Below are 57671 nucleotides of genomic sequence, written 5' to 3'. Positions count from 1 at the left end.
TTCAGAGGCAACCATTTCTATCCACTCTTTTCCTGTATGCGGCCCGGCAGTGGGCAAATGCCAAACCTGTCCGTATGCATTTTGGGTGTTGCCGAGAAGCGCCGTTGCTTTGGCTGCATCGGGTGTGTAGGTATAATTGTGCTTGGTGTTTAAGCTACAAAACCAGATGGCTTTTTTTCCTGCTTTGAGATTTTTGAACACTGTTTCGTTTAAAGCGCCATTATTGATAGCCGGGCCGTAAAAATCGGCTGAACGTGCAATCAAAGCTTCGATATTTCCGGCAGCTACTTCGTCAAAAATCATCTGAGCGATTTGGGCTCGTACTTTTCCTTTTTTGCTCGATGGCCGGATTTCTGTTTCTTCGGTCATCGGATTTAGTGCTTCCGGGTTGTACATGTAAATATTGTCGAAAAAGACCAGTCTCATTTTATGTTTTTTGCAGGCAGAGATTACATTTTGCATCATCAGCGGCCACAATTTCTCCCATAGTTTTGCTTTATAAGGTAAGCCTACTACCAGGTAAGCGACATCTGCTCCCTGAACCGCCTTTTCAACTTCGTCGGTATTTGTGAGATCGCAGGGAAAAAGCTCGTCGTCATCATTTATTTTTTGAGGATTTCGGCTTACCAGGCGTACTTTTTTATCGTATTTTTTTAATTCATGTGCAAGGTCAACTCCTATTGCACCTCCTGATCCTAAAATTACTTGCATTGCTTAATGATTAAAATTATAGTTTTTATCTTTTTGATTCTGTTTTTAAAGCCAGTCTTTTCGTTTGAAATAGTACAACATAGCCCCCGCAATAACTGCCATCACACCAAGCATTATAAAATAGCTGTATTGAAAATGCAATTCGGGCAAAAAGTCGAAATTGGTTCCGTATACTCCCGCAATAAAAGTGAGGGGAATAAATATCGATGCAAAAATAGTGAGCACTTTCATCACATCATTTGTTCGATTTCCCACATTTGCGTGGTAAATATTAAGGTAGTCGTTGGTCATGTTGTAGTAAATATCGACGGCTTCCATTGCCTGCGTCGACAAATCGAGTAAATCTTTAAAAAAAGAGTATGTTTTTTTCTGGATAAATTTTGATTCGGTTTTATTTAGAACGAGCATCATTTCCTTTAAAGGGAAAACGCTTTTGCGAATAAAACTGACATTCATTTTGAGCCGGTAAATTTTCTGAACAATTTCTTTTCTGGTTTCCGTAAATACTTCTTCTTCCATATTTTCAATAACGGCTCCCAAATTTTCAATACTTTGAAGATATCCGTCTACCAGGGTATCTATTAAAGCATATGCCAGATAATCCGGGCCGGTTTTTCTGATTCTTCCTTTATTACTTCTGATACGCTCGCGCACCGGTTCAAAATAACGTGCTACCCGTTCCTGAAACGTTATTACATAATTGTTCCCCACTACCATTGAAATATGATCTCCTGCGACCCGGGTATTTTCCTGGTCATATTCAAGGACTTTTAGAAAAACGGTGAGGTTGTTTTCATTTTCAATAATTTTAGGACGCTGGTCGGTATTTAATATGTCTTCCAGTTCAAGCGGCGGGATGGTAAATTTCTCACCAATTTTTTCAATGAGTTGTGTGTCTTGTAAACCATATATGTTTATCCACAAAACCGATTCATCGGGAAGATCATCTTGTATTTCATCCAGGTTATCAATCTGTTTTTCAATAAGTGTTTCTTTGTTGTATGCTATTAAATGGATCTCTGATTTTTCCATTTTCCTGTTTCCAATAAAAATCAGTGAACCGGGTGAAGCACCATGCGAACTTTTGCGACTTTTTAAAAATCGTGCCATTATTCAATCTCCTTTTGATATTTGGAATGAACAAACAGGGTTGTTCCAATTGTATCGTATCCTTCAAATAGTTTTTCCTTTTCGTGTTTAACCAACTCCTCGCGGACGCCAATTAACGTTAACCCGGCTTTTTCAGAATATTGATTTATGATTGCTTTTCTTGAAACATTTGGCTCCTGTGGAATGATTTTTATGTTCTTTGCTGTAATTGGCAGGCGTCCGGAATTTACCAGCTCTTTCATCTTTTGGCGGGTTTCTTCCATTCTTTCGGGCAAACAAATTTCAAAAATCTGGATGTACCCTTTTTTCCAGTCCGGGTGACCTAAAATGATAAAACTCAAAAGAATCATCAGGTTTGCATTTTCAGAATCCAGCGAATTTATCCAGACATGAATCCCATTTTTAAACGGAATGGATTTTCCGCTACTCGCTAAAATACAGATATCAAAATCGCCTGAATTTACCAGTGAGAAATTGTCGATTATATCCTCCAGATTATCGGGATTATCTTTGTCGTACTCAAAAATAATCATGTTATTTTCCATACCGGCAATACCTGGGATTTGTATGGCCTGAGCAATTGCCGACGTGTATGATGGCGAAATAAGCGTGTCGATGTATACATGGTTTCCTACGTCACTAAACATCGAAAGCAGTCGTTCAGATTCATTTTTTGCAGTTTGAACAGTGGATTTTGAATAGTAACCTTCGATACGATGCAAATAGGTTCCAAAACCATATTTGAAGGCAATCCAGTTGAGCAACAGAAATGCTTTGTCGCGTTTAAAAGAGTCTTTCGAAATGCAGATGGCACTGGGACGCCACTCTTTATGTGTTTTTTTACTGTTTTTATTTTGAATCAGAATTTGAAGGTTTCGGTTTAACTGGAAAAGGGCATTGGCAAAAATGGAGGCAAATCCTTTTCGGTATTTGTGGTAGTGATTGATATAAATATAAATTAAAGAAATAACAGCAAATGAGAGCAACGCGTAAGGCGTATTGATTTTAAACATCACCCAAACCGCAACCAGAAACCCGGTAAGTGAGATATACCATTTCGATCGAAATGAAGGCCTGTAGGAAGGCGACGAGCCAAAATGGTTCAGAAAAGAAATCAGACAGAGCGAACCATAAGTAACCATAAAAAACATGGAAATAATAGAGGCAACCGCGTTAACATCGCCAAGTGCAACAAAAACAAATGCAATTACAGCCGTTACAACAGATGCATTTTTAGGCTCGTTATCTTTTACATTTGCTGCAGCCAGCCAGCGGTTCACTTTTTTAGATGGGAAAGCATGATCGAGCGCCAAAGCCTGCAATGTTCGCGGAGCTACCATAACCGAACCTAATGCCGACGAGATTGTTGAGGCAGCAAGACCAAGAGGAATAACAATTGCCCCCCCAACAGCAATTTTACTCATTATTAACTGGTGCTCAATCAAGTCTTCAACGGGCGCCGACTTGGCCAGTTTGTAAACAATAAAAAAGTAAATAATCATTCCTGAAATGGTTGCCAGTGTTGTTCCAAGCGGAATAGCGCGGGAAGGTTTTTTTAGATCGCCTGAAAGCCCGACTCCGGCTGTCATTCCTGTAAATGCAGGAAAAATAATGGCAAAGACAATAAAAAAGTCTTGCGGGTTTCTTAATTCCGCATGCGAAAGGCTGTATGTTGTCGAATCAGCATGTCCTGTAGTTCCGAGAAAAAATAAAACCAGGGAAACCAGCAAAATGGCGACAACAAAATACAAAGCTTTTACACCCAGGTTAGCTCCTTTTTTGATGATTAAAATGGCCAGCAAAGCCATAACAGGCAGGCTGATTACCTGCCTGGGTAACGCAAAGTTGTATTTTTCCTGCAAAAAGTTAAACAGAAATTCAAAGGATTCGGTAAAGGCAATAACGTAAAACGCGACACTTATGGCCTGAGACATAAACAGGGCGATTCCGATTGTTGCACCAATATTTAATCCAAAGGAACGTGAAATAATAAAGTATTCCCCTCCACCTTCAACGCGTTTGTTTGTAGCAATTTCCGAAATGGCTAAAGCTGTTGGAATGGTGACAAGATGACCTAAGAATATAATTAATATCACTCCCCAGAAACCCAGCGTTCCCACCGCGTAGCCAAAGCGCAAAAACAGAATTGCACCTAAAATGGTAGAAATAGCCGTAAAAAATACCGGAGCTGTTCCAAACTTTTTGGAATTATTATTCATTCTGAATTTTAATCAAATATTATGTAAGAAAGTTAAAAAAATGAAAACAGATTTGCTAATAAATAAGGTCAATTTCACCATATTTATTCGTGAATTAATCTATAAAGAGAGGTTCAGAATCCTTATAGTAACTGGCATTGAGCCGAATAATAAAATTTACAAAAATAAAAGATTGAAAAAAACCAGCTTGCCTGGCTTTAATATTTTGCATATTCTGCCAAACCCATTTTGACCAATTCATCGTTTAATGTAATTTCGTTGTCGGCCAGTCTGATTGTTCCGATGTAACGGCCATATTTACCCACATCCTTGTCTGTTTCAATAATTACTTCAAAGTCGTTTGCGGCAATTCTTTGTTCCACAAAAATTTTAGACTCCATTCCCCTGGAGTATTCGTCTGAATCTTTTTTAACATTGTAAGTTTCAGGAGTATTGATATTGGCCAGTCGAATACGTTGATTTGTGGTGATTTTAAATCCCAAATCAATAACAACATCGAGCGTGTCTCCGTCAACAATCCTTTTTACCGTAGCTTTATACTGATACATGGCACATTAATTTAAATATAAAAGTTAAGGTATTTTTTTGTTTTTTGCTAACAAGTGGAGTTGATTTTTGTTATTTAAACTCCTGTATTTCAGTAAAAAAAATATTTATATTTGATACATTGTTCGAGTTAATATGAAAGAAGAGATTAAGGTTATCAAAATTTCAGAGAACGAGTATTTGGTTGGAAATAACACCACCACCCTAATAAATCCAAACATTATTCTTGTAGAGGCAATCGGAGATCAAACAGATGAACTTGCTTTAGCCCAAAAGGAGGTATGCGATACACTGGTGGCACAGGTAGAAGGGAAAATAAATTATCTTATTGATTTAAACCAATGTGGTAAAAACTCAAAAAAAGCCAGGGCAACGTGGATTAAGATAAATAATCAGAAAAAAACATTGTTTGTGGCTTTGTATGGTCTGCATCCGGTTGCAAAAGTTCTGGCAACTTTTATTATGGGGGCATCAGGAAAAAAGAATTTCAAGTTCTTTAGCCGTCGGGAGGAGGCCCTTGTATGGTTAATTCAAATGAATGGCACGATAAATGACGATTGATCGTTTTATAGAAAATCAATTATGTTGGAAAAAGAACCAGATATAAAACGAATTGAGGAATTGATTGATGCTTTAATGAAAGTAGCTCGTGGCGACTACTCGATTCAGGTTCCGCTTTCAGGGGAGAATGATCACCTGGACGCTTTGGCGATGGGGTTTAATTTGATGGTTGATGACATTGGATCCTCGAAAAAGATTGAGAAAGAGAATGAGAAAATTAAACGTTTAAACAAACAACTCGAAGAGGCAAAAAAGGCCGCAGAGGAGAGTAACCGTTTAAAATCGATTTTTATTTCCAATTTATCACACGAGATACGAACTCCGATGAACGGCATTATTGGATTTGCCAATCTTTTAAATGAAGATGATATTTCCACCGAAACAAGGAAAAATTATACTCAAATAATTGTAAACAGCAGTAATCAGTTATTGCGTATTATCGATGACATCCTTGAGATTTCTAGGCTGGAAACCAAGCAGGTGAAACTGGATGAACAGGTGGTGAATATAAACGACTTTATGTTTGAGCTGTTTAATATTTTTAACCTCAAATCAAAAGAAAGTAAGATTCCCATTTATTTAAAAAGAGCTTTGCCCGACGAATACAGCAATGCTTATACCGACCGATTGAAACTGAGTAAAATTTTGTGTAATTTGTTGGAAAATGCATTGAAATTTACAAATTCAGGACACATTGAATTTGGCTATGTTTGTAACGATGTTGAAATTGAGTTTTATGTAAAGGATACCGGAATCGGAATTAATAAAGAAAAACAAAAGAGTATATTCGGAAGATTTTCACAGGTCGATAGTGCACTTTCAAAAAAATCGGGCGGCTTAGGACTAGGATTGGCCATTGCCAGTGAAAATGCAGCTTTACTCGGTGGGAAAATAAGAGTTATTTCAGAGGAAGGGAGCGGTTCAACATTTTATCTGTCAGTTCCTTTTAAACAAGTAGATAAGCAAATTGTTGATAATAAGACCGGAACTGCAGAACTCAACAACAAATTTAAAATTATCATTGCCGAGGACGAAGAAGTAAATCTTCTTTATTTGGAAACATTATTGAAAAAGATAAACAGAAACATTCACATTATTCAGGCTTCAAATGGTGAGGAGGCGATAGATTTATGTAAAAGGAACTATCCCGTAGATTTGGTTTTAATGGACGTGAAATTGCCTGTATTAAATGGATTGGAAGCAACCAGAAAAATAAAACAAATCTATCCGGATTTGCCTGTCATTGCTCAGTCTGCTTATACTTCAGCTCATGAAATTGAAAATGCCAAACAAGCTGGCGCGAACGGTTATATTACAAAACCTATCGTAAAAGAGAAGCTGTTTGAGGTGCTGGAAAAGTATATTTATGTCAAAAATAATGATTAAGTTTGTTTACTTTTTTGAAGAAAAAAACCAGAAGCAACTTAATGGATCAAAGTCAGGATACATCCAATTTTGAATTCAAATGTAATGTTAAGGACTCACTTTGTTTGGCGCGATGTGTTGGCGTTACCGACTATTACAATCTAACAGAAGCCTTCCAAAGTTTAATAAATTCCCCGGAAATTAAATCCCATTTCAAATTGATTATAGATCTTATCGAAATGGATTACCATCCGAGTTATGACGAGTTAATGGGAATTGTTGATACATTAAAACTCCTGAAAGAAACATTTAATGAAAAAGTTGCTCTTGTAACCAGACAAAATCTGAATATTATTGCAAAATTAATCACTATTTATTGTGAATTAGCTGGAATGAAAATGAAGGCTTTTATAAATATCGATGATGCAAAAAAATGGGTAACTTCGTCAGACTGATGAAGTAGAATAAACACTTTTTTTAACCTAAAAAATCAAATTCCAATGAAAGTATTTTCCCTTTTGTTTATTATTTTAATCAGTTTGTTTTGTTCACCTCAAATATTTAGTCAAGAAAATAGTTTTGAAGGCTGGGAGTGTAAAGAATTTTCATTTCAGGGACACGATGCAAAAATTGTTTTTCCGAAGAAAAGCAACGACGGAAAATATTGGGTTTGGCGAGCCCGGTTTTGGGGGCACGAACCCCAGTTGGATAAAGCCCTTCTCGAAGTTGGTTTTCATGTGGTTTATGTTGACGTAGCAGGTTTTTTCGGAAACAACGAGGCAGTAGCCTTGTGGAACGATTTTTATAAATTCCTTCGAAAAGAATATGATTTAAATCGTAAAGTGGTTTTAGAAGGAATGAGCCGTGGTGGCCTGATTGTTTATAATTGGGCTTCGCAGAACACAAAGAAGGTTGCGTGTATTTATGCAGATGCTCCGGTGTGTGATATTAAAAGCTGGCCAGGCGGATTATATCGTGGAATTGGCAGTGAGTCAGATTGGGAAGCCTGTTTAAGGGTGTATAATTTAGATGAAAAATCGGTTTTTGATTTTGAGGGGATTCCGATTAACAATGCGGTAAAAATAGCAAAAGCAAATATTCCGGCTATTCATGTTTGCGGACTAGCTGATAAGGTCGTTCCCTATGCAGAAAATACAGAAAAGCTGGCAAAGAATTTTAAAGATGCTGGTGGTAAAATCGAGCTGATTTTAAAAGAAGGAGTAGGGCACCATCCGCACAGTTTGGAAGATCCCCGGCCATTGGTCGATTTTGTTTTGAAAAACACCATCAACAAGAAATAGATTTCTGTTACTGGTATATCAATAAAGTTTATCTTTTTATTTGAACATGAGTTTAATTTGTTTGTTGTTTGAATACATTGTATAAACTTTAAAACAGATAAACGATGAGTTATTATTTTAGTAAAATTATTTCAGGTAAAAGTTTTGATGAAGCAGCTGAATTTGTTACCGAAGAATTAAAGAAAGAAGGTTTTGGAGTACTAACAGAAATAAATGTTGGTGAAACATTAAAAAAGAAGCTGGATGTTGACTTCAAAAAGTATAAGATTTTAGGAGCCTGCAGTCCAAAACACGCTTATGAGGCTTTGTCGGCTGAAGATAAGATCGGTGTTTTTTTGCCTTGTAATGTTGTGGTAGAAGAACATGAGAATGGAGATGTTGAAGTTTCAGCTGTTGATCCTATTGCTTCAATGAGTTCAGTAGAAAATGAATCCTTAGGTGGAATTGCCGTTGAAATTCAACAAAAGCTCAAAAAAGTAATCGAAAATCTTAGATGATTACCAGATGTAAATAATAACTTTCAATTACTAGCCATTTTCTGTTTTTTTGTTGCTTTAAAATCTAATGACCCGGATTGTCGTTTTTGGGAGAGGTTTTTTTATTGAATTTTTATATAGTTTTGGTACATTTAGTCCAGATTGAAAAGGAAACTGAACTATTTACACGCAGAAAAAAACCTTAACTTAAAATATGCCACAATCCTTCAAAAAGAAATCGGGGCGTTTGCAGCAGGTTGCTTTAATTCTTGCGCCGCTGATGAGTTTGCTTATCATTTTGTTTGTTGAGCTTGATCCTGAAAATAAAAAAGTAACTTACACTTTCGCAATAGCATTGTTAATGGCTGTTTGGTGGATTACCGAAGCCATTCCTCTGGCAGCAACAGCTTTAATACCTGTCGCACTTTTTCCGCTTTTTGGAGTTGTAGACGGGAAGACAGTATCGTCAATGTATTTTAACCATCTTATTTTTCTTTTTATCGGCGGGTTTTTGATGGCTTTTGCTATGGAACGCTGGAATCTGCACAGAAGAATCGCATTGAGAATATTGATTCTCTTTGGTATAAGTCCCGGGCGGATTTTGCTGGGTTTTATGCTTGCAACATCGTTCCTTTCCATGTGGATGTCAAATACTGCAACCGCAATGATGATGGTCCCTATTGCGTTGTCAATAATTTTGAAGCTGGAAGAAAGTCTGGGAAAAGAAAAGATAAAGAGATATAACATTGGTTTACTTTTAGGTATTGCCTATTCTGCTTCGATTGGCGGAATTACTACGTTGGTTGGAACACCTCCAAATTTGTCATTTGCAAGAATTGTAAGTATTATTTTTCCTGAAATGACAGAGATTTCGTTTGCTGACTGGTTTCTTTTTGCTGTTCCGGTAACTATACTGATTTTTTTTGCTGCCTGGTTTTTACTCTATCTGATGTACAAACCCAAAGAACGTTGGGATAATTTGCAGATGGATGATTTTAGAAAGGAATATACGGCTCTGGGGAAAGCAAAGCCCGAAGAGAAAATTGTATTGGCACTTTTTGGAACTCTAGCTTTTTTGTGGATTTTTAGGGCTGGTTTTTCTATTCAGTCAGTAGAAATACCGGGTTGGTCAAAGTTGTTTAAAAATCCATCTTATATCAACGACGGAACAGTGGCCATTTTTATTGCATTGCTGCTTTTTATTATTCCTTCAAAATCAAAAAAAGAAGAGCGCATTATGAATTGGGAGACAGCAAAAAGAATTCCTTGGGGAATTGTTTTGCTGTTTGGCGGAGGTTTTGCTTTGGCTCAGGGATTTGTTGACTCCGGGCTGTCGGTATGGTTTGGAGAACAATTGGCTGGTTTGGCGGATGTTCAGCCTATTGTACTAACTTTTGTCAATGTTACAATGATGTCGTTTTTAACGGAACTCACTTCAAATGTGGCAACCACCGAAATGATTTTACCCATTCTGGCCGGCCTGGCAATGACAATAGAAGTAAATCCTTTATTGTTGATGATTCCTGCAACACTGGCGGCATCGTTGGCATTTATGCTTCCGGTTGCAACACCGCCTAACGCCATTATTTTTGGAACCGACCGTATTCGCGTGAAAGATATGGTAAGAACGGGTATTTTGTTAAATCTGGCTGGTATTATAATTGCAACGTTGGTGATGTATTTTTGGGGAACCCTTGTCTTTGGGATTGATGTTTCGGTTTTCCCCGATTGGGCAGTAGGGAGTGTAAATTAGTTGTCGGTTCAGAATATATTTGTTTTGTTTGCAGCGGAAATAAAAGGTTCAATTTTGTTATGCAGATTTATTCATACGACGGAACTTTTGAAGGATTACTTACAGCTGTTTTTGAATGTTACAGCCGGAAAGATTTTCCTGAAGATATAGTGTCTCAAAAAAATGAGCAGAAAAATTTGTTTGCTGAACGTTTTGAAGTTTTGTCTGATGCAGCGAAAGCTGACCGTGTATGGAGTGGCGCGCAGAAGAAGCTTTCAAAACGAAACAACCAGATGTTGTTTTATGCTTTTCTTTCGGAAGAGCCGGGAATTGAAATGAAAATTCTTCGTTTCTTTCAACGTTTGTTTTTGGAAAAACATCCTATTGAAACCGATTATAGCGACTCCGATGTTTTGTCTCTTTCTCAACTTTCGCAAAAGGTACTAAAAGAGGCCGAGCAGATAAGGCAGTTTGTTCGTTTTCAGCATACAAGAGATGGTCTGTATTTTTGTGGAATAGATCCGCGCTACGATGTAATTCCCCTAACAGTAGAACACTTTCGAAATCGATTTGCCGATCAATCTTGGTTGTTGTACGATTTAAAAAGAAGTTATGGCGTGTTATTCCATGAAGAGAAATTGGAGGAAGTAGAAATTTCTCAAAAAGAGTTTCACTCATTAACGGGTAAAGTAAACCAGGATGTATTGGAAGAAGAAGAGGAACTTTATCAGACGCTGTGGAAATCGTATTTTAAAAATATCAACATAAAGGAAAGAAAAAACCTTCGGTTACAACGGCAACATATGCCCCGAAGGTTTTGGAAATATCTTCCTGAAATAAATAATAAAAGTTAAATGTCTTGTTTTTTTGTTTTTGGAAGAATTAAGTTCAACACAATTCCAACTGCTGCTGCCAGCCCGATTCCAGCCAGCGAGAAGTTCCCGTACTGAATAACTGCACCGCCAATCCCTACTGTTAATACAACAGAAACAATTACCTGGTTGCGGGTTTCTGCCAGGTCGGCCTTTGAGTCTATCAGCGTTTTTATACCGATAGAAGCTATCATACCAAAAAGAAGCAACATAATTCCTCCTAAAACGGCTTGAGGTATGGTTTTTAGAAAACCACTTATTTTTCCGACAAAAGCAAAAACAATAGCAGTAATTGCAGCAATTCTCAAAATAAACGGATTGGTCACTTTTGTTAATGAAATTGCACCTGTTACCTCCGAATAAGTAGTATTAGGAACGCCGCCAAAAAAGCCGGCAATAGCAGTAGCAATTCCATCGCCCAGAAGTGTGCGGTTTAAGCCCGGTTTTTCAATGAAATTTTTGTCGCAAACTCCACCAAGTGCATACATATCACCAACATGCTCAATTACCGGAGCAATGGCAACCGGAATCATATAGAGAATGGCCTGCCAGCTAAACTCAGGCATTGTAAACTGAGGTAGCATTATCCATTTTGCGTCAGAAATTGCGGCGTAATCTACCCTGCCTAAAATTAAGGCAACAATATATCCTACGGCAATTCCCACAAATATCGGGATAAGTTTGATCATTCCTTTTCCAAAAATAACCACAACAATTGAAGCAATTAAAGCTATTGTAGCCAGCAGCCAGTCGGTTTTTGCCATGTCTACTGCCGATGTTGCCAGAGATAGTCCGATGATCATAATTACCGGCCCGACAACAACCGAGGGAAACAGGCTTTCAATAAACTTAATTCCCCGTAATTTTACCAATACGGAAACAATTCCGTAAACCAAACCCACTGCAATTATTCCAGACAAGGTCCCGGCCCAGCCAAAAAGTCTCGTTGCTTCAATGATTGGAGCGATAAACGCAAAACTGCTGCCAAGAAAAGCAGGTACTGTTCCTTTGGTTATTAAATGAAAAATAAGCGTGCCAATTCCGGCGGTAAACAATGCTACCGAGGGATCAATGCCAACAAGAAGGGGGACAAGAACGGTTGCACCAAAAGCAACAAATAGAAACTGAACGCCTAATACGGTGTTCTTTACAGTGAATTGTTCACGAAAAGAGATTGGTTTCATCTATTAAGGTTTTATTTTTTTAACAAGAATAACTTTTTCTTTTTTAGCTGTCAAAAAAAGATATTAACGAAATGAATGATTGTTGTTGGTAACCTGAATGACACAAAAAAACCGTTTCCTGAAAAGAAACGGTTTTGCTGTTATTGTAACAATTCCTGAGGAATCTCGCTTATGGGTTGAACTTTTATAGAACGAATAAAAAGTTCACCGCCTTCGGATTGCAGTTGAATCTTGCCTTTTGATAAAGGTTCAATATTATTGGGGCCCAAATATTTTCCGGAATTATAATTTATCATGTTTACTTTTCCGTTAATAACATGGACTGATGTTCTTCCCAAACAATAAAGTTCGATTTTATTCCATTCGCCCACCGGATTTTCATAATCGGCATCTTTGGCAATAATCCGAGTTTCAGTATCAGGAATGGAGGGTGCTTTTTCGGCACCTTTTGAATAAATATATTTTTCTTCGGCATTTTTTTTCATCGGAATTTCGCAATACGATTTTCCCATTCGGTACGAGTCGCCTATATTTCCTGATTTTAACTGCAATTCGTGCGAACTCATCCAAACACCAATACCTGCTCCAAAATCGCCGTAGCTGTGATAAAGTAATCCACTGTTTCTTGTTGAATATACTTTTTCACCCCATTTGAACTCCATAACCAGATGGTAGTTTTCAAATTCTTCCTGTGTGGCAATAGAGGCATTAATTTCACCTGAAATCTTGATGACTTTTTCGCCCTCTAAATCAACAACTGAAAACAAATTTAAAGGGTCTTTATTTAAGCCAACAGGCACTCCACCTTCTTCAGTGGGGCCGCACCACGTATCCCAACCTGTTAAATCCTGACCGTTAAACAGTGGTTGCCAGGGCTCTTCTGTTGAACACGAACTAAAAACTAAAATTGAAATAAGGAAAAGGAAAAATGTATTCTTCATGGTAAAAAGGTTTAGATTAAAAAAAAACTGCCCTTCAAATATAGGACAGTTTTCTAAATATTTTATGAAGTTTTTCTTTTTTGTTAAACTGCTTCAGCTTCGATGATTTGTTTTGCTCTTTCTAAAATTTTTGTGTCGTCGATTAGAACTATCCCGCCATTTGGTCCGGGTTCCATATGTATTCCTACTGCTGCTCCGTTAGTGTAATTCGCGCCTCCAAAATAATTCCTGACGGTTTCTTCTGTTACTTCAAATTCTTGCGCCATTTTTTTTATTGAACCGTCAGGCAAGCTGTCTTTGATTTTGCGCAGCTCGTTAAATGTCATTTTACGCTCCATGTCTTATTAGTTTACTTGATTATATAAAGAACTTATTGCATCTGTAAATTTAAAATTAATAATTTAATAACCTGCATGTAATGTAAAGGTAATTTTTAAAAATTTTAATTTTTTACGTTAATGGAATGTAAACACTGTTTGAAGTGGCAATATAAGTTTTTTGAATTCAGATTATTATGTGTGAGTTTCTATGTATTTAACAGAATGTGCATAAGTAATAATTAACATTTTTTAATAGTTTGATGTCAATTATCTTTTAAACAATCGTAAATTGCCTGGTGCATCGCAGTCCGAATATTTAACTGATAGAGTTTTTGATTTTCACGCGTTGGGTGAACCCTGTTCGACATAAAAATATAGAGTAACCCATTATCAGGATCAGCCCAGGCAAATGTTCCTGTGAAGCCACTGTGTCCAAAGCTGTTGGCGCTTGCATCTATGGCGGGATAAGCGTCTTTCAGGCTGTTTCTGTAATTGTCTGTCAGCGGTTTGTCAAAACCCAGCCCTCTTCGGTTGTTGTTGTTCGGATATTGAATGCGTATAAATTCATTTACCGTTTTCTCAGAAATATATCTGCGTCCTCCAAAATATCCTTTCTGAAGGTACATTTGAAATAGTTTCGCCAGGTCGTTGGTTGTTCCAAAAAGACCAGCATTTCCCGAGATACCACCCATCATCGCTGCTCCCTCGTCGTGCACGTATCCCCGGATAGTTTCCATTCTGAAAAGATCATCTTTTTCGGTTGGAATAATATCTTTCATCGGAAAATATTTGTAAGGGTTATAAGTGATAGTGTATGCTCCCAGAGGTCGGTAAAAATTTTTTTTTAGATAATCTTCGTATGATTCACCGGTGATATTACTGATAATATCAGGATATAAATAGAAACTCAAGCCGGAATATAGATATCTGCTACGGGGCAACAGTTTCGAATTGCGAATGGTATCGTACATTATTTTCCTGAAATGGCTGTTCATGTATAAGTCGGAAGAAACACGCACGTTAAATTCTGAAGATGGATTGTGTTTAAAGACGGAAGAACTCAGGTGCTTTTGTTTGTCAAGTGTCATTTGCCAAAAAGGTATCCAGGATGCCAATCGCGCCTGGTGTGCTAAAACCTCGCGTACTGTAATATTTTTTTTGTTGGAGCCGTCAAAATCAGCCCAGTAACGGCTAAATGGGGCATCCAGATTCATTTCTTTTTTATCAACCAACTTCATGAGCGCTGGTAAGGGGCCGGTTACCTTGGTTAGCGATGCCCAGTCGTATAAATTCTCTTTTTTTACTTGCTGCTCCTTTTCATAGGTCTGGTATCCGTAGCATTTATGAAATATTACTTTTCCATCTTTTGCAATTAACACCTGGCATCCGGGATAAGCTTCTTTTTCAACTCCCAGCAGGGCAATTGAATCAATCTTTCTTTCAAGTTGTCCTGAATTCACACCAACTTCTTCCGGAATTGTGTATGACAGCGTGCTGTTGCTTGCTACTTCAATACTGTCGTTTAACTGAAACCTTGAATCAACAGTTACCGGCAACCTGCCATTGGCCTGGTTTGCTCCAAACACAAGTTGCGCTGCCAACTCCTGTGTTAATTCGTTATTCTGATAGGCCAAAATCAGCCCCTGTACATTTTCAATATTTTCAAAGTGTTTCATTGCATAGGCATTGCCAAAAAAAACAGCGATCGAATTATTTTTTCGCGTCAGTTCCGAAACCGCACGTCTTTGAATTTCAGTTGTACCGTATTGTCTCGAAGGATAAACATTAATCCCCTGAATACCTGCTATTACCAAATTGTAATCTTCCATTAAAACGTGGAGTCTGCTCAAATCTCTTTCAGAAGCATCTTTGGGAAGGAAGTAGTGGTCGACAACAGTATATTTTTCAAGCGTTCTCTGAAAGGTTGTAATATTATCGGAACCTATTGATATTGATGCAATACGGAAAGAATCGAGATGCTCAACGGGCAGAATGTTATCTGTGTTTTTTAAAACAGTAAGTGCTCCTTTAACAAGCTGTCGGTTGGTCATCTCAAAATAAGGAGAGTGGAGTCTGTGTCTCAAATATTTTATGTCAGTCGGCTGGTACTCGTTTAAATTCACCCAACGTTTTAACGCCAGAATTTTTCGACACTTTTCGTCAATTTCAGCTGTGCTGAGTTCACCTCTTACGATGCCGTTTTTTACCGATTCAATCGCTTTATTCAAATCCGGAACAAATTCAATCAAATCATTTCCCGCTTTTAGCGCTTCCAGTTCTGCATTTCCGCTTTGGGTTCTTACACCCTGCATATTTATAGCGTCGGTAACTACAAAACCGGAAAAACCAATTTCATTTTTCAGGTAATCAGTTATGATTTTTTTTGACAAGGAGGAAGGAGTTCCCGAATCATCAAGTGAAGGAACGTCAAGATGTGCTGACATTATTCCACTGATTCCCATTTCTGCCAGATAACGGAACGGAAAAGTTTCGAGGGTATCCATTCTTTCTTTTGAATGTGTAAGAACAGGAAGTGTTTTATGAGAGTCACTATGCGTGTCGCCATGTCCCGGAAAATGTTTGGCCACGGGTATTACTCCCACATCCTGCATTCCTTTGGCAACCTGCCAGGCTTTATTGGCAACATTTTTTTTGTCTTCCCCGAACGAACGAAAATTAATAACAGGATTTTCAGGATTGGTATTTACATCAGCCACCGGAGCAAAATTCATATGTATACCCATGTCTTTTAACTGGTTTCCAATATCTCTCCCCATCTGATAAACAAAAGCATCGTATTTTACTGCGCCGATTGCTTGTGCATATGGATATTCTACTGTACTGTCAATTCTCATAGACAATCCCCACTCGCCGTCGATCGCGATCAGAAGAGGTGTTTTTGAATTTTCCTGAAATTCATTGATCCATGAAGTAGTTTTAACAGGCCCACCCTGCATTACCAAAACACCACCAGGTTTATATTTTTTTATTTGTTCGATAACTTTATTTTTGCTGGCGTCATTTTGTGTCGGATATGCAGTGAGCATCATCAGTTGTGCAATCTTCTCATCAATAGTCATGCTGTCCAGCTGTTTATTCACCCACTCATCGTTTGAAAATTTTAGAAAAGGAGGCTCAACAGCACCCAGATGATTCGTGTAGATCAGAAACAGAGAAATAATACCTGCAAATATTTTGATTACCTTATTCATAATATAATAATAGTCACTTGTGGTAATATAACTTACTTTTGGTTCGTTTATTTAGTTTAGTAGTTAAGGAATGCAGTTTTTTTATAAAAAATTTTTTTTTCCTTTTTTACCATGTGTAACTTACCGAAATTATTTTTATTCTATCTAAAACGTTCAAATGAATAGAAATAACCGGAAAGCCGTAAATGTATAAGTTTTTAATAAACAGATGACAAAATTTATAAGATATTTTATTCTTTTAATTTCACTGGGGTATTCATCCGGAATACGTGCAGGAGAGTTAAAATGCGGGGCGGAACAACCTGACAAATATTTGGCTTTGATTCATGATAAAAAAGTGGGGCTGGTGGTTAATCATACTTCACTGGCAGGAGAGATTCACCTGGTTGATTTTCTTTTGGAGAAAAAGGTAAATGTAAAAAAGATTTTTGCGCCGGAACATGGCTTTAGAGGGGAGGCAGCCCCAGGAGAAGAAATTAAGGCAGGGGTGGATGGAAAAACAGGAATTCCGGTTCTGTCTCTTTACGGAGAAACCCGTAAACCAACCCAGGAACAACTGGCGGGTATTGACCTGATGGTGTTTGATATTCAGGATGTAGGTTGTCGGTTTTATACCTATATTTCCACACTTCACCTGGTTATTGAAGCTTGCGCCGAAAATAACGTTCCGCTGATTGTGTTTGACAGGCCAAATCCAAATGGCGATTATGTTGCCGGCCCGGTTTTGAAAAAAGAATTTCAGTCGTTTGTTGGAATGGATCAAATTCCCGTTGTTCATGGATGCACAGTTGGGGAACTTGCAAATATGATAAATGGAGAACGGTGGCATAAGGCGAATAAAAAATGTGATTTGAAAGTTATTCAGGTAGAGAATTATGACCATAAACTTTCGTATTCTCTTCCGGTTGCACCATCACCAAATTTACCCAACGATTTGTCTGTTCGTTTATACCCTTCGCTTTGCTTTTTCGAAGCAACAAGTGTAAGCGTAGGACGTGGAACAGATTTTCCTTTTCAGGTGTTGGGAGGTTTGGACCCGCAATTGGGTGATTTTGAATTTACTCCCAAAACGATTCCCGGGGTAGCGGTACACCCGCTAAATGAAGGGGAGAAATGTTACGGAATTGATCTTCGTAGTTTGAAAATCGTACCCGTTTTTACCTTAAAATATTTTCTTGATTTTTATCACTGCTTTGTTGATGAAAAAGATTTTGTTACCCGTGAAAATTGGTTAAATCTTCTTGCCGGAACCGACGAGTTTATTCAACTTGTAAGGGAAGGGAAAAATGAGCGGGAAATTAAAGCGCACTGGCAAAACGAGTTGAACACATTTAAAGAAACCAGAAAGAAATATTTGTTGTATCCCGATTTTCAATGATTATGAGCCCTTACCTCGTTTTAGGAATAATTCTTGGCTATTTTTTTGTTTTGATGTTTATTTCGTGGTTGACCTCGAGAAATGCAAATTCTGATACTTTTTTTACAGCAAACCGAAAATCGCCATGGTATTTGGTTGCTTTTGGTATGGTAGGAGCAACACTTTCAGGAGTAACATTTATTTCAGTGCCGGGAGAAGTTGGAAATTCGGCTTTTGCTTATTTACAGTTTGTTTTTGGAAATCTTGTTGGTTACTGGCTGATTGCCGGAATTTTATTGCCGCTATATTATAAGTTAAACCTGATTTCAATTTACACTTTCCTAGAACAGCGTTTTGGAAAATATTCATACAAAACCGGCTCTTTTTTCTTTTTGATTTCGAAACTTACCGGTGCGGCATTTCGGCTTTATTTGGTAGCTGGCGTGCTCCAAATTGCCTTTTTCGATGCCTTTAATATTCCTTTCGTTATAACGGTAGTTGTTACCATATTTTTAATTTGGATTTATACATTTCGCGGAGGTATAAAAACCATTGTCTGGACCGATACATTACAAACGCTTTTCCTGGTTAGCGCGGTTGTGTTCACCATAATAGCTATCTCGCAAAAAATGGAGTGGAACTTCGGACAATTGTTTAATGAAGTTGCTGAAAGTTCGAGAGCGAAGATTTTTATTTGGGACTGGCGTTCAGGAAACAATTTTTTTAAACAGTTTTTGGCCGGAATTTTTACAACGATAGCTGTTAACGGGCTTGATCAGGATATGATGCAAAAAAATCTTACCTGTAAAAATAAAGGAGAAGCACAAAAAAATATGGTGGTGTTTAGTTTGTCATTTCTTACTACAGTGGTTTTGTTTTTAAGTCTCGGGGTAATTTTGTATTCTTTTGCCGAAAACATGGGTATTTCAATCCCTGAAAAGACAGACGATTTTTATCCGCTCCTTGCTCTGAATTATTTGGGTTTACCGGTCGGGATAGCTTTCCTGCTGGGAATAACAGCTGCTACTTATTCCTGTGCCGACTCCGCACTGACAGCAATGACCACTTCTTTTAGTGTTGACTTTTTAAATATCGGAAGATACAAAGAACAGAAAAAACAAAAAATAAAAAAAAGGTCGCACCTGCTTTTCTCTCTGTTGCTTATTGTTACTATTCTGCTTTTCAGGGCAATAAACGATGAAAGTATTGTTGTTGCGGTGTTTCGAGTGGCAGGTTATACTTACGGCCCAATTTTAGGGTTATTTATTTTTGGTATGTATTCAAAAAGGAATGTTAATGATATTTGGGTCCCGGTTATTGGTTTTTTGGCACCGGTTATCTGTTATTTTTTATCCAGATATTCAGAGGTTCTTTTTAACGGTTATAGGTTTGGATTTGAGCTTTTAATACTAAACGGATTAATCACAATGATAGGTTTATTTTTCATTTCTAAAAAATATGTTGTAAAAAACTAACGATTGTAAATAAATGTTAAAATTTGTAAATTGAATTGTTATATTTGCAATAATAAGCAACTGGAATAATCGTTATAGTTAAAAACCTTAAGAATTGGTAAGATATCTACTTCAAATATTGCTGGTAGTTTTACTCGCTGTCTCCTTTTTTGCCTGTGAAGATGAGAAATATTTGAATTCTCCTGATGCGCAATTGCAATTTTCAGCCGACACCGTTGCTTTTGATACTATTTTCACCACAATTGGCTCAACAACAAGGCGTTTTACCGTTTATAATCCTTATGAAGAGAATGTTTTGATTTCGCGAATAAGGCTTGCAGGAGGCGATTTTTCCAGTTTTAGGTTAAATATAAATGGCATTGCTGCAAATGAGGCTTATGAAGTGGAAGTACCTGCAAGAGACAGCATTTTTGTTTTTGTTGAAGTGACAATAGATCCGAATGGACAAAATCTTCCCATGGTTGTTGAGGATTCTATTGAATTTACCACCAATACTAATATTCAGGGGATAAACCTGGTTGCTTATGGCCAGGATTTTAGACTTATAAAAGGTGAGACAATTGAAACTACAACCTGGAACGCGGAAAAGCCCTATCTTATTTACGATTATGCTTATGTTGACAGTACATCTACTCTCACCATCGAGCCAGGTACAAAAGTATATTTTCACGATGGAGCTGGTTTGTATGTAAAGGGGACGATTGTTGCCGACGGAACAGTTCAGAACCCGATCGCTTTTCAGGCTGATCGTCTTGAAGATTCCTATAAAAACATTCCAGATCAGTGGAGTGGAATTATTTTGTTTTCCGGAAGTCATGATAATGTGTTCAATTTTACAACCATAAAAAATGCCAATATTGGATTACAGGTTGGTACTATCGAAGATGAAGGGTTCGCTTCGGTTCATTTATCTAATTCGAGAATTGAAAATATGGCTTATGCCGGTATTTTTGCTTTGAAGTCGAAAATATACGGATACAATGATGTTATCGCAAATTGTGGCTATTACGCGGTTGCGCTGTTGATTGGAGGTGAATATGAATTTTACAATTCTACTATTGCCAATTATTGGGGGAATTATTCCAGGAAATCGCGTTCTACATCTTCACTGGTGGTTTCCAATGTGTTAAAGGTTTCTAATTCTGATGGCTCAAGTAAACTCTATCTGGGAGATCTGAATAAAGCGACTTTTGGAAATAGTATTATTTACGGGAATAATCTAAATGAATTGGAATTGGGAAAAAATGAGGAAAAACAGTTTAATTTCTTGTTTGACCATTGTATCATTCAAGTTCCTGATACATTTAATGTTTCGAATAAAGATCATTATAAAAATGTTTATCGGGGAGACGCTTTTGATCCTTTATTTGTTGATCCTTATGAAGATTACGATTATTCGCTCGACTCACTTTCTCCGGCGCGAGATATCGGAAGTGTGGAAATCGCGAACATGTTCCCTGTAGATATTCTCGATAAAGATCGTTTCTCAGATGATGCTCCTGATTTAGGAGCTTTTGAATTTATTAAAAGAAAGAATGAAGATTAATTTCTTTTTACTTCTTATTGTTTTACTTTTCTATTCTCTTTCGTTGCTATCTCAACCGCAAGCTCAAGGTGAGGATTTTACTATCTTGTTTTATAATGTTGAGAATTTGTTTGACATCAGAGATGAACCGGGCAAAGAGGACGACGAATTTACACCAACGGGAGAGCGGTATTGGACAAATAGAAAATTAGATAAAAAATTAGTAAACATTTCAAAAGTTATTTTGAATTCCTCAGGTTTTACAAAACCAGATGTTATTGCATTATGTGAGATCGAGAACAGAGAAGTTTTGGAGAGGCTTTTGTACTCAACTCCGCTAAAAAAATATAATTATAAGATTATTCACAAAGAATCACCCGACCACAGGGGAATCGATGTTGCTTTGCTTTATCGGCCAGAAACACTTTATCCACTTAATTACAAGTATTTTCCGGTGGTGCAAGGTGACGAAATAATAAAAACGCGGGAGGTTTTGTATTTTTCAGGTATTATAAATGAGCTTGATACCGTTCACTTTTTTGTAAATCACTGGCCATCACGTTATGAAGGAATCTTGGAATCAGAGCCTTTGCGAAAGCTCGCAGCGCAACTATTAAAAACAAAGGTGGAAGAGGTGAGGTCAAAATCTGAAAATTCTAAAATTATCATTCTTGGCGATTTTAATGACCAACCTACTGATGCGAGTATCAGGGAAACTTTAGATGCTCAGTCGCTCTCAAATAACATCGAAAATGACCGTTTATATAATCTTTCTTTCCGCTGGATGGAAGATGAAATAAAAACTCTGAAATACCAGTCACAATGGTCGGTATATGATCAGTGTATTGTTTCTGGTTCTTTAGTAAATAGTAAAAAGGGGTATTCAATTCTTCCCGGAAATACAAAAATTATCAAACTACCATTCCTTTTGGAAAGAGATGAAAAATACGGAGGGGTAAAACCGTTCCGAAGCTATAACGGCTATTCATACAAAGGAGGTTTTAGCGACCATTTACCGGTTCTGCTTAAATTGACATTGCTAAATTAGTTTTTCTTTTTGTGTCCCAGTTCGCCTGCTTTTTTCAGCATGTATGAATAGGCTTCATCATAGTTGTTGTGAATTTCTCCTTCCAATATAGCTTCTTTTATTGCATCTTTGATAATCCCCACGTCTTTGCAGGGCGAAAGTCCAAAAGTCTCCATAATTAACTCGCCCGAAACCGGTGGCTGGAAATTTCGAATAGCATCTTTTTCTTCAATTTCTTTTAGCTTTTCTCTGACGATTTTAAAATTGGAGAGGTAACGTTTTACTTTGTTCTGATTTTTGGAAGTGATATCAGCTTCACACAATGTCATTAGTTCATCAATATCATCACCTGCTTCAAAGAGGAGACGGCGTACAGCCGAGTCAGTGACTTCTTCTTCTGATAAAACAATGGGGCGCATGTGCAAATGAACCATTTTCTGAACAAATTTCATCTTTTCATTTAACGGGAGTTTCATTCTTCGGAAGATTTTTGGAATCATTTTTACACCCACATAATTATGTGCATGAAATGTCCAGCCCTGGCCTTCAAAAAACTTTTTTGTTGCGGGTTTTGCAATATCATGTAATAAGGCAGACCATCGCAACCATAAATTTTCAGTATTGGGTGCTATCCTGTCGAGAACCTCTATGGTGTGATAAAAGTTATCTTTATGTGCGATTCCGTTCACTGTTTCGATACCTTTCATTTTATAAAGTTCAGGAAATATGATTTCCAGCAAACCGGTTTCTTCCAGTAATTTAAACCCAACAGATGGTTTTGGGGCAAGAATTATTTTATTCAATTCTTCTGTGATTCGTTCAGCCGAAACAATTTTTATCCTGCTTTTATTTACTGCAATAGCCTGAAGTGTTTTTGTTTCGATTTCAAAACCCAGCTGGGTTGAGAAACGAATGGCTCGCATCATTCGAAGAGGATCATCTGAAAACGTAACAGCTGGGTCGAGAGGGGTACGGATAATTTTGTCCTGCAGGTCTTTTATTCCGTTAAAAGGGTCAACGAGCAGATCGAAGTTGTAGGTATTTAGACCCAGTGCGAGTGCGTTAATTGTAAAGTCACGCCGGTTCTGATCATCCTCAAGCGTACCATTTTCAACGATTGGCTTTCTTGAATTTCTCTGATATGACTCTTTTCGTGCGCCGACAAATTCTATTTCCAGGTCCTTATATTTTAGCATGGCTGTGCCAAAATTTCTAAAAACATTTACTCTTGGTTTTGAACGAAGTGCTTGCGCAACCTTTTGGGCTAGTTCAATTCCGCTGCCAACCGTCACAATATCAATATCTTTAGAGGGGCGTTTTAAAAGCATGTCGCGAACATAACCACCAATTACGTACGATTCCTGCTTCATTTCATCACTTACCTTTGATATAACGTCAAATATTTTGAGCTTCAGTCTTTTATCCATTATCCTGACAAAATTTGTAACTTCACCAGTAAATTACTGCCACTTGTTAAAAAATTGTGACAAAATTACAACTATTTCAAATAAAAGTGGTGTAAATTTTTAGGTTTGCCCAAACGGTACTATTTTTGAATCAATATATTTAAATTGTTAGATATTTAAATAATTTAAAATTATAAATCATGTTGGAACATTTAACAAAAGAAACATTCAAAGAGAAAGTTTTCAATTGGGAAGCTAATAAAGAGTGGAAATATGAAGGCTCAAAGCCATGTATGATTGATTTTTATGCCGATTGGTGTGGTCCGTGTAAAATGGTAGCTCCTGTATTGGAAGAGCTGCAAAAGGAGTATGGCGATAGTATCGTAATTTATAAGGTCAACACTGAAGAACAGCAGGAATTGGCTGGAATGTTTGGCATTCAGAGTATCCCTTCTTTGTTGTTTGTGCCTCAGGAAGGACAACCGCAAATGGCGATGGGAGCACTTCCAAAGCCCACCTTTGAAAAGGCAATTGCAGATGTTTTAAAAGTTGAAAAGCCTTTGGCCAATTAAAACATACGGTTTTTTCAAACTGATACCGGGAGTACTCTTACTTACTGATATATTAAATTCTTTAAACATCGGTTTTGCGGGGTATTTTTATATTGCTGGAAGTTATTTAATTGAACTTCAGATAATAACATAAAATGTTTTTCTTATGGGAAAAACATTTTTTTGTTTGGACACAAGTGTATTCCGGCGTTGCTGTTCAGTTCTGAATAGCGATTTATCTCTCCAAAAATTCAATAAATCTGCCTTTGACTTTAAACAGGAGGATTCTTGGACAAACGCTAACGTAATTATAGCTTTTTTCTAATGTAAAACTTGTATTAAATTTGAAAATTACCTTGGCGTTCAAATTTTTGATTTGGGCTTTTCCTTGAATCCGATCACCCTTTGTCCTCTGTTAAGTTTGTTCTTTGTCTGCGGCGAGTCTAACAATTATTGAGATATTTTCAATGGAGATAATGTTTTGCCATGTGGTGATTCATGACCCTCAATTATTGCGCACCGGATTTCCGTTTTTGCACCTTTGCTTTCATTAAAAATTTGGTGGTTGGTGGTATACAAAACTAAAAAACCTTCCATCAATGCGATGAAAGGTTTCTGTTATATTTGTTTTATTCTTTTTTAGAATCCTTCCGGGCTTCCAACTCTTGTCATAGCACAGCGGAATCCCAAATCGTTTTGTGCTTTTGTTTGTTCAAGATATCTTCTTGTTCCCGGAACCAACCAGTAAGGTCTGTCTTTCCACGATCCTCCTTTGTAAACACGAACTTTGTCAGTTATTAAGGAGGAAAATGCTCCCGGCCTATCATCCTGAACATACATGTCGTTTGTAGACCTGTTCTCTGCTGAATTCCAATCTGTACCTTCTATAAGTTGGGAATTAATATCTCCGTCTTTAAAGTTTCTGTAGTCAGCAATCGTATCTTTTATTAGTTCGCCGTACTCGTTCCTCATCAAAGAACCATCTGTATCTCTTCTGTATTCGGTAATAACATTACCTCTGTAAGGTTGAAATTCTTCCACATCTAGATTTGAAAGAGGACGATATACGTCTGAAACCCATTCGTTTACGTTTCCGGACATACAATACAATCCATAATCGTTGGGTTCGTATGAGAACACCGGCGAGGTTATATCTGCATTGTCATTCAGACCTCCTGCCATCCCCATCATGTCACCACGGCCACGAACAAAGTTTGCTTTCATTCTCCCTTTTCCATCTTTTGATGCCTCTCTTAAATAAGTTCCGTTCCATGGATACAAGTTTCTTTCGGTGAGCAATTCTCCCTGGACATTGCCGATGAGGCCATAGGCGGCATATTCCCATTCAGCTTCCGTTGGCAATCTGTAACTGGGCAGGGCAATGCCATCTTCCCATTTTAATCTTCTGGCTGTACCATCAGTGTTTTCAATTTGATTTTCTCCTTCGGTTCCCTGGTACAACCCGGCAAGATAGGTGTCGGTTGTAAAAACATTTTGACCGCTTTGCGTATTGTCATGTTGCAAAATTCCTTTGTCAACGAGGATTTGTTCATTTACTCTATCGGTTCGCCATGCACAATAAGCTTCTGCCTGCTCCCATGTTACTGCTACGACAGGATAATCACTGTAAGCCGGATGTCTGAAATAATTATTTACATACGGCTCATTGTAAGCCAGTTCGCTTCTCCATTTTATTGTGTCAGGAAGTGCTGCGTTAAGTTTTTCCATGTCTCCCGGATAAACTCTTCTTAACCAGTGGGTATATTCTCTGTAATCCTGATTTGAAACTTCGGTTTCATCCATATAAAATGAGGCAACGGTAACTCTTCTTGGGTAATTATCCCATTTGTACATCACATCCTGCTCAACTCTCCCCATAGTAAATGTGCCACCCTGCACAAATACCAATCCGGGTCCGGCTTCCTGTTCGTAACCTGACTCGTAGGGGATGTCACCTGTTGCATCTGAATTATACGCCCATCCTGTGGTACGGGAAACATCTTTGCTTCCTTTCCCTCCAAATAATCCACATCCTGAAAGGAATGCGGCTAAAAACACTACAAATAAAGTTTTTAGCTTCATTGAATTTATTTTTTTCATTACATACTGATCGTCACAAATATAACTATTTTGTCTAATTCTTATTGTTTTAATATTCTAAATATTTTTTACAATTAACCAGAACTGCTGTATCTTTAGCCCACCTTGTAACAAATAATTTATATCGGAAATTAGGATTTGTCCAGCAATATTTATTTTAACGAGGCGTTTTACTGTTGTCAATTTTTAAAGTTTAATGAAAAGATATTTACTTCTGTTTACCATTTTTATTGTTGGTTTTTCAGCAAACGATGTTCAAAGTGAGTTTATTGTTCTCAATTGGAACAATTTTTCGCCGGGAAATACTGCTGTCGGAGGGAGAGTAGATTACACTTTTGAAAATGCAGTTTACTTTCCTGAAAATAGAGGATTACCTTCTTTTTCTAAAATATATGTGCAGCCAAATTCGAAATCGAGGTTTCGATTTATAATAGAAAATTTACGTTTTGAAGAAATTGAAAATGATTTCCAGGAGAACGTATTTAACATTGTGCCAGCCGAAGTAAAAGTAGAAACGCAGGAATTAAAATCCCGGGGAACTTTAAAAACAGAAGTGACGGTTTTACCATTTAAAAGAGAAGGTGATAAATTATTTCGTTTGACAGGTTTTAGTCTGAAAGAGATTCCGGTACAATATAGGAAGACAGCTATGGCCTCTGCTAATGAATGGAAATCACAGTCGGTTTTAAGTGACGGAAAGTGGATTAAAGTGAAGACAGCCGGAAAAGGAGTTTATAAATTACCCTATTCCAGGCTCACGGAATGGGGCTTTTCAAATCCGTCAAATGTAAAAGTTTATGGAAGCGGAGGCCGTCAACTTTCAGAAAAACCAGGGGAAATTACTTATGATGATTTAGTTCAGAATACAATATGGACAGATGAAAACGGTGGTGAAAACTGTCTGTTTTTTTATGAGCCGGGTAATGTTGAGTGGACACTGAATAACGAAGGAGAGTATTTTGAACATAAAAGTCATGATTATGCAGTTAATGGATTTTTCTTTTTAACAGAGGATGTTGGTTCCGCAAAAATGCCTCAAATGGCCGGGGAAATAACCGAAACACCAACGCACTTCGTATCTGCTTCAGACGCTTATGCCTTGTATGAGAAAAATGCAATAAATCTGATTTCTTCAGGGAAGCAGTGGTTTGGTGAGAAATTTTCTCATAACCAAACACGTAGTTTTACTATTGAACTGCCGGGTATAAATAATAGGAAAGAGGCTTATCTGAAAATAAATGCTGCGGCTCGTTCTTACCAGTCTTCCAAAATGAGGGTAAAAGCAAACTCAGTTACTATAGGTGAATTTAGTTTTCCAAGAGTAGATACAGATAATCCTGTTGACACTTTTGCGGAAGAAAACGATAGTGGTATTTTATCTGACATCAACAGTGAAAATTTAGAAGTTGCTTTAACTTTTGTCGGTAGCAATGGAAACGCGGTTGCCTGGCTTGACTATATTGAAGTTAATTATTCGCAGGATCTGAATTTAGATGAAGGAACACTTTTCTTCAGAAATCTGGAGGCTACAGGGAATGGCAATATAACAGAATTTGAGCTTCAGACGATTTCTTCAACTTCTCGTGTCTTTGATGTGACAGATATGAATAACATTATTGAGGTGCCAGTAAAAATTTCCGGTAACCAGATGTCAATTAGAGCAACTACCGACGATTTAAAGGAATATGTGGCTTTTAACCCCGAAAGTGATTTCCAGGAACCGGAACTTGTTGGCGATGTTGAAAATCAAAATCTGCATGCGTTATCAACTCCCGAATTTTTAATTATTACACATCCATCATTTTTGAGTACAGCAAAAGAGCTTGCTGATTTTCATGAAAATAATGACGGGTTAAATACCGAAGTTGTTGTTTCAAACAAAGTATATAACGAATTTAGCTCCGGGCATTTCGATGCAACCGGAATCCGGAATTTTATAAAGATGTTTTACGATCGGGGAAACACATTAAAATATGTTTTGCTTTTTGGGGATGGCAGTTTTGATAATAAAAACATAAATGCAGAGAGTTTTAATTTTATACCTACCTATCAATCGTTAAATTCTTTAAATCCTGTTGGTTCATTTGTTACCGACGATTATTTTGTTCTTTTAGATGAAGGAGAGAGCGTTTACAATGGTGCAGTTGATCTCGGAATTGGAAGAATACCTGCATCTACGCTGCTTCAGGCACAAACGGTGGTCGATAAGATAAAAAACTATCATTCTGAGCAGGCACTTGGAAATTGGCGCAACGTAATTTGTTTTATCGGTGATGATGAGGATGGGAATATTCATATGGGGAATTCGGAGAAACTTGCCGGTTTGGTGAACGAAAACCATAAAGAATTTATTACTGATAAAGTTTATTTCGATGCTTTTGTTCAGGAAACAAGTACGTCAGGAGAACGATATCCGGAAGTAACAGAAGCCATTAACAAAAGTGTACAGGATGGTGTTTTGGTTTTAAACTATGTGGGGCATGCCAACGAAAGATTTTTAGCCGATGAACATGTTTTGGATGTAAGTAATATTAATTCCTGGTCAAACGAGAATAATTTGCCAATATTTGTAACAGCCACCTGCGAATTTAGCCGTTTCGATTCAGAAGAAATGTCGGCCGGGGAATATGTATTATTCAATTCGAACGGCGGTGGGATTGGTCTTTTTTCAACCACACGTCTGGTTATCTCCGGTCCGAATTATTCATTAAGCAGAAGTTTTTACAACCATGTTTTTGAACGCGATGAAAACGGAGCGCATTACAGGATGGGAGATATAATGCGTCTCGCTAAAATAAATACGTCAAACACTACAAATAAACGTAATTTCAGCTTGCTTGCCGACCCGGCTCTGAAACTTTCGTATCCCGAATATAAAGTAGTAACTACAGCGGTAAACAGTCAGGATGCAACTGCAAATCCCGATACCATTGGTGCATTGCAAAAGATTACTGTTTCTGGTTATATTTCGGACTACGAGGGTGAAAAGTTGCAGAATTTCTCCGGGGAAATTGTTCCAACGGTTTTTGATAAAGCCATTGAAATGGAAACACTTGGAAATGCCGGAGAAACTCCAATGGAATTCGAAGTGCAGGAAAATGTAATTTATAAGGGAGTTGCAAGTGTAACAAACGGGGAGTTTTCTTTTAGTTTCGTTGTCCCTAAAGATATTTCTTATAATCTTGGAAAGGGGAAAATAGTTTATTATGCCGATAATGGAGAAACAGACGCCCATGGCGCTTTCGAGAATTTTGTGATTGGTGGGACAGATAATCAGATAGTGGATGAGCAGGGGCCAGATATTCAGTTATATATGGATTCTGAAGAATTTACATCGGGTGATGAAACCAGTAAAAATCCAGCGTTATTGGCTTTTCTTTCAGATGAAAATGGTATAAATACGGCGGGAACCGGTATCGGGCATGATATCACAGCTGTCCTTGATGATGATTATTCTCGTGTTTACGTTTTAAATAATTATTATCAGGCAAATACCGACGATTATACCAGTGGAGTCATAAAATATCCATTTAGTAACCTTGACCAGGGGATGCATACACTGAAGTTAAAAGCCTGGGATGTAGCAAATAATTCATCGGAGGTTGAAATCGAATTTTTTGTTTCCGGCGAATTTAAAATATCAGGAGTAAGTAATTACCCCAACCCCATGGCTGACTATACTTATTTTGTTTTTGAACACAATCAGTCGGGAGCGACCTTCAAAACTTTGATTGAGGTTTTTGATATCCAGGGCCGTAGAATCGACTATTTTGAAACGGAAGTCGGCTCAAACGGTCTGGTGAGTAATCCAATTCCATGGGACCTGAGTGAACTCAAACTGGAAGCCAGAGACGGAATTTATTTTTATAAGCTTACTGCTCAAAATGAAGACGGTGTAATAGCTTCTGAATCAGGGAAACTCATTATTTCATATTAAATTTATTAACGATAGGTAATTTTTCATAAAACAAACCGTTCTCTTTTTTAGTTTAACTATGGCAACAAAGACAAATATTATATCTTTGCAGCGCTCAATTTTAAAAATATTATGATCAAACAGTTACGATTACTTTTTATTTTCTCCCTTACAATTGCTCTGGCAGAAAATGTAAGTGGACAGGCAACCACTTCCGGAGCGAATACAATTACAACAGCCGTACCGTTTTTGTCGATAACACCTGATTCAAGGGCTGGTGGGATGGGAGATGCAGGAGTAGGTACTACTCCTGATGTAAACTCACAACACTGGAATCCGGCAAAATACGCTTTTATTGAAAATGATATGGGCGTTGGTTTGTCTTATTCTCCCTGGTTGCGTGCTTTGGTCGACGATATTAACTTAGCCTACCTCGTAGGTTACAAAAAGTTGGATGACGTTCAAACCTTAAGTGCGTCTCTGCGCTATTTTTCTTTGGGGAGCATTCAGTTTCGTGATGCTTATGGTACTCCGGGAATGAGTGCAAATCCGAATGAATTTGCATTAGATTTTGGATATACGCGTCAGCTTTCCGATATTTTTGCGGGTGCTGTTTCTGTCCGTTACATCCGCTCCGATTTAACAAATGGCCAGTACAACGAATCAACCGGTCAAACGCATGCAGGGAATTCGTATGCTGCAGATGTTGCCTTCTATCTTTATAATGAATTCAGAGCAAACGGAAATGATAATATCATTTCAGCGGGTATTAATATTCAGAATATCGGTGCCAAAATTTCGTACGACGATGGTACGACAAAAGATTTTATTCCAACAATGTTGAAATTGGGAGCAGCATATACTACAGAGGTTGATGATTACAACTCGTTTAGTTTTGTGTTTGAAGCCAGTAAACTGTTGGTGCCAACACCTCCTGAAGATACTGTAAGTTACAATCCCGACGATGTTATTTATCCCGGTGGAATTAACTCTGATGTTGGTGTGATTTCAGGTGTTTTTAAATCGTTTGGTGATGCGCCAGGTGGTTTTTCTGAAGAGTTGCAGGAAATTAACCTTTCTTTAGGTGTTGAATACTGGTATAACAAGCAGTTTGCAATACGTGGAGGTTATTTTTATGAACATGAGAATAAAGGTAATCGTAAGTTTATTACAGCCGGTGCCGGTTTAAAAATGAATGTTTTTGCGCTCGATTTCTCCTACCTTATTCCAACACAGAGGAACCATCCTCTGGAGAATACGCTGCGTTTTTCACTCACCTTTGATGTTGATGCGTTTGGAAATCAGCGATAACTTATGAGTTTCCGTATTGGACAAGGATATGACGTACACCGCCTTGCTAAAGGAGAAACCTTATGGCTTGGCGGTATTTTAATTCCACACGTTAAAGGAACGGTGGCTCATTCCGATGGAGACGTGCTGATTCATGCGATTTGCGATGCCATGCTTGGTGCCCTGAAGTTGCGCGATATCGGAACAAATTTTCCTGACAACTCTGACGAGTTCAAAAATATTGATAGTAAGATTCTATTAAAAAAGTCTTATCACCTGGTAAAGAGAAAGGGATATGAAATAGTAAATATCGATGCCACTATCAGTGCCCAAAAGCCAAAACTGAAATCATTTATCCCTGATATGGAGAAAACCATGGCTCAGGTTTTGGGAATTGATGAAGAACAGATTTCGGTGAAAGCTACAACTACCGAAAAATTAGGTTTTGAAGGCCGTGAAGAAGGAATTTCTTCCAGCGCCGTAGTTTTAGTAAAAAAGTCTGACAGTGGAAAATAAAAAGACTTTGGTTATCGGTGCCAGCACCAATCCGGTGCGTTACTCAAATTTGGCGATTCAATCGCTTCGTAAACATGGAAACGATGTGGTGGCTTTGGCAAAACGTATGGGAAAAGTTGCTGATGTTGAGTTTGTCAACAACTTTCCTTCGTCAAAGGAAAATATTCATACAGTAACGATGTATGTTGGACCACAAAACCAACCTGAATTTGTTGATCCGGTTCTTTCTTTGTGTCCTGAACGGGTTATTTTTAACCCCGGCACTGAAAATATGGAGTTTTCTCAAAAGCTCAGAGCAAAAGGAATTGAAGCCATTGAGGCCTGTACTTTGGTTTTGTTGAGCACCGGACAGTATTAATCTTAAAAATACGGCTATGTTTATTGAAATTCAATCATTTGACGAGTTTTTAAAATTGAAGGAAACGGAACCAGCCTTGCTGGCTTATTTTTCGACTGATGCGTGCAACGTTTGTAAAGTACTAAAACCCAAAGTAGCTGCTTTAGTAAGCAAAGAATTTCCCAAAATAAAACTGGCCTATATAAAATCGGATGTTTTGCCCGATGTTGCAGCACAAAACCAGATTTTTGCAGCACCAACAATTTTAGTCTTTTTTGATAGTCGGGAGACTATCCGTAAAAGAAGGAATATTGGGATCAGCGAACTTCAACGTGAAATATCACGGCCGTATTTTATGATCTTTTCAGAATAGAACTTAACGTTCTCACGTCTTGTTTTTCTTCTTAATCATCCGACAGTACTGCGGCAGCTATTTCCGGGTTTATGGTTTCCAGCTTTGGCTTCTCTCATTTACAGTTAAGCCTGCATCCCCGTATAATTAGAGAAACCTGCAAACAGTCCGGCAAAAATCATTATCACAATCATCAGCAAGTAGATTGCGAAAATCACAATCATAAAAATCCCGATGAAACGGTAGAGTGCTTTCAGATTATAAAATGCCTTTACAAATTGATGTTGGTTCTTTAACGACAATGCCATTTTAATTCCTGTAGAAAAACGGTACAAATAAAGGATCGGCAGAAAATAAATGGCTCCTATAATCAGGTAAAATACGCCAATCAGAAAGGTTGGGAAAGGCAAGCCACCAAAACCTTCTGTGGGAATAAGGGCAAAAACGATGCTCATTACAAAACCTCCTGCAACGAGCAGCCCCATAAAAACAAAACCCAGGATAGCCAGAAATTTCCCCCATTTCCCGGCCTCATTCATGTAGGTGCTTACCTCCTCCGTTATTTTCAGTGTTTTTACCTCGTCTGTTGTCTGGGGTTTTTCTGCCTGTGTTTGCTCTGTTTCCTGATTTTCAGTATTCATTTTTTTGATTTTTATAATTGATTGCAATTCTGTGTGTTAAAATCCAATAAAGTGTTCGCATGAAAAAGATTGCCCATCGTAACTGGCTGATACATTTGGGTTTCATTCAGTGAAAATGTCAGGCGCGAGAAGATTTTACTTTGTGAAAATTGGTAATGCGTCATTTTTGTTGAATAGTGTACACAATTGAAGCATTTTCTGCATTAAGACCAGTAATGATAAGATCATAGTATCCTGCCCCTGAAATACTGGAGTTATCAGAAGTTGAACTTCCGCAGACAAAGCTTGAGTAGAATTTTTTCATTTCCGAGCTGGCTGTTAAATTGAAGGGGATAAAACCACTATTTTCAAAACTAAAATATTCAGATGTGCCACCTGCATTAAAATTAACCATAAATGCAGAAATCGTAGTGAAATAAACGGTATTGTCTACAGCAAAAGTATCAATGTTACAGGATGATTCGTTAATATATCTTACATGCACCATTTCAGGTTCTTTTTCACATTGAATTAAGGAAAAACATCCTGCCAGCAGAATAATTTTTACAATCGTATTTTTAGCAGGAGCGGTTTTCATTTTATATGCTTGCTGTTTGTAAATGGTTGTTTTAATACCAAATATACATAATTCTTAAGGATTCTGTGTCACTTCGTTTTTAATCCATTCCATAATCGGGTCTTGGTTATTCCGGTAATTTTCAAAACGGAGTTTTATCTCTTTATTGACCTTTAAATTTTTGGCTGCTACTCCATAAAATAAATTTAGCCAGAAAGTTTGTCCGGGTATAAATTTATTGTTCTTCCAGTCGTGTTCGTATTTCGAATCTTGTATGCTTATATTTGAATTGGGCAACGTATAATAGTCGCCTTCTGCCCAAAACTTCAGGTGGTCGCCAACTTCTTCTCCCACTATAACAACTTTGTTTTTACCAAAATATTTGATTCGCGCTGCGGTAACCAATCCTGCAGAAAATGTCATAGAACTGGTTATTAGATATATTTTCCTGTTGTCATCAATTATTTTTGGTGGTTGCGTTGCAAGTTTTGCAGGTATAACATAGTTACCTCCGGTGTAATACCTTAAATCAAAAACTACATGATAGTCTGTTTTTGTTTTAAGCTCAGAAAGAAATTTTTTTATTTTTTCTTTAAAATCGGGAGATTTATACCACAATGCGTTGATGCTAAAATATGAGATTTCCTCCGCATCAAGAAAGGTGTAAAACACACCTTCATTCATATGTTTTAAATAAAGGGGAAGTTCATTTGAATTTCCCGTGAAATAAGCCCACGGTGTAGTTTTTGCGGAATCAGGATATAAATCAGCCCAGCTTTCGTACTCGTATTTGCTATCAGGCATTTTTTTAACCTTAAAATTAACAACAGAAGTATCCTTCCCTTTCAGAAGAGTGAGTGTTAATGAATCAGCAGCTGTTAATCCAATCCCGTTTAAAATTTCGGGGCTTGTCAAATAGTTGCTTGCTGTGAATTTTTTAAAACGGTTAATTCCTGACAGGTGATCCTTTAGTTGCTTGTACACGGAATCGATTTCCAAAGAATTTATTTTTAATATTTTTGACCCCAGGTGTTCTGCAATGGAGGTATCTGTTTTAATAATATATAGTCCATCGGCAAACCAGTAATACCGAAGTGGTATTTTGTCCATTTTGCTTAGATGAATTGTTGTGTGTCCGTTGTTAGCCTTTGCAACACATTTTGATAACGACAAAATGATTTGATTATCCGTCAGGGAGTCAAGTTGGCTTTTTAAACCATCTAAAATTTTTTTACAGGCAGCTATTGAATCGGTATCAAATGTTCTTGAGTTCTCCAGATAATTGTTCTCGAAATATGCAATGTCTTCCGACCACTTTTCCAACCTTGTTTTTTGTGATTGAGGCTCTTCCTTTTTTTGAGGTTTGCAACTACAGAGAAAAATAAATGTGGTGAAAACAGCAAAAAAAAGGCTCCTCATATATCGGAATTTTATGAATTACAGTAAAACTTTTATGTGTTGAACAACGAGAGCTTGTTAGTGTTCAGTTTTTTGGACAGTGTATTGGGTTTATTAAAAATGAATGTTTCATTTTTGCTGTTTAAGAATTTTAGTATTTTTTATTTCTTCAGTTTGCAAATTCTACTTTGTTAATCTTTTGCATCTTTTTTTATCATATTGAAAGTGGCATTTCTCAGGTTTTTGTATAATTTATTTGCCTGCGTCGGTGACATCATCTATGCGGAAGAACTCGCGGATAACGAAGTTTGTTTCTCATTTTCAGAGGGAAAAAGACCAGGGTATCAATGCAACTGGAAGTTCCTGCCAGGTCTAAAAAACACAGACTGTGTTTTCGAAAGCACCCTTTATTGCAAACGATGTCTGTTTCAGTAGTATACAAAATTAAATTTCAAGCGAGGAATAAAAGGTCTCTGGTGCTAATTCTTGCTAATTATTGTTAAATTGGCAACTCAAAAATATTAGTCTATGGCCGGTATCTCAGCAGAACAAACCCTATTTCTCGGACAATTCCGACTTCCTGTTTTATACGATTTTATCCCGCAGGCTGTTGCAAATGCAGAAAGTATTGCCCATGTGTTACATTTTAATGCAACAGAATCGAATAAATTACAGATGGCAGTAGAAGAGGCAGTAAAAAATGTAATTGACCACTATTCAACCATTGTACAATCAACAGATTTTATCGATATACATTATAAAATAAAAGATGGTCAATTGATTATTTCTGTTTTTGAAAAAGGAATTCCTTTTCAACAAGGGAAAAGCAATAAGTATTCATTAGATCGTCCGTATAATGCCGGGTTGGGAATGCATATGTTGAATTCGTTAATGGATAAGGTTGAATTGATTGTGCATGGCCGTAAAGGAAAAGAAACCAGACTGACAAAAAAGATCCGGACAGACCAGATACCGGATAGTTTAATCGCATTATACGATGGCCGGCGCAGAATGCAAACCCGTATCCGGGTAAAGGAGTATAAAATTCGTCGTGCAAACAAAGATGATATTTCAGACATTGTTCGTTTGGCTTGGAAATGTTATGGCTACACTCAGGAAGAGTTGCTTTACGATGCTAAAAATCTGGAGCATCAGTTGAATGCTGAGGAACTTGTTTCGTTTGTGGTGATCAATAAAGATGACAGGGCAGTGATTGCCCATCTCGCATTGAAGTACCATGATAAAAATGTACCGGAAATGGGACTGGCTTTTATCGATCCAACCTACAGGTGCCCGGGGGTTATGGTTGAACTTGGCAGTGCAGCAAAGCAGTATGCACAGGAGCAGGGTGCCGATGGAATTTTTGATTGCGCTGTTACAACGCACACCGTTTCTCAGAAAGAATTGCAGGAGATCGGTGCGCGTCCCTGTACATTAATGATGGGAATAGCTGCCTCAGGTATGCAGGCCAATATGACGGGAATTAATACGCAGGCAAAGGGCACTACAGTTAATCATTACAATGCTTTCAAGTACACCGAAGAGATGGTTTATTCAACTGAAAAGCATAAAGGAATGATTCAGTCGATTTATCGTTGGATGGAGATGCCTCGTGTTTTCGGTGAACCAACAATAGATGCTCCCGCTGAAAAGTCACAAGTGTTTTTGGTTCCCTTGTCTGAGTCATTAAACGTTGCATTCATCATTGTGGGGCAAATTGGTAAAGAAACTGTTTCTGAAATCATACATCACATGGAAAAATGCATCATGCAGAAAATGGATGCCTGTTACCTTTTTATGAGTATGCAACATCCGTATTCTCCCTTTGTTGTTGAGGAGTGTGAAAAGGCTGGTTTTTCATTTTGTGGCATTATGCCCCACATTCATAACGGAGAAGATCGTATTTTGCTGCAAAAAATCAATGTAAAGCTTGATAAGGAAAGTATCCGGGTTTGCAGCGATCATTCGCGCGAATTACTTCAATATGTACTAGATCAGCTACAACTGAATTAAGTCAGTATTTTTTGTTGATTTTAAAAAGCAGACCAAGGGATCCGGAAAGCTTTTAGAAGCCAATAAAAGTATCATGTTGTAGCTTGATATAATAACTTCAGGAACGAGATTTATAATTGTATATAAAAAAAACAATAGCATTGAAACGTTCAGATATACTAACCAATCGGATTTTTAAACGTTATTTTTTACCTACAATTTTAATGACCATGGCTCTTTCGATGGGGATAATTGTGGATGGTATTATCGTTGGAAATAAATTAGGTTCTGAAGCGTTGGCTGTTGTGAATTTGTCGACACCGATTGTTCTCGGATTTAATTCCATTTATGTTTTAATGGGAGTTGGCGGCTCCGTGCTGGCAGCCATCGCAATTGGTCAACGGAATAAAAACAACGCACTCTCTTACTTTCACCAGGCTGTTTTGATGATGCTTCTTTTATCTGTGATTGTTCTGGTTGTCGGGCTAATCTTTCATATTCGTATTGCCGAATTTATTGCAGGAGATACCGGAATGGAGGCAAAGCTTGTTTCGTATATAAAGATTCTTTTTTTAGGTGCGCCGCTGATGATTGTTGTTCCCGGCATGGCCTGTTTTATTCGAACTGACAATAATCCGCAATTGGCATCTGTAATTTTAATCGTTGCCAACGTGGTGAATCTTATTTTTGATTTGATCTACCTGTTTGTTTTTAACATGGGGGTAGAGGGTGCAGCTTTGGCCACGGTAACCGGTTATGGAGCAGGTATTCTGGTTCTTGTGACCTACTTTTTCAGGGAGACGGTAACGTTCCAACTCAAAAAGCCGGAGATGATCTCGAAGGCAAAAGTCCTTAAAATTGCAGCAACAGGTCTGCCGCCTGCATTAACTACTCTGTTTTTATTCTTTAAAATATTTTTGATTAATATTATCGTGATTAATACACTGGGAAAATCAGGGATGGCGGTGTTTTCTGTTTGTTTGTCGTGCCTGGCATTTGTATCTATGTTTATCTCAGGGGCAGCACAAACCATTTCTCCAATTATTGGTGTTTTGTATGGCGAGCAGGATCAACAAGGCATCAGGTTCACCATTTTTCGTACGTTTAAGATTGTAGGATTGGCAAGTCTGTGTTTAATTGCCCTGTTTGAAATCTTTCCTTCACAGGTATTACAGCTTTTTGGTGTTCGTTCGGGAAATGAGTTGACGCTTGGAGTTCATGCTATTCGTATATTTTCAGTAAGCCTGCTGGGGACAGCCGTGAACGTAGTATTGATGTATTATTTTCAAACCATCCGGCAAAAGAAACTGTCGTTGGTAATTGCCGTTGTTCAAGGTTTTATGTTGGTGGTGCCATTGGCTTTTGTCTTTAGTAAAATCTGGGGCGGTTCCGGTATTTGGATGGCTTTCGGAGTCAGTGAAATTTGTACATTGTTTATCGTGTTTATCCTGACGCGACGTATTCAAAAAAATTCTGATACAAGGCTGCAGGGAATGTTGCTTTTGCAATCAGAAACTTCAGCCAACGCAGTGTTGGATGTCAGTATTGTTGATGATATAAAGAATGTAGCCCGACTGTCGGAAAATGTCGTTCAATTTTGTTCTGAATATGGATTGAATGAGCGCACCTCCATGCATGTTGGATTAGCAGTGGAAGAATTGGCGGTGAATAGCTTTCAACATGGATACCGCAACCGGACAAAAAAAGTGGTTGATGTGCGCGTATCGATTGGCGTGTCTGAAGTTTTGATCAGTTTAAAAGATGATGGTATCCCTTTTAATCCTGCGAACTACTCAGCCGCCGATGGCGACTCCGATTTTAAATCAATGGGGTTGCAACTGGTTAAAAATTTAGCAAAAGAAGTGAACTACACCCGCATGCTTGGTTTAAACAGCACAATCATCAAATTTTAAAATAGACTAATCTTTTGTTATGAGGAAGCAAAAGGGCACTTGCAAGTTGTCGTTGCGGATTTCGGAGAGCGTCAGTGTCCGAAGGAAATGACGGTCAGGAAAGGAGCAGTGACAACGGCGTACTACCGACAAAGCAATACAATTTCCAAATGTTATGGGCTGGGTTTTTATTTTCAGTTTTCTGCCGTTTTATCTTAAAGTTTTATTCCAAAATTTGAATACGAAAAAGTTCCGCTTCCGTGTTTTAGCTTCCCTTTTTTATACAAATCGGTAAAAGCTTTGTCCATATCTTTAATAATTGACACAGGGACATTTAAATTGTGATGTGCCGGCAGGATTTTCTTTACTGGTAAAGGCAACAATTTTTTTACTGAATTCATATAGGCAATCGGGTCTGTTGATGGATAATATGCAAATAATTCTCCAATATAGATCAAATCGCCTGTGTATAAATATTCTTTATCTTTTTCGAAAAAGCACATATGCCCGGGAGAATGCCCTGGCGTGTGCAAAACCCTTATTGTCCGTTCTCCCAATTCAATTGTATCGTTATCTTTTAGCACTTGTGTCGGAACTCCTTCAAACAGGTAATAATTATTAACATCAAAATCCTTTGGAAAATCGCACGGCTCTTCTATCAGAAAATTTCGGACCTGTTCTATTGTCAAAGGAAATCCTCCGTTTATCCATTCAGTTTCTGTTTCGTGTACATAAAAGTCAGGGAAATATTTATGTCCGCCAAAATGGTCGTAATGTACGTGTGTTGTAACTACCGTAACAGGTTTGTCTGTCAATTTTTGTACTTGTTCCCAAATATTTTTTACACCAAGTCCGGTGTCAATTAATAAGCATCTTTCTGTTCCGTTTAGTATATAACAATGGGTTTCTTCCCAATGTTTATATTCACTTATAACCGAAGTGTTGTCGTCTATCCTTTCAATCGTAAACCAATTTTCTTTGTTGTCTGTCATTTTTTTATTTCCTCTTAATTGTCCGCACTTACTCATTAACTTTGCCCCATAATCGTCACCTGTATGTGGTAGGGCGGGATTTCAAAGAGAAATCCTGTCGGAACCGCAGGAAGTGGGCAAAAGGTCTGAGGCCTGGCAGTCCGCTCAATCCCGCGCCTGTCCTGTTACAATTTGTTAGCACCAGTTTTTTAGTTTATTTAGTTTTTCTATATCGTTTTTGTCAGGCAGATTAATCTGAATGCTGTATTTTATGTTACCTGTAAGCGCTTTCTGATATTTTATTACCACTGAATTCCAGGCTGTAATATATAGTTTGTCAGGAACTATAATGTTATTTAAACCTAATTCGTTTTTTTGATTCTCGTCCTTAACGAAAATTACAGGCAAATTGATGTTGTACATTCCATTAAAGTATCCGTTTGTTCCTGGAGTAATGAAGAAAAAATGATCTGCAATATACATTTCTGCTTTAACAGGCATTCCGCCAACATTACTTCCCTTCCCAACAGATGACTGTAAAAAACGAATTTTTACTTTTTCCAATTGATAGTTGCTCAGCTTGTTCAGTATGTATCGCTTTTGTCTCAGTTGGGCATATGAAATAAGAACAATGATTGAGACAAAAATCAAAACAAATCCAATCGGTATTAACAGGTCAATTCTATCCATTTTTTAATTGGTGCCTTGTTGTGTGCAGTATTTTTTATTTCTTTCTGCATTTTATTAAAAACATTGGCTGATTTTCATTCACTTTATTGATTTCAAAAAGTCCAAAGTCATTAAATTCCGTTTTTACAGCTTCCTGATCGTAATAGAAGATTTTTGCTCCTTTATGAAGTTCATAACGGTCTTCACTAATTCGTTCTCCTTTACCAAAATTCGGTGCATCTTTTGTAATAGCGGTAAAAACCATAACTCCTCCATCATTCAGTTGGTTATAGCAGTTCTTTAGAAGCGCTGTTCTTTTATTTTTGTCGAGCAGATGAACAAGTGCGTAACAAAATATACCCTCATATTTATTGTCGTCAAAAGGCATTTCGGTAACCGACCCGTGATGAATCGTCATTTCAGTTCCGTAATGTTTTTTTGCAAGTTCAATTGCAGTTTTTGAAATTTCAATTCCGCTTACTGTTATTCCACTTTCAATAAATGGTTGTGCGTTTCGTCCATATCCAATTCCGGGAATAAGAATGTTTTTTACAGAATTTTCCAAAAAATAGTCTTTTGTCAGAATAGCAGATTCTGAAGGTTCAAGCCCCCACATTTCTTGTTTGTCAATAAAGTTTTCTTCCCAAAATTCTGTCATTGTTTTTCGTGTTTAATCATATTATCTATAACGGCAGTGTTTCTAAAAAGTATAATTAAGTCGTTTAGATTTCAACATTTTATTCTTTTTTTAGTCAGTTGCCTAAATCATTCTTTTTAGGACGGGTCATTAGACAATCTGACGGTTGGTACATGTTGCCTGATTAGAACTACTAAGGTCAGAATACCTACAGAAAGCGCTATTGCTTGTACATATTGCTGGCAAACGTTTTTATTCTTTTCTTATCAGTGTTGGTATATCACTATACTTTATAAATAGAAGTCCGTCAAACCTGTCTTTAGCAATAAATTCAGCTGTATTTCCATTACTTTCCATTCCTAAGAGCAGCTGATTAGTGAAATCCTGCTTGTTGTGTTTTCTTAAGTCGAATACAAATTTTTCTTTTTGAAATTGGTTAAGGTGATATGCAAAATATTCGCTGTCGTTATGCTCAAAGTCAAAAGTTCCATTGTTGTTCAGGTTTTTCCCGCTGTAAACAATTGCTCCAATTGAATAGTATTTATCGCCAAATGTTTTTTTTAGATTATGTCCCATCCAATTCACATTATAATTTGGTTTTGTCTTATTTTCAATATGACTGTTTTGTGCCCAAATAATGATTTTTGATTTAGGATTATTTTCTTTAAACCATTTTACGATTTCAAATGATGCTTTGTCTCTAATATTTGCTGATGTTGGCCAACTCATCATCTCTCCGAAATTGACCTTTGAATAGGTGCTTACAAAAATTTCATTCGATTTTTTTAATGCATTAATTTCACTTTTTGTGGTTCCATATTGAAGCAACTCGCTAGTGTTTTTATCTAAAAGTTTGTCGTATTCTGATATGAAGCCAATAAATCTGTCTCGTTGATTATAAAAGGCTAATGTGTCTTTGCCGTTTTCATACTGATAGAGATTGTTAAAACTTCTCATTTCCAATGAAACTTTTTTGGAAAATATGGGATCCACTGGTAGAACAACTTCCGACATTCGTTTTATGAGGTAGTTTTGTTGCGGTTGACAATCAAAGCCTTGAATTTTTAACTTTCCATTTTGCGACTTTGCGTAGCCTACAAGACTTTCAATTTCTTCTGAGTGGTAGTAAAAGTTTGAGCTAAAAACATTTGTAAATTCTTTAGTTGATAGCGAATCCAATCGCTCCCAAGCTAGTGCTCCATCTCCATAGCCTGATTCAAAAAGAACCAAATCAAACCCTAATTCTTGATGTAAGAATTTGACTAATTCAGTTTTGGCCTTAAATACCTCTCCAAGTCCGTGAGTATTTTCTCCAAGTGCGATAATTTCGACACTTTGTAAAGCTTCTTTTAGGGCTAATATGTTTTCAAAATTTTCTAAATCTGAAGAAAACTCAATAGTCGAATTAAAATCTGTTTGTGCATTACAAGAACAAAAAGAGAGTGCGATTATAAATGTTAGAATTTTGTTCATTCGGCTTTTCCTAAATGTTTGTTGTGTTTATGTTGTTTGCTTTATTCTATTTCTGTTTAATCTCAATTTGAGGATTTATTTTAACTAACCTATCTATAAAAACACTCTGATTATTTGGAGAAATGAATATTGAACGAGGCTTTTTGTATTTTAACTCAATGCATTTCCATGATAAAGTCAGTTTCCACGTTCCTCCAATTGTTTCTTGATTCAACCGAATGAATGATATTTCATTAATGGGAACTTTCCAGGTAAGTGGTCCAAATTTCGCAATTAGTATTTCATTGTCAATTATGTAATAAGTACCAAACCATAACCATAAAAATAATCCTATTGTTATTAAAATGAACAGACTTGATACAATAAACGCCACTAAATCAATTGTGTCTTTAAGGATGACTGGTAGTCCAAAAGCGACCAACGTAATAAATAAACTAACGGTGATTAAAAATTCTCCAAATGAGCGACTCTTTTTGCAAGAAAATTTACTATTCATATCAAATTTATTTTTTGTCGATTGAGATTCGTTGTTCAGTCGACAATGATTTATTACTCCAATCTTTGTTTTTAGTCAGTCAGAAAATTTACTACATAAATTCAGTACATTTTTTTATTAAATTTCACTTGTCAGACGAAAATTGTTTTACTCAAGATTATTCGTGTTGCACTTTTTTACAATTAAACACAACGCACGTAATACATTGCAACATATATCTTATTATAATGTATTCTTGTAAAATATTGTTATTCTGTTTTTTAAATGTGGGGACTGGGGAGTTGGGGCATTTGTTATTTGCAAAAGTTGTGTTCAATGGTTCCGGTAGTTTTTATGTATTGCCTTTTAAAAGTAATCATAATTTCAAAAAAACAGGAACAAGGATTGTTGTGGCTTTAAAAATATAGTGTGGCATGGTGCTGTTATCTGCTGCGGAGAAAAACAAAGAGGTGGCAAAGTGCCATTCCTTTTCCTGCAAAAAAGTGGATGCGTGGCACCGTGCCATGAGCTAAAAATACAAAAAGTAAAACCATGGCATTTTGCCCAAAGCGATTCTGATGCAAAAACAAACAGTGGCATTGTGCCATGGTCTGACAATCTGAGAATTAAACCAGAGGCATAAGATTATGTCGAGCAACATCATCGTTTTTTTTGCCAAACCGATGGTTTTGGTTAAAATTGAAAAATCAACAAAATGTTGATGCACCCTAAACAAGTACAAACCCTGTTCCCGGTGCTTTCAAAAAAATAAAATGAAGTATTATGATTCCCAATTTGTTAAGTAAAAGCCGCGTTACTGAGGTTGACGCTGTTTCAATGCGTATCATCAGCGCATTCAAAAATGCGGGATTAGACTCTGATCTCCATTTGCCTCACATGTTTAACACTCTTGAGTCGTTTTCAAAAAATCTTACATCGGCCATCAACCGAAGCAAAACGGAAAGTAACTTGGAAGAAAAAGATGAAAAACGCGACAGTGAGATACGCTCGTTTTATTATTTGCTGCTGGGCTTGCTGCATCACCCTGATGATAATGTAAAAGCAGCGGCGCAAAAAGTAAAAAAAATATTTGATAAAAACGGGGTTTCGATTACGGGCAAAAGCTATGCTTCGGAATCTTCGCTGGTGGCTTCGCTGCTTAACGACCTCGCAAAACCCAATCTGCAGGATGCAATTGCCCAACTGTCGGGTTGTGCCGAACTTATTGCCGCTTTACAGGCAGCCCAGAGTGAGTTTGAAGCTGCGCGTTTGGCTTATGAACAGGAGAAAGCACAGGAAAGCACCGCAATCAGTGCTTCGGGATTAAAAGAGAGCTTGTTGATTTGCTAAACGGCAAAATTGTAGTATACCTGCGTGCCATGGAAATTGTAGATGAAGCAACCTATGGCGCATTAGCCCGCACCATTGCCGAAATTATTGCCGACAATAATGAAACGGTGAAAAAACGGGGCAAAAAGGAAGAGCCGGAAATGACGGTGTAAAAAACAGAATAAACTCAACCTGATCACCGGAACAGGGATTGTTTTTTCTCCTGCAGCGTGTGTGAAGGACAACGGTTTTAAATAAAATATTTGTTTGTAGTCATTTGAGTTGTCATTGATTTTAGGAGGGGCATTGATGTTTAGATGCTCCTCTTTTTTTATCCGGGTGTCAAGTAGGCCGGTGTTGTTTTACCATGGTACCTGCGCTGAGTAATCGATTGGCAGACAGAATGAGAAAGACCCGGGATATTTCCTAAAACAGGCTATCCAGCAACGCTTTATCCGTTTCATTGGGCAGGGTCACTTTTAAACCGGGGTTTTGTTTCATAGCCTGCTGAATGGCAAATTTTGCCGGCGGATTTTGCGCCCAGCTACGTCGGGCGATGCCGTTATTTACATCCCAGTGCAACATCATTTTTATCCGCTTGCCGGCTTCCTCCGATCCGTCGATGGTCATTCCAAAACCACCGTTGATCACTTCACCCCAGCCAACACCACCGCCATTGTGCAGCGATACCCAGGTTGCACCCCGAAAACTGTCGCCGGTAAAATTTTGAACCGCCATGTCAGCGGTAAGCGCCGAGCCATCATAAATGTTTGAAGTTTCGCGGTAGGGGGAGTCGGTACCCGAAACATCGTGATGGTCGCGTCCCAAAACAATGGGTGCCGATATTTTCCCTTCTTTAACAGCTTTGTTAAAAGCCAGTGCAATTTGTGTGCGCCCGTTGCAATCGGCATATAAAATCCGGGCCTGCGAGCCTACTACCAGTTGGTTTTTTCCCGCCTCTTCAATCCAGTGAATATTGTCCTGCATCTGCATTTTTATTTCGTCGGGAGCTGTTTTTGCAAGTTGAGTCAGCACTTTTGCGGCAATTTTATCGCTTGTTGCCAAATCTTTCGGTTTGCCTGAAGTACATATCCAACGGAACGGACCAAAACCATAATCAAAAAACAGGGGCCCCATAATATCCTGCACATACGAAGGGTAGATAAATTCACCCCGTGTATCGATAATGTTGGCACCGGCACGACTGGCTTCCAGCAAAAAAGCATTTCCATAATCCCAGAAATACATTCCATTGTCTGTCATTTTATGAATGGCGGTTACGTGTCTTCTTAACGATGCATATACTTTTGTTTTAAATGCTTCCGGGTTGTCTGCCATCATCCGGTTTGATTCTTCCAGCGATAAATCAGCCGGGTAATATCCACCTGCAAAAGGATTGTGTAACGATGTCTGATCCGAGCCCAGGTCTATCCTGACATTTCTTTCTGCCAGTTCTTCCCACAGATCAATGATATTTCCCTGGTAGGCCAGAGAAACAGCCTCTTTTTCTATTTGAGCCTCAAGCATTCGTTTTATAAGTTTGTCGGGATCGGTGTACACTTCATCCACCCAGCCCTGGCGATGTCGTATCTCAACTGCTTTAGGGTTTATTTCAGCAACTACGCAAATTAATCCCGCAATTACCGCAGCTTTGGGTTGTGCTCCTGACATACCTCCCAGTCCGGAGCTTACAAAGATTTTCCCGGCCATGTTTCCGTCCGAATGCAAACGGGCAGCGTTCATCACCGTAATGGTTGTGCCGTGTACAATTCCCTGCGGCCCGATATACATGTAGGAACCGGCCGTCATTTGCCCGTATTGTGTTACGCCAAGTGCATTGAACTTTTCATAGTCGTCTTTTGATGAGTAGTTTGGAATCATCATTCCGTTGGTAATCACCACACGCGGCGCATTCGGATGAGAGGGAAACAAACCCATAGGATGACCGGAATACATCACAAGGGTTTGGTTATCGGTCATTTCAGCGAGGTATTTCATCGTTAAGCGGTATTGTGCCCAGTTTTGAAAAACAGCACCATTACCCCCATAAGTAATCAGTTCGTGTGGGTGTTGTGCTACTGCCGGGTCAAGGTTGTTTTGAATCATCAGCATGATGGAAGCTGCCTGTTGCGATTTTGCAGGGTATTCATCAATTGGCCGCGCATACATCTTATAAGCGGGGCGGAACCTGTACATATATATTCGCCCGTAACTGTTTAGTTCTTCCAGAAATTCAGGGGCTAAAACAGTATGAAATTTTTGCGGAAAGTAGCGGAGCGCATTTTTTACCGCCAGTTTTTTCTCTTTTACCGATAAAATGTCCTTTCGTCGCGGGGCATGATTTATCGTTATGTCGTACGCTTTTAGGGCAGGGAGTTGGTCTGGAATTCCTTCTGAAATAGCTGATTTGAATTCTTCCGCTGTCATGGTTTCTGTTTTGATTTATCTTTTGATAGTAACAATACAGCGGCAAATTATAGCCTTTCCCCGATAAATGCACTGATTTTTCACACATTTTATGAATATTTGTAAGTATCAAAATAAAAAAGGAATTATGAAAAGATTATTTGTTGTATTGCTCGCAGTTGTTTCAGCTTTTTTATTCTCGAGTTGCGGGTATAATAAAATGGTTGAACTGGATGAACAGGTTGCTTCTTCGTGGTCGCAGGTTGAAAATGTATACCAGCGTCGTGCCGACCTGATTCCTAATCTGGTAAATACGGTAAAAGGTTACGCTGCGCATGAACAGGAAACGTTGGAAGGAGTGATTGAGGCGCGTTCAAAAGCAACATCAGTGAATGTAAATCCTGAAAATCTGAACCCGCAGGCTCTGCAACAATTTACCCAGGCTCAGGAAGGTTTGTCTTCTGCTTTGGGACGTTTGATGGTAGTAGTAGAACGATACCCCGATTTAAAAGCCAATCAAAATTTTCGTGATTTACAGGCGCAACTGGAAGGAACAGAAAACCGGATCGCTGTTGAACGAAGGAAGTTTAATGAAACCACACAATCCTATAACGCTTACATTCGTAAATTTCCGCGGGTAATTTATGCCGGTTGGTTTGGATTTGATAAGAAAACGTATTTTGAAGCACAGCAAGGTGCAGAGCAGGCTCCTGAAGTTCAGTTTTAAAGTTGATTGCAGAGATTTACAAATGAGAAGGAAAACAGAGGAGGGATAAAATGAGCGTATATAAATATTTTACAGAAGAAAACAAGTTGCAAATTACCAATGCAATCCGGGTGGCAGAAACAAATACCTCCGGGGAGATACGGGTTCATATCGAAAAACATTGCAAAGGAGATGTGTTAGACCGGGCTGCATATATTTTTGACAAGCTGGAAATGCAAAAAACGGAGTTGCGGAATGGTGTCCTTTTTTACCTGGCTGTTGAAGACCAAAAGTTTGCAATTTTAGGTGATGCAGGAATAAACGAGAAAGTACCCGAAAATTTTTGGGAAAAAATAAAAGATGAGGCCATTGCCCGGTTTAAAGAAAATAAGTTTGCTGACGGATTGGCCGATGGTATCGTAAAAGCAGGTGAACAGTTAAAAGCTCACTTCCCCTACCAACTGGATGATGTAAATGAATTGTCGGATGAAATTTCATTTGGCGAAAAATAGGAGGAATAATGAAATCAATCAAATTAATACTATTATTTATCGGCATAACCCTCACGGCCTTTGCAGAAATTCCTGAACGCCCAAATCCGCCGCGTTTGGTAAACGATTTTGCAAATGTTTTGAGCAGGAATGAATACAATCAGCTGGAAGGGACACTGGAACAGTTTGCACGTGAAACCTCAACTCAAATTGTGGTGGTAACTGTAAAAGATCTGGAAGGATACGACCCCGGTGATTATGCATTTCGTTTGGGTGAAAACTGGGGCGTTGGCCAAAAAGGGAATGACAATGGAATTATTATTCTTTTGAAACCCAAGGAAGCTGACAGCAACGGGCAGATTTTTGTAGCTACCGGTTATGGTCTGGAAGGTGTTCTTCCTGATGCAGTAGTGAACAGTACTGTAGTTGACAATGAAATGATTCCTCATTTTAAAGAAAACAATTATTACAAAGGCTTAGCCAGCGGAATAAAGGTAATTATGGACATTACCCGCGGGGAATATTCAGCACAGGAATACCAGGAATATTATGCACAAAACAGGGGAGGAGGCATCCCGGTGCTCTTTTTTATCATCCTGTTTTTTGTTGTTCTTCCCATATTGCGAGGAAGACGAAGAAGGTTTTATTCTCCGGGAAGAAGCCTGCCCTTTTGGGTGGCTATGGGAATGATGTCGGGAGGAAATTCTCACAGGGGATCGTTTAATAATTTTTCATCCGGAGGAGGAAGCTTTGGCGGTGGCGGATTCGGCGGATTTGGCGGTGGCAGTTTTGGCGGCGGTGGCGCCGGTGGAAGCTGGTAGCGGATCAGAAAAAGACAGAATTAGAATAATATGAAACCGTTTCCTGCTGGCAGGGAACGGTATTTTTTTACACAAAAAAACCGATTCAATGTCTGAACCGGTTTAATTTTATAATTTTTTTGAATTTATTCAACTTCAACTACATTTATATCTTTATCAACCAGAATACGTCCGCAATATTCGCAAACAATAATTTTTTTACGGCTGGCAATATCCAAATGTCTTTGTGGTGGAATTTTGTTAAAGCAACCTCCGCAGGCATCACGCTGAATCGTAACAACGGCCAATCCGTTGCGTGCATTTTTACGGATACGTTTAAAAGCAGTCAGTAGCCTGGGTTCAATAAATGACTCAATTTTTTCCGACTTTGCTTTAAGTTTTTCTTCCTCAATTTTGGTTTCCTCAGTGATTTCTTCGAGCTCCTTTTTCTTCCGATCCAAGTCTTCAATCCGTTCTTTTAATTGTTTTTCCGAACTGGACATGGTCTCTTTTTTCTCTGCCATCTCGGTGGTGAATTCTTTTATTCTTTTCTCTGAAAGCTGAATTTCCAGATTTTGGAATTCAATTTCTTTTGAAAGAGAGTCAAATTCACGGTTGTTACGAACATTATTTTGCTGTTCGGTATATTTAGCAATCAACGCCTGCGAATCTTTAATTGCAATTTTTTTGTTGTTAATTGCTGTATCCAAGTTTTTGATATCTTCTTCCAGGTTTTTCAAACGAGTTTTTAACCCGGCAATATCATCTTCCAAATCCTGTACTTCCAACGGAAGTTCACCCCGCAGTGTTTTTATCTTGTCAACCTCTGAAACTACACTTTGCAGTTCATGCAACGCGCGTAATTTTTCTTCAATAGAAATGTCTTTGTCTTCTTGCCTTGAATATGGTGCATTCATCGCTATGTAATGTTAAATTTCAAACTTAAAAATCAGAAGTAAAAAACCGGGTTGGAATTCACTTCCGACAAACGGACTGCAAATTTAGGGAAATTTTTCGTAAGTAATTCATAAAAAAGATCTTTAGTGAATTGTTCACTTTCAAAATGTCCGATGTCCGCAATTACTATTTTATTTTCTGCATCAAAAAACTGATGGTATTTAAAATCTCCGGAAACAAAAAAATCTGCTTTTACTGAAATGGCATTGGGTAATAAGAATGACCCGGCTCCACCACAAACAGCTACTTTTTTAACCGGTTTTTCCTGCAAACGGGTATGTTTTATTACTCCTGTTTTAAAGGTACCCTTTAAGTGCTGAAGAAATTCTTTTTCTGTTTTTTCTTCGGGGAGGGTGCCAACCATTCCCATCCCGGCGTTTTCAAAATTATTTTCTAAAGGATAAATGTCGTAGGCTACTTCTTCGTAAGGATGGGAGTTTAAAAGCGCACTTATTATCTTATGCTGCAAATAAGCGGGAAAAATGGTTTCAAAACGAATTTCCTTTTCATAATGAATTTGTCCTTTTTCGCCCACAAACGGATTGGTGGTTTCATTTCCCCTAAAACTACCCGTTCCTTCCAGATTGTATCCGCAGGAATCGTAGTTTCCAATATTTCCTGCCCCGGCAGCGAACACTGCCTCCCTCACATTGTCGGCGTGTTCCGTTGGAATAAAGGTAACCAGCTTTTTTAACTGTCCTTTTGCAGGTTGAAGAATTTGGCAGTTCTCCAGTCCTATTTTTTTGCAGATGATCGAGTTAACGCCTCCTGTTACACTGTCAAGATTGGTGTGTGCCGCAAAAATGGCAATGTTGTTTTTTATTGCTTTTATTATGGTTCTTTCTACATAATTCTTCCCTGTAATTTTTTTCAAGCCGGAAAAAATGATCGGGTGATGCGCCACAATTAGTTGTGCCTTTTTGGCAATGGCCTCGTCAACCACTTCTTCTATAACATCAAGCGAAACCAGAACAGAATCAACTTCGGCATTTGCCGAGCCGATAATTAATCCGGCGTTATCGTATGATTCCTGTAATTGTGGCGGTGCCAACTCTTCAAAAAAATGTACAATTCCTTTTATTTTCGTCATGCTTCGTTGCCCATTTTATCCCTTATTTCCATCAATTCCTGTTTTATTTTCTGTAGCTTTTTTACAATCTCAAAATCGTGAGAAGTTCCTTCCGGATTATCTTTTAATTTTTGTTTTGCACCTTTTATCGTTAACCCACGCTCTTTTACAAGATGATGAATTAATTTCACTACTTCAATGTCCTCCTTCGTAAACAAGCGGTTGCCTTTTTTGTTTTTCTGCGGCTTTAGCGCCTCAAATTGATTTTCCCAATAGCGAATTACAGTCGTTTCCACATCCATCATTTTAGCTACTTCGCCAATCGTAAAAATTACTTTTTCTATTTTGGGTTTTTTGTACGGCACCGGCAATAAAAAATTAGTTTAGCATTTTAAAATCCAGTTAAAGATAAAAAGGAGCTAATGTGTTGTCAAGAAAATTGATAAATTTTTGCCTGTCTGTTAGTCAAGTGTTTGACCAATATTGGATGAAATGGCAATCATTTTGTCATATTCCTGTGGAGTAAGATCTTTATAATAATAGAAAGCGGGATTGATGGCACGCCCGTTTTTATGAACCTCGTAATGTAGGTGTGGTGCTGTTGAACCGCCCGTGTTTCCTACATAACCAATAATGTCGCCTCGTTTTACCTGTTGTCCGCGTTTTACATCAAATGCACTTAAGTGGCCATATAAGGTCTCGTAATCGTACCCGTGATCAATTTTTATTACAAGTCCAAAACCAACCCTGCTTCTTGATGAACCGCTAACTTCAATTACTTTCCCGTCGCCGGTAGCATAAACAGGAGTTCCTGTTGGAGCGGTAAAATCCATGCCATAGTGAAATTTACGAACTTTGTAAATCGGGTGCATCCGGTATCCCCAGCCACTGGCTGTTCGCTTCAGGTTTTTATTCGCGACCGGCTGAATGGCAGGAATAGATGCCAGCATTTTTTCTTTGTTTAATGCCAGTTCCAACACTTCGTCGTATGATTTTGATTGGATATATGCTTCTTTGGCAAGCATGTCCAGCTTTCTGGCAGTTGCAATAACCATTTTGGAGTTGCTCATATCTTCCAGCTCCGAGTATTTGTTTGTTCCCCCAAAGCCGGCTTTTCTTACCGATGAAGGAATGGGCTCTGCTTCAAAAACCACGCGGTAAATATTATCGTCCCGCTGTTCAAGTTCAGCCAGCACTTTATCAATCTTCTCCAAATCTTTCGACATCAGTTCATACTGTGTCAGAAGTCTTTTGTTTTCCCGCTCAAGTGATTTTGTCTTAGGCGTTTCATACATGTTCAGAAAAACAACTACAAAAAGTAAAGCCAGTGCAAAACTACTTGCAAAATGGGCTAAAATTTTTGTCAGTTTTTCTTTGATTGAAATTCCGACTCTCTCGTAACTCAGGGTATCCGGATTAAACTTATACTTTTTTTTCGCCATATAATAAAGGCTAAATTTTAGTTTCTGTTTCTAAACAAAATTAATTAAAACGTCTAACTTTGCAAGAATTTTAAAATTTACGTTTTAAAATTGTCGCGGCAAATGTAACTAAATAACACTCAGTGAGCTAAATTATTTTAGTTACATTAATTTTTTTTAACAAAACGAAAAAGACAAACAACATATATGAAAACTTCAAAAGAGATACGTAAAGCATTTTTGGATTTTTTTAGTGAGAAAGAGCATCAGGTGGTAAAATCGGCTCCAATGGTTGTAAAAGGTGACCCAACGTTGATGTTTACCAATGCAGGAATGAACCAGTTTAAAGATTTGTTTCTTGGGAACGAGCCTGTAAAGTGGAACAGGATTGCTGATACTCAAAAATGTTTGCGTGTTTCCGGAAAACACAACGATTTGGAAGAAGTTGGGCTGGATACATACCATCACACGATGTTTGAAATGCTGGGAAACTGGTCGTTTGGCGATTATTTTAAAAAGGAAGCCATTGACTGGGCCTGGGAATTTTTGGTTGAACGTATGGGAATTCAAGCCGGGCGTTTATATGCAACCGTGTTTGAGGGAAGTTCGGATGATAATCTGGGACGCGATGACGAGGCTGCCGGTTTTTGGGGAAAATACCTGCCACAAGACAGAATCTTAAACGGAAGTAAAAAAGATAATTTTTGGGAAATGGGTGATACAGGACCCTGCGGACCTTGTTCTGAAATACATGTGGATTTGAGACCAGAAGAAGAAGTTGCAAAAATATCAGGTCGCGAATTGGTAAACAAAGACCACCCGCAGGTGATTGAAATATGGAACCTTGTTTTTATTCAATTTAACCGAAAGGCAAATGGGAACCTGGAAGAATTGCCCGATAAACATGTCGATACCGGAATGGGTTTTGAACGCCTTTGTATGGTTTTGCAGGGTGTAACGTCGAATTACGACACCGATATTTTTCAGAACACCATAGCTGAAATCGGAAAATTAAGTGACAAAAAATATGGTGATGAAGTAAAAACAGATATCGCCATGCGTGTAATTGCCGACCATCTTCGTGCAGTTGCATTTGCCATTGCCGACGGTCAGCTTCCTTCCAATAATAAAGCGGGGTATGTAATTCGCCGGATTTTACGCCGTGCTGTTCGTTACGGATATACCTTCCTTGATTTTAAAGAAGCTTTTATTTACAAATTGGTTAACGTGCTAAACCAAACCATGGGAGAGGCTTTTCCTGAATTGGTAAGTCAGCAGACTTTAATTGAAAAAGTAATCAAAGAGGAGGAAGAGTCGTTCCTGCGAACTTTGTCTACCGGAATAAAGCTTTTGGATGATATTGTTGGAAAAGCCAAACAAAATAACCTTGACAAGGTGGGCGGAACAGATGCTTTTGTTCTTTACGATACATATGGTTTTCCGTTGGATTTGACAGAACTGATTGCCCGTGAAAACGGACTTGGAGTAGATGAAAAAGGTTTTGCAGTGGAAATGGAAGCGCAGAAAAACCGCTCGCGAAATGCTGCCGCCCAGGAAACCGACGACTGGGTAGAAATTCGTAAAATAGAAAAAACAGCGTTTTTGGGTTATGACAAACTGGAAGCGGAAATTCGTATCTCACGTTACCGGAAAGTGACCCAAAGGAAAAAATCATTTTATCAACTGGTTTTTGACCAGACTCCCTTTTATGGTGAATCCGGTGGTCAGGTTGGCGACACGGGATATATTGAATTCAATGGAGTAAAAACACCAATTTTTGATACTCAAAAAGAGAATAACCTGATTGTTCATTTGACGGCAAAACTACCGGAACAACCGGAGGAAACTTTTAAGGCTGTTGTTAACACAGAAAAACGTATTCAAACCGCAAATAACCATACCGCAACTCACCTGTTGCATGCAGCCCTCCGCGAAATTCTCGGAAGTCATGTTGAGCAAAAAGGGTCGCTGGTAAATGCCGATCATCTTCGTTTTGATTTTTCACATTTCCAAAAAATGACCGATGAGGAAATTGAAAAAGTGGAAACCATTGTAAACCGGAAAATTCGTGAAAACGCACGGCGTGAAGAAAACCGGACAGTACCGATTGAACAAGCCAAAGAAATGGGAGCGATGATGCTTTTTGGTGAAAAATATGGCGACGAAGTTCGTGTCATAAAATTTGGCGAGTCGGTTGAATTGTGCGGCGGAACACATGTCGAGGCTACCGGGCAAATTGGTTTATTTAAAATTGTTTCGGAAGGTGCCATTGCTGCCGGTGTCAGGCGTATAGAAGCGATCACTGCTGACCACGCAGAGCGTTTTGTAAACGACCAGTTAAAAACTTTAAAAAGTATTCAGGACACGGTAAAAGGGTCAAAAAACATCCTCGAAAATGTGTTGAATTTGATGAAGGAAAACAGTGAGCTTTCCAAACAAATTGAGGTGTTTAACACCGAACGGGTAAAAATTCTGAAAGCCAGCTTAAAAAGTAAGGTTTTACAGGAGAGAGGAGTAAATATTATTTCCGACCGGATTGATGTGGATAATGCTGGAATGATAAAAGATTTGGCCTTTCAGCTAAAAGGAGAGGTTGAGAATCTGTTTTTAGTTCTTGGTGCAGAAATTAACGGAAAGCCTAATTTAACGGTGATGATTTCCGAAAATCTGGTAGAGGAAAAAGGTTTGAACGCCGGACAAATTGTACGTGAAGCTGGCCGTGAAATTAAGGGCGGCGGCGGCGGACAAGCGTTTTATGCAACAGCGGGCGGAAAAGACGCTTCCGGAATTCAGGCAGCCATCGAAAAAGCACTTTCCTTTTTGTAATAGGGAGAGATATGTTTTGAGACTGTGCCCGTAAATTCCCGGTAAAACAAATTTGATGTAACGGGTAACATTTTTCCTGATGTTTAAGAGAGCAGTTATTGTGTTTCTGCTTTGAAAATAATGTCGCAAATTTACCCCACTTTGTCGCAATACCGGAAAGAAAAAAAGATTTAAATTATTGAAATTTGTTTCATTCGTTTCTAATAACAAAATTAAAAAACGATGGAAACAAAAGATTTAACTTCAAACCGGGGTATTGTTTTTGGATGGTTTGTCAGTTCGTTAGCCATACTTTTTCTTCTTTCCGACAGTGTCGGGAAATTGATAAAACCCGAAGCCGTTGTTGCAGCGACCCTTGAACTGGGGTACCCCGAAGGTACTGTTACGGGGATGGGTATTGTATTGCTAATTAGTACGCTGTTGTATGCCATTCCGCGTTTTTCGTTTACAGGCGCATTACTTCTTACCGGCTATTTGGGTGGGGCAGTAGCCACTCATGTACGTGTTGAAAGTCCGCTCTTTTCTCATACTCTTTTTCCGGTGTATATAGCTGTTTTTATCTGGGGAGGCTTGTATCTTCGAAACAAAAAACTGCGTGAAATTGTCATAAATAAAAAATAGCGTATGGCAACCATTTTTACAAAAGATGACTTTGAATTCAAGGAAAATTCGAACGCCGTTGAAAATTTCAGAATGTTTACTGCGTCTCCAAGGTTATGGGAAGTAGCAAAATCAGAAAATTTAATATTTGACATGCGAAAACTCAAGCCCGGAGAATTCTCATTTCCGTATCATTTCCATCAGTTTGCGGAAGAATTAATGATGATTGTTTCAGGTGAATTGACAGTGCGCTCACCCGATGGTTTTGAGGTGTTGAAACAAGGTGATATTGTGTTTTTTGAAAAGGGTGAAAATGGAGCCCATCAATTTTTTAATCATACCGACAAACCCTGCGTTTACCTCGATATACGCGTTCTTATTGGTTTTGATGTGTGTGAATACCCCGACACGGGAAAAATAAATGTACTGGGATATGGAAACTTTATGAAGGACTCAAAAGTGGAGTATTTTGAAGGTGAAGAAAATATTGTTAAAAAGTGGAAAGAGTTAAAAAATAACCGGCAAACTAAATAGCTTATTTCCAAAACTGAACAATTATTGAATATTGACAGCAAGTTTACAAGTATTTGGAAAATAAAATACAGAAAAGTCCGGTTTTATAACAGACTTCTTTGATTTGTTCTAAATAAAAATTATTTTCATCCGATTTAATTTTTAACAGAAAATAAATCGGACAGCAAAACCATTTTAATCTGAATCTGTTTAAAATTTCGGTTTTCCTATTTTCGGTTTACTGGAATAAATTATAGGTTAAATGAAAAAACTGTATTCTTTTATCACTTCTTTGCCATTTATGGCCTTTTTGTTTTTAATGCTTGCCTTTTCTATGGCAATTGCGACTTTTGTTGAAAGTAGTTACGGAACACCAGCAGCCAGATCGCTTATATACAATACGCGCTGGTTTGAACTGCTTTGGGCATTGTTTGCCCTTAACCTGATAAATAACCTCTTCCGTTATAATTTTTTTACAAAGCAGCGTTTTACTTTGGGCGTATTTCATATTTCTTTCCTTGTAATTTTGCTCGGCGCAGGAATTACGCGTTTTTTTAGTTTTGAAGGAGTAATGCATATTCGCGAAAACAGCAGCTCGAATTCTATTCTTTCTTCCGATGACTATTTTTATGCGGGTTTTGGCACTCAGGAGAAGGAAAAGCAAGTAAGGTTTTCAGAACTAACACCAAAACAATTTTCTGCAAAATTTGATGTAAGCGGTCAAAAAGTAAAAGTAAAGTCAATTGGTTTTATCTCCGATGCTGAACGCAAACCCATTCCCTCTGAAACGGGAGAGGCGGTTATCGATTTTGTTTTTTCGTCATCTACGGCACAGGGAATGCAGTCGTATTTTTTTACAAAAGGGGATTTGCTTGATTATCCCGGATTTAAAGTAGGGTTTGAGACCATTTCAGAACCCGATATCAGGTTTTTCCGACAGAATAACCAGTTGTATATGACCGCCGGTAAGCCACTTACTGAAACTACAATGGCAACACAGGAAAAGCTAACTTTTAGTGCCGGCGATACGATACAGGTGAAAAGTATGTTTTTGTACGGGTACGACGGATTTCAGTTTTTAATTCGCAGCTTTTTGCCCGGAGCCACATTTTCAGCTGTAAAAAGTCAGAACGAAACGCATGAGGATGCAGTTATCATTCAAATTTCTGATGGAATCCGAACACAGACAGTTCCGGTTTTTGGTCATTCAGGAATGTCTCCCGATACTGTGCAGGTACCACTGGGAAATGGTACTTTGGAACTTGCATATGGTGCTTTGCCGCTCGAAGTTCCTTTTAGTATTTATCTGAAAGACTTTCAACTGGAAAGATATCCGGGCTCAGAGTCTCCGTCGTCGTTTGCCTCCGAAGTCGTTCTTCGTGATGAAAGTGTGGGGCTGGAAGAGGATTATCGTATTTTTATGAATAATACTTTGGTTTATAAGGGA

52 protein-coding genes (2 of these 52 running past the window's edge) are annotated in these 57671 nt (G+C 38.1%); 29 read left to right on the top strand and 23 right to left on the bottom strand.

Annotation, left to right across the window (positions count from 1 at the left end):
* The 4 genes from K5G00_RS00970 to K5G00_RS00955 form a co-directional block, all read right to left on the bottom strand.
* Nucleotides 1-711, bottom strand: the 5' portion of a protein-coding gene (locus tag K5G00_RS00970) for an NAD-dependent epimerase/dehydratase family protein (protein WP_238763455.1). It extends 207 nt beyond the left edge of the window; only the first 711 of its 918 coding nucleotides appear in the window; it begins with the start codon at nt 709-711; the stop codon falls past the left edge of the window.
* A 45-nt stretch (nt 712-756) separates the two neighbouring features.
* Nucleotides 757-1821, bottom strand: coding sequence for a magnesium/cobalt transporter CorA (corA, locus tag K5G00_RS00965; protein ID WP_238763453.1), 1065 nt, complete (start codon nt 1819-1821; stop codon nt 757-759).
* The gene (locus tag K5G00_RS00960) at nt 1821-4040 is read right to left on the bottom strand and encodes an amino acid permease (RefSeq protein WP_238763451.1); all 2220 of its coding nucleotides are present in this window, start codon (nt 4038-4040) and stop codon (nt 1821-1823) included. Before K5G00_RS00960 ends, corA begins: the two co-directional genes overlap by 1 nt.
* A 197-nt stretch (nt 4041-4237) precedes the next feature.
* A complete protein-coding gene (locus tag K5G00_RS00955) occupies nt 4238-4588 on the bottom strand; it encodes a thermonuclease family protein (protein ID WP_238763449.1) in 351 nt (116 codons plus the stop codon).
* 133 nt (nt 4589-4721) lie between these two features.
* On the opposite strand from K5G00_RS00955, the gene K5G00_RS00950 reads away from it, so the two are divergent.
* From K5G00_RS00950 to K5G00_RS00920, 7 genes are all read left to right on the top strand, one after another.
* On the top strand, nt 4722-5147 hold the full coding sequence (locus K5G00_RS00950) for a DUF7793 family protein (RefSeq protein ID WP_238763448.1): 426 nt from the start codon (nt 4722-4724) through the stop codon (nt 5145-5147).
* A 21-nt stretch (nt 5148-5168) separates the two neighbouring features.
* On the top strand, nt 5169-6533 hold the full coding sequence (locus tag K5G00_RS00945; RefSeq protein WP_238763446.1) for a response regulator: 1365 nt from the start codon (nt 5169-5171) through the stop codon (nt 6531-6533).
* A gap of 41 nt (nt 6534-6574) precedes the next feature.
* Nucleotides 6575-6967 carry a hypothetical protein gene (locus K5G00_RS00940; RefSeq protein WP_238763444.1) on the top strand — a complete coding sequence of 131 codons (393 nt, stop codon included), beginning with the start codon at nt 6575-6577 and terminating at the stop codon, nt 6965-6967.
* 45 nt (nt 6968-7012) lie between these two features.
* The gene (locus K5G00_RS00935) at nt 7013-7813 is read left to right on the top strand and encodes an alpha/beta hydrolase family protein (protein WP_238763442.1); all 801 of its coding nucleotides are present in this window, start codon (nt 7013-7015) and stop codon (nt 7811-7813) included.
* 104 nt (nt 7814-7917) lie between these two features.
* Nucleotides 7918-8310: a DUF302 domain-containing protein gene (locus K5G00_RS00930; RefSeq protein ID WP_238763440.1), complete on the top strand. Its 393-nt coding sequence runs from the start codon at nt 7918-7920 to the stop codon at nt 8308-8310.
* Nucleotides 8311-8503: 193 nt separating this feature from the next.
* Nucleotides 8504-10042, top strand: a complete 1539-nt coding sequence (locus tag K5G00_RS00925) for an SLC13 family permease (protein WP_238763438.1) — start codon at nt 8504-8506, stop codon at nt 10040-10042.
* A gap of 59 nt (nt 10043-10101) precedes the next feature.
* Complete coding sequence (locus tag K5G00_RS00920) at nt 10102-10875, top strand: TIGR03915 family putative DNA repair protein (RefSeq protein WP_238763436.1); 774 nt, start codon at nt 10102-10104, stop codon at nt 10873-10875.
* Here K5G00_RS00920 and K5G00_RS00915 read toward each other — a convergent pair.
* From K5G00_RS00915 to K5G00_RS00900, 4 genes are all read right to left on the bottom strand, one after another.
* The gene (locus K5G00_RS00915) at nt 10872-12077 is read right to left on the bottom strand and encodes a uracil-xanthine permease family protein (protein WP_238763434.1); all 1206 of its coding nucleotides are present in this window, start codon (nt 12075-12077) and stop codon (nt 10872-10874) included. The two genes, K5G00_RS00920 and K5G00_RS00915, sit on opposite strands and share 4 nt — an antisense overlap.
* A 140-nt stretch (nt 12078-12217) precedes the next feature.
* Nucleotides 12218-13018, bottom strand: coding sequence for a 3-keto-disaccharide hydrolase (locus K5G00_RS00910; protein WP_238763432.1), 801 nt, complete (start codon nt 13016-13018; stop codon nt 12218-12220).
* A gap of 83 nt (nt 13019-13101) precedes the next feature.
* The gene (locus K5G00_RS00905) at nt 13102-13356 is read right to left on the bottom strand and encodes a DNA-binding protein (protein WP_238763430.1); all 255 of its coding nucleotides are present in this window, start codon (nt 13354-13356) and stop codon (nt 13102-13104) included.
* A 245-nt stretch (nt 13357-13601) separates the two neighbouring features.
* On the bottom strand, nt 13602-16550 hold the full coding sequence (locus tag K5G00_RS00900; protein WP_238763428.1) for a glycoside hydrolase family 3 N-terminal domain-containing protein: 2949 nt from the start codon (nt 16548-16550) through the stop codon (nt 13602-13604).
* A gap of 208 nt (nt 16551-16758) precedes the next feature.
* Here K5G00_RS00900 and K5G00_RS00895 point away from each other — a divergent pair, with 208 nt between their 5' ends.
* From K5G00_RS00895 to K5G00_RS00880, 4 genes are all read left to right on the top strand, one after another.
* Complete coding sequence (locus K5G00_RS00895) at nt 16759-17928, top strand: exo-beta-N-acetylmuramidase NamZ family protein (RefSeq protein ID WP_238763426.1); 1170 nt, start codon at nt 16759-16761, stop codon at nt 17926-17928.
* A gap of 2 nt (nt 17929-17930) precedes the next feature.
* Nucleotides 17931-19382 carry a sodium:solute symporter gene (locus tag K5G00_RS00890; protein ID WP_238763424.1) on the top strand — a complete coding sequence of 484 codons (1452 nt, stop codon included), beginning with the start codon at nt 17931-17933 and terminating at the stop codon, nt 19380-19382.
* 94 nt (nt 19383-19476) lie between these two features.
* Complete coding sequence (locus K5G00_RS00885) at nt 19477-20928, top strand: right-handed parallel beta-helix repeat-containing protein (RefSeq protein WP_238763422.1); 1452 nt, start codon at nt 19477-19479, stop codon at nt 20926-20928.
* On the top strand, nt 20918-21955 hold the full coding sequence (locus K5G00_RS00880; RefSeq protein WP_238763420.1) for an endonuclease/exonuclease/phosphatase family protein: 1038 nt from the start codon (nt 20918-20920) through the stop codon (nt 21953-21955). The genes K5G00_RS00885 and K5G00_RS00880 overlap by 11 nt, the downstream gene beginning before the upstream one ends.
* On the opposite strand, the gene K5G00_RS00875 is transcribed toward K5G00_RS00880, so the two are convergent.
* Nucleotides 21952-23361, bottom strand: a complete 1410-nt coding sequence (locus K5G00_RS00875) for a CCA tRNA nucleotidyltransferase (RefSeq protein WP_238763418.1) — start codon at nt 23359-23361, stop codon at nt 21952-21954. The genes K5G00_RS00880 and K5G00_RS00875 overlap by 4 nt on opposite strands.
* Nucleotides 23362-23540: 179 nt before the next feature.
* On the opposite strand from K5G00_RS00875, the gene trxA reads away from it, so the two are divergent.
* Nucleotides 23541-23912, top strand: a complete 372-nt coding sequence (gene trxA, locus K5G00_RS00870) for a thioredoxin (protein ID WP_238763416.1) — start codon at nt 23541-23543, stop codon at nt 23910-23912.
* Between the two features lie 618 nt (nt 23913-24530).
* Here trxA and K5G00_RS00865 read toward each other — a convergent pair.
* The gene (locus K5G00_RS00865; protein ID WP_238763414.1) at nt 24531-25973 is read right to left on the bottom strand and encodes an SUMF1/EgtB/PvdO family nonheme iron enzyme; all 1443 of its coding nucleotides are present in this window, start codon (nt 25971-25973) and stop codon (nt 24531-24533) included.
* 214 nt (nt 25974-26187) lie between these two features.
* On the opposite strand from K5G00_RS00865, the gene porU reads away from it, so the two are divergent.
* The 5 genes from porU to K5G00_RS00840 all read left to right on the top strand — a co-directional run bounded on the left by porU (nt 26188) and on the right by K5G00_RS00840 (nt 32423).
* Nucleotides 26188-29928, top strand: a complete 3741-nt coding sequence (porU, locus tag K5G00_RS00860; protein WP_238763412.1) for a type IX secretion system sortase PorU — start codon at nt 26188-26190, stop codon at nt 29926-29928.
* Between the two features lie 111 nt (nt 29929-30039).
* The gene (gene porV / locus K5G00_RS00855) at nt 30040-31218 is read left to right on the top strand and encodes a type IX secretion system outer membrane channel protein PorV (RefSeq protein WP_238763410.1); all 1179 of its coding nucleotides are present in this window, start codon (nt 30040-30042) and stop codon (nt 31216-31218) included.
* A gap of 3 nt (nt 31219-31221) precedes the next feature.
* Nucleotides 31222-31713 carry a 2-C-methyl-D-erythritol 2,4-cyclodiphosphate synthase gene (gene ispF, locus K5G00_RS00850; protein ID WP_238763408.1) on the top strand — a complete coding sequence of 164 codons (492 nt, stop codon included), beginning with the start codon at nt 31222-31224 and terminating at the stop codon, nt 31711-31713.
* Nucleotides 31703-32071, top strand: coding sequence for a CoA-binding protein (locus K5G00_RS00845; RefSeq protein ID WP_238763406.1), 369 nt, complete (start codon nt 31703-31705; stop codon nt 32069-32071). The genes ispF and K5G00_RS00845 overlap by 11 nt, the downstream gene beginning before the upstream one ends.
* Before the next feature lie 16 nt (nt 32072-32087).
* Nucleotides 32088-32423: a thioredoxin family protein gene (locus K5G00_RS00840; protein ID WP_238763404.1), complete on the top strand. Its 336-nt coding sequence runs from the start codon at nt 32088-32090 to the stop codon at nt 32421-32423.
* 104 nt (nt 32424-32527) lie between these two features.
* Here the strand turns inward: K5G00_RS00840 and K5G00_RS00835 are convergent, their stop codons facing one another.
* The 3 genes from K5G00_RS00835 to K5G00_RS00825 form a co-directional block, all read right to left on the bottom strand.
* Nucleotides 32528-33043 (bottom strand): hypothetical protein, encoded by a 516-nt coding sequence (locus K5G00_RS00835; protein ID WP_238763402.1) that lies wholly within the window; start codon nt 33041-33043, stop codon nt 32528-32530.
* A 160-nt stretch (nt 33044-33203) separates the two neighbouring features.
* Entirely contained in the window at nt 33204-33620 is a 417-nt protein-coding gene (locus tag K5G00_RS00830; RefSeq protein ID WP_238763400.1) for a hypothetical protein, read from the bottom strand.
* 54 nt (nt 33621-33674) lie between these two features.
* Nucleotides 33675-35018, bottom strand: coding sequence for a S41 family peptidase (locus K5G00_RS00825; RefSeq protein WP_238763398.1), 1344 nt, complete (start codon nt 35016-35018; stop codon nt 33675-33677).
* Between the two features lie 507 nt (nt 35019-35525).
* On the opposite strand from K5G00_RS00825, the gene K5G00_RS00820 reads away from it, so the two are divergent.
* Nucleotides 35526-37010 (top strand): GNAT family N-acetyltransferase, encoded by a 1485-nt coding sequence (locus K5G00_RS00820; RefSeq protein ID WP_238763397.1) that lies wholly within the window; start codon nt 35526-35528, stop codon nt 37008-37010.
* Nucleotides 37011-37150: 140 nt separating this feature from the next.
* Nucleotides 37151-38902, top strand: a complete 1752-nt coding sequence (locus K5G00_RS00815; protein WP_238763395.1) for an MATE family efflux transporter — start codon at nt 37151-37153, stop codon at nt 38900-38902.
* A 194-nt stretch (nt 38903-39096) separates the two neighbouring features.
* Here the strand turns inward: K5G00_RS00815 and K5G00_RS00810 are convergent, their stop codons facing one another.
* From K5G00_RS00810 to K5G00_RS00790, 5 genes are all read right to left on the bottom strand, one after another.
* Nucleotides 39097-39873 (bottom strand): MBL fold metallo-hydrolase, encoded by a 777-nt coding sequence (locus tag K5G00_RS00810; protein ID WP_238763393.1) that lies wholly within the window; start codon nt 39871-39873, stop codon nt 39097-39099.
* 174 nt (nt 39874-40047) lie between these two features.
* Complete coding sequence (locus K5G00_RS00805) at nt 40048-40542, bottom strand: hypothetical protein (protein WP_238763391.1); 495 nt, start codon at nt 40540-40542, stop codon at nt 40048-40050.
* Nucleotides 40543-40576: 34 nt separating this feature from the next.
* A complete protein-coding gene (locus K5G00_RS00800) occupies nt 40577-41179 on the bottom strand; it encodes a class I SAM-dependent methyltransferase (protein WP_238763389.1) in 603 nt (200 codons plus the stop codon).
* Nucleotides 41180-41410: 231 nt separating this feature from the next.
* Entirely contained in the window at nt 41411-42631 is a 1221-nt protein-coding gene (locus K5G00_RS00795; protein ID WP_238763387.1) for an erythromycin esterase family protein, read from the bottom strand.
* Nucleotides 42632-42677: 46 nt separating this feature from the next.
* Nucleotides 42678-43127: a PH domain-containing protein gene (locus tag K5G00_RS00790; RefSeq protein ID WP_238763385.1), complete on the bottom strand. Its 450-nt coding sequence runs from the start codon at nt 43125-43127 to the stop codon at nt 42678-42680.
* A gap of 490 nt (nt 43128-43617) precedes the next feature.
* Here K5G00_RS00790 and K5G00_RS29695 point away from each other — a divergent pair, with 490 nt between their 5' ends.
* From K5G00_RS29695 to K5G00_RS00780, 3 genes are all read left to right on the top strand, one after another.
* Nucleotides 43618-43749 (top strand): hypothetical protein, encoded by a 132-nt coding sequence (locus K5G00_RS29695; protein WP_262921236.1) that lies wholly within the window; start codon nt 43618-43620, stop codon nt 43747-43749.
* A 140-nt stretch (nt 43750-43889) separates the two neighbouring features.
* A complete protein-coding gene (locus K5G00_RS00785) occupies nt 43890-44456 on the top strand; it encodes a DUF6261 family protein (protein ID WP_238763383.1) in 567 nt (188 codons plus the stop codon).
* Nucleotides 44450-44608, top strand: a complete 159-nt coding sequence (locus K5G00_RS00780) for a hypothetical protein (protein ID WP_238763381.1) — start codon at nt 44450-44452, stop codon at nt 44606-44608. The genes K5G00_RS00785 and K5G00_RS00780 overlap by 7 nt, the downstream gene beginning before the upstream one ends.
* Before the next feature lie 253 nt (nt 44609-44861).
* On the opposite strand, the gene K5G00_RS00775 is transcribed toward K5G00_RS00780, so the two are convergent.
* Nucleotides 44862-46862, bottom strand: coding sequence for a urocanate hydratase (locus K5G00_RS00775; RefSeq protein ID WP_238763379.1), 2001 nt, complete (start codon nt 46860-46862; stop codon nt 44862-44864).
* A gap of 127 nt (nt 46863-46989) precedes the next feature.
* On the opposite strand from K5G00_RS00775, the gene K5G00_RS00770 reads away from it, so the two are divergent.
* Genes K5G00_RS00770 through K5G00_RS00760 form a run of 3 tightly spaced genes read left to right on the top strand, consistent with a single transcriptional unit; the run spans nt 46990 to nt 48859 of the window.
* On the top strand, nt 46990-47568 hold the full coding sequence (locus tag K5G00_RS00770; RefSeq protein WP_158864015.1) for a LemA family protein: 579 nt from the start codon (nt 46990-46992) through the stop codon (nt 47566-47568).
* Nucleotides 47569-47618: 50 nt separating this feature from the next.
* Nucleotides 47619-48059, top strand: coding sequence for a TPM domain-containing protein (locus tag K5G00_RS00765; RefSeq protein ID WP_238763377.1), 441 nt, complete (start codon nt 47619-47621; stop codon nt 48057-48059).
* A gap of 8 nt (nt 48060-48067) precedes the next feature.
* Nucleotides 48068-48859: a TPM domain-containing protein gene (locus K5G00_RS00760; protein WP_238763375.1), complete on the top strand. Its 792-nt coding sequence runs from the start codon at nt 48068-48070 to the stop codon at nt 48857-48859.
* A 125-nt stretch (nt 48860-48984) separates the two neighbouring features.
* Here K5G00_RS00760 and K5G00_RS00755 read toward each other — a convergent pair whose 3' ends face one another.
* From K5G00_RS00755 to K5G00_RS00740, 4 genes are all read right to left on the bottom strand, one after another.
* Entirely contained in the window at nt 48985-49755 is a 771-nt protein-coding gene (locus K5G00_RS00755) for a zinc ribbon domain-containing protein (RefSeq protein ID WP_238763373.1), read from the bottom strand.
* 32 nt (nt 49756-49787) lie between these two features.
* Entirely contained in the window at nt 49788-50885 is a 1098-nt protein-coding gene (locus tag K5G00_RS00750) for a Nif3-like dinuclear metal center hexameric protein (RefSeq protein WP_238763371.1), read from the bottom strand.
* Nucleotides 50882-51229, bottom strand: a complete 348-nt coding sequence (locus K5G00_RS00745; protein ID WP_238763369.1) for a MerR family transcriptional regulator — start codon at nt 51227-51229, stop codon at nt 50882-50884. The genes K5G00_RS00750 and K5G00_RS00745 overlap by 4 nt, the downstream gene beginning before the upstream one ends.
* 96 nt (nt 51230-51325) lie before the next feature.
* Nucleotides 51326-52306: a M23 family metallopeptidase gene (locus K5G00_RS00740; RefSeq protein WP_238763368.1), complete on the bottom strand. Its 981-nt coding sequence runs from the start codon at nt 52304-52306 to the stop codon at nt 51326-51328.
* A gap of 186 nt (nt 52307-52492) precedes the next feature.
* On the opposite strand from K5G00_RS00740, the gene alaS reads away from it, so the two are divergent.
* From alaS to ccsA, 4 genes are all read left to right on the top strand, one after another.
* Entirely contained in the window at nt 52493-55111 is a 2619-nt protein-coding gene (gene alaS / locus K5G00_RS00735) for an alanine--tRNA ligase (protein ID WP_238763366.1), read from the top strand.
* 222 nt (nt 55112-55333) lie between these two features.
* Nucleotides 55334-55732: a DoxX family protein gene (locus K5G00_RS00730; protein ID WP_238763364.1), complete on the top strand. Its 399-nt coding sequence runs from the start codon at nt 55334-55336 to the stop codon at nt 55730-55732.
* 3 nt (nt 55733-55735) lie between these two features.
* Nucleotides 55736-56245 carry a cupin domain-containing protein gene (locus K5G00_RS00725; RefSeq protein WP_238763362.1) on the top strand — a complete coding sequence of 170 codons (510 nt, stop codon included), beginning with the start codon at nt 55736-55738 and terminating at the stop codon, nt 56243-56245.
* 241 nt (nt 56246-56486) lie between these two features.
* Nucleotides 56487-57671: the 5' end (the start) of a cytochrome c biogenesis protein gene (gene ccsA / locus K5G00_RS00720; protein ID WP_238763360.1), read on the top strand. The gene runs 1884 nt beyond the window's last position; the window shows 1185 of its 3069 coding nt (coding positions 1-1185); it begins with the start codon at nt 56487-56489; its stop codon lies beyond the right edge, outside the window.

Origin of the sequence: Maribellus maritimus (genome assembly GCF_022267315.1) — a bacterium.
Classification (GTDB): Bacteria; Bacteroidota; Bacteroidia; order Bacteroidales; family Prolixibacteraceae; genus Draconibacterium; species Draconibacterium maritimum.
The sequence above is the reverse complement of the archived record's forward strand: the minus strand, read 5'-3'. Positions and strand labels throughout refer to the sequence as shown.

What these genes read in the sequence shown, in the direction of transcription:
- K5G00_RS00725 (WP_238763362.1), top strand. Translation starts at nt 55,736, where the DNA reads ATGGCAACCATTTTTACAAAAGATGACTTTGAATTCAAGGAAAATTCG.
- K5G00_RS00805 (WP_238763391.1), bottom strand. Translation starts at nt 40,542, where the DNA reads ATGGATAGAATTGACCTGTTAATACCGATTGGATTTGTTTTGATTTTT.
- K5G00_RS00910 (WP_238763432.1), bottom strand. Translation starts at nt 13,018, where the DNA reads ATGAAGAATACATTTTTCCTTTTCCTTATTTCAATTTTAGTTTTTAGT.
- K5G00_RS00915 (WP_238763434.1), bottom strand. Translation starts at nt 12,077, where the DNA reads ATGAAACCAATCTCTTTTCGTGAACAATTCACTGTAAAGAACACCGTA.
- K5G00_RS00730 (WP_238763364.1), top strand. Translation starts at nt 55,334, where the DNA reads ATGGAAACAAAAGATTTAACTTCAAACCGGGGTATTGTTTTTGGATGG.
- K5G00_RS00785 (WP_238763383.1), top strand. Translation starts at nt 43,890, where the DNA reads ATGATTCCCAATTTGTTAAGTAAAAGCCGCGTTACTGAGGTTGACGCT.
- K5G00_RS00955 (WP_238763449.1), bottom strand. Translation starts at nt 4,588, where the DNA reads ATGTATCAGTATAAAGCTACGGTAAAAAGGATTGTTGACGGAGACACG.
- ispF (WP_238763408.1), top strand. Translation starts at nt 31,222, where the DNA reads ATGAGTTTCCGTATTGGACAAGGATATGACGTACACCGCCTTGCTAAA.
- K5G00_RS00835 (WP_238763402.1), bottom strand. Translation starts at nt 33,043, where the DNA reads ATGAATACTGAAAATCAGGAAACAGAGCAAACACAGGCAGAAAAACCC.
- trxA (WP_238763416.1), top strand. Translation starts at nt 23,541, where the DNA reads ATGTTGGAACATTTAACAAAAGAAACATTCAAAGAGAAAGTTTTCAAT.
- K5G00_RS00795 (WP_238763387.1), bottom strand. Translation starts at nt 42,631, where the DNA reads ATGAACAAAATTCTAACATTTATAATCGCACTCTCTTTTTGTTCTTGT.
- K5G00_RS00890 (WP_238763424.1), top strand. Translation starts at nt 17,931, where the DNA reads ATGAGCCCTTACCTCGTTTTAGGAATAATTCTTGGCTATTTTTTTGTT.
- K5G00_RS00825 (WP_238763398.1), bottom strand. Translation starts at nt 35,018, where the DNA reads ATGAGGAGCCTTTTTTTTGCTGTTTTCACCACATTTATTTTTCTCTGT.
- K5G00_RS00865 (WP_238763414.1), bottom strand. Translation starts at nt 25,973, where the DNA reads ATGAAGCTAAAAACTTTATTTGTAGTGTTTTTAGCCGCATTCCTTTCA.
- K5G00_RS00920 (WP_238763436.1), top strand. Translation starts at nt 10,102, where the DNA reads ATGCAGATTTATTCATACGACGGAACTTTTGAAGGATTACTTACAGCT.
- porU (WP_238763412.1), top strand. Translation starts at nt 26,188, where the DNA reads ATGAAAAGATATTTACTTCTGTTTACCATTTTTATTGTTGGTTTTTCA.
- K5G00_RS00755 (WP_238763373.1), bottom strand. Translation starts at nt 49,755, where the DNA reads ATGAATGCACCATATTCAAGGCAAGAAGACAAAGACATTTCTATTGAA.
- K5G00_RS00750 (WP_238763371.1), bottom strand. Translation starts at nt 50,885, where the DNA reads ATGACGAAAATAAAAGGAATTGTACATTTTTTTGAAGAGTTGGCACCG.
- K5G00_RS00840 (WP_238763404.1), top strand. Translation starts at nt 32,088, where the DNA reads ATGTTTATTGAAATTCAATCATTTGACGAGTTTTTAAAATTGAAGGAA.
- K5G00_RS00800 (WP_238763389.1), bottom strand. Translation starts at nt 41,179, where the DNA reads ATGACAGAATTTTGGGAAGAAAACTTTATTGACAAACAAGAAATGTGG.
- K5G00_RS00895 (WP_238763426.1), top strand. Translation starts at nt 16,759, where the DNA reads ATGACAAAATTTATAAGATATTTTATTCTTTTAATTTCACTGGGGTAT.
- K5G00_RS00875 (WP_238763418.1), bottom strand. Translation starts at nt 23,361, where the DNA reads ATGGATAAAAGACTGAAGCTCAAAATATTTGACGTTATATCAAAGGTA.
- K5G00_RS00820 (WP_238763397.1), top strand. Translation starts at nt 35,526, where the DNA reads ATGGCCGGTATCTCAGCAGAACAAACCCTATTTCTCGGACAATTCCGA.
- K5G00_RS00945 (WP_238763446.1), top strand. Translation starts at nt 5,169, where the DNA reads ATGTTGGAAAAAGAACCAGATATAAAACGAATTGAGGAATTGATTGAT.
- corA (WP_238763453.1), bottom strand. Translation starts at nt 1,821, where the DNA reads ATGGCACGATTTTTAAAAAGTCGCAAAAGTTCGCATGGTGCTTCACCC.
- K5G00_RS00740 (WP_238763368.1), bottom strand. Translation starts at nt 52,306, where the DNA reads ATGGCGAAAAAAAAGTATAAGTTTAATCCGGATACCCTGAGTTACGAG.
- K5G00_RS00925 (WP_238763438.1), top strand. Translation starts at nt 8,504, where the DNA reads ATGCCACAATCCTTCAAAAAGAAATCGGGGCGTTTGCAGCAGGTTGCT.
- K5G00_RS00900 (WP_238763428.1), bottom strand. Translation starts at nt 16,550, where the DNA reads ATGAATAAGGTAATCAAAATATTTGCAGGTATTATTTCTCTGTTTCTG.
- K5G00_RS00935 (WP_238763442.1), top strand. Translation starts at nt 7,013, where the DNA reads ATGAAAGTATTTTCCCTTTTGTTTATTATTTTAATCAGTTTGTTTTGT.
- K5G00_RS00775 (WP_238763379.1), bottom strand. Translation starts at nt 46,862, where the DNA reads ATGACAGCGGAAGAATTCAAATCAGCTATTTCAGAAGGAATTCCAGAC.
- K5G00_RS00770 (WP_158864015.1), top strand. Translation starts at nt 46,990, where the DNA reads ATGAAAAGATTATTTGTTGTATTGCTCGCAGTTGTTTCAGCTTTTTTA.
- K5G00_RS00950 (WP_238763448.1), top strand. Translation starts at nt 4,722, where the DNA reads ATGAAAGAAGAGATTAAGGTTATCAAAATTTCAGAGAACGAGTATTTG.
- K5G00_RS00760 (WP_238763375.1), top strand. Translation starts at nt 48,068, where the DNA reads ATGAAATCAATCAAATTAATACTATTATTTATCGGCATAACCCTCACG.
- alaS (WP_238763366.1), top strand. Translation starts at nt 52,493, where the DNA reads ATGAAAACTTCAAAAGAGATACGTAAAGCATTTTTGGATTTTTTTAGT.
- K5G00_RS00810 (WP_238763393.1), bottom strand. Translation starts at nt 39,873, where the DNA reads ATGACAGACAACAAAGAAAATTGGTTTACGATTGAAAGGATAGACGAC.
- porV (WP_238763410.1), top strand. Translation starts at nt 30,040, where the DNA reads ATGATCAAACAGTTACGATTACTTTTTATTTTCTCCCTTACAATTGCT.
- K5G00_RS00905 (WP_238763430.1), bottom strand. Translation starts at nt 13,356, where the DNA reads ATGGAGCGTAAAATGACATTTAACGAGCTGCGCAAAATCAAAGACAGC.
- K5G00_RS00960 (WP_238763451.1), bottom strand. Translation starts at nt 4,040, where the DNA reads ATGAATAATAATTCCAAAAAGTTTGGAACAGCTCCGGTATTTTTTACG.
- K5G00_RS00940 (WP_238763444.1), top strand. Translation starts at nt 6,575, where the DNA reads ATGGATCAAAGTCAGGATACATCCAATTTTGAATTCAAATGTAATGTT.
- K5G00_RS00830 (WP_238763400.1), bottom strand. Translation starts at nt 33,620, where the DNA reads ATGAAAACCGCTCCTGCTAAAAATACGATTGTAAAAATTATTCTGCTG.
- K5G00_RS00790 (WP_238763385.1), bottom strand. Translation starts at nt 43,127, where the DNA reads ATGAATAGTAAATTTTCTTGCAAAAAGAGTCGCTCATTTGGAGAATTT.
- K5G00_RS00930 (WP_238763440.1), top strand. Translation starts at nt 7,918, where the DNA reads ATGAGTTATTATTTTAGTAAAATTATTTCAGGTAAAAGTTTTGATGAA.
- K5G00_RS00765 (WP_238763377.1), top strand. Translation starts at nt 47,619, where the DNA reads ATGAGCGTATATAAATATTTTACAGAAGAAAACAAGTTGCAAATTACC.
- K5G00_RS00880 (WP_238763420.1), top strand. Translation starts at nt 20,918, where the DNA reads ATGAAGATTAATTTCTTTTTACTTCTTATTGTTTTACTTTTCTATTCT.